The organism is Sphingomonas sp. BK069, assembly GCF_014193405.1.
GTDB lineage: Bacteria > Pseudomonadota > Alphaproteobacteria > Sphingomonadales > Sphingomonadaceae > Sphingomonas.
In genome coordinates this window covers 226,357-279,660 of record NZ_JACHZH010000005.1, presented here as the reverse complement: position 1 = coordinate 279,660, position 53,304 = coordinate 226,357, and the positions used below count along the sequence as shown (strand labels likewise).

Below are 53,304 nucleotides of genomic sequence, written 5' to 3'. Positions count from 1 at the left end.
CGCGACTTGGAGCATCGGCTCGCTGATCGCCTGCCGCTTCCTGTTCGGCTGCGGCGAGGCGGGCGCCTTCCCCAACGCGACGCGCTCGCTCAGCCGCTGGATGCTGCCCGCCGAGCGCGGCTTCGCGCAGGGCGTGACCCACGCGGGCGCGCGGCTCGGCGCGGCGCTGACGCCGCTGCTGGTGGTATGGCTGATGATCCACCTCGGCTGGCGCGCGCCGTTCCTGATCTTCGCGGGGCTGGGACTGGTCTGGGCCGCGGTGTGGTTCGGCTATTACCGCGACCGGCCGCAGGATCATGCCGGCACCAACGCCGCCGAGCGCGAGATGATCGCGGCGGCGCTGGCGCCGCAGGCCGCGGCCGGCGCTACGGCGCGGGTGCCGTGGCGGCGCATCCTGGCGCAGCCGCAGCTCTGGCTGATCTCGGCGATGTATTTCTGCTACGCCTATTCGATCAACATCTTCCTGACATGGTTCCCCAAGTATCTCGGCGAGGTGCGCGATTTCGAGCTGGCGCGGATGGGGCTGTTCGCCAGCCTGCCGCTGATGGCGGGCGTGGTCGGAGACGTGGCGGGAGGTTGGGTGTCGGACCATCTGCTGCGGCGCACCGGCCGCGTCACCTGGGCGCGGCGCGCGGTGGCGGTGGTGGGCTTCGCTCTCGCCGCGGTGGCGATCCCCGCGGGGGTGCTGAGCCCCTCGCCGCTGGTGAGCGTCGCCTGGTTCGCGCTCGCGGTGTTCGGGCTGGAGCTGACCGTCGGCGTCTCCTGGGCGCTGACGCTCGACGTCGGCGGGGTCTATGCCGGGTCGGTGTCCGCGGTGATGAACACGTTCGGCAATATCGGCGGCGCGCTCGCGGCGGTGATCACCGGCTATATCCTCCACTGGAGCGGGTGGAATGCGGCGATGTACGTGCTCGCCGCGCTGTCGGCGCTGGGCGGGCTGCTGTTCCTGCGGATCGACGCGTCGCGCCTGCTCTATCGCGGCGGCGGCTGAGCCCGTTGCCGCGGCGGCGTCACTCGGCGCCGGGCGCGCTCCTGTACGCCCGCGACCTTTGCTCGCGCCGCGCGCGCTTGCGCGCCTCCTGGATGCTGTTGGCCCCGTTGTCGAAGTGCGCCTCCATCAGCCGCGCGATCGCGGCGACGTCGCGGGCGCGGAAGGCGCGCTCAATCTCGACATGCTCCTGGAACGCCTCGGCCCAGCGCGCGTGGTCGAGCGTGCTGACGTGGCGCGCGCGCTCCGCCCGCGGCAGCAGCAGCCGCCACGCCAGCACCAGAGAGGTATTGCCGGAGGACTCGACGATATGCTCGTGGATCAGCCGGTTGGCTTCCAGATAGCGCGGCCGGTCGCGCACCTCGAAATAATGCGCCAGATCGCCCTGCAGCTCGGAGAGCACCTCCATGTCCTCGGGCCGCATCCGCTCGCACGCGAGCCGTGCCGCGAGCGACTCGAGCGCGCCGAGCACGCTGAAGACGTCGGAGGCGGCCTGTTCGTCGAGCTGGCTGACCTGCACCGTCCGGTTGGGCAGCAGCGTCACCAGTCCCTCTGCCGCCAGCGTCCGCAGCGCCTCGCGAACGGGCGTGCGCGACGTGCCGAACTGCTCGCTGAGCGCGACCTCGCGGAGCGGTTCGCCGGGAGCGAGCTCGCCGGAGAGGATCATCCGGCGCAGCAGCGTGACCGCCTCCTGATGGCGGTCACCCTTGCGCGCAGGCACGCGGACATCGATGGGAGGAGCCTCGGCGGACATTGCATGCTCATAACCGAACGTGTCGACAACGGCAAACCGGGGCGATGTCACGCGCGCCTTCGTGCCGGAGAAGACGAGGGACGCGCTGCACCGCCTCGCCGCAGCTCGAGCCCGCCGGCGGGGTGGCAACCCGAGCAGGTGCGGGCGCGCATCGACGAACTCGCCCGCCTCGTCGTCCGCCTTCCGCACGCGGACCGAACCTGACGCCGCCGCGCGGGGAGGATCGCTTCGACGCGGAGAGAAGATACGATCACGGCGAAGGATCGCGCCTGCTGTGAATGACCCTCTGAGAAACCGCGCACCAGTCGGAGGAACAGCCCGACCGTGTACGCGAGGCCGCCTCTGTTTGCTCTGCCCGCCGCTGCGACGCGCTCGCTGATCGGGTCGATCAGAGGACGCGCGACGGGAAGGCGGTGATGCGGAGCTTGGGCACACCGTAAGGCATCAAGACGAGCGTACGTCGGGCACCGGACGGCTTCGCTGCCGCCGGAGGCGGGCTTGCCGCACCATCCGTGATCCCCCACCCGTCGATCGGCACTGCCTGTGTGGTGAGGAGCACCGCGGGCGAGCGGCGCGAGAAGGGCACTGGCCCGACCGACCGCTCGACACGCTCGAGGGGAGCGCCGGGTGTCACCGCGAACGACCAGCGGCTGGCCGGACGGATCTCCCAGTCGGCGGTGAGCCCGCGCTGGCGCACCTTGGTCCACTTCTCCTCGATCGGCAGCGCGAACACCAGCGCACCGTCCTCGAAGCTGGTCCATCCTTCCGGAGAGACGACCGCGCGCGGGCTGCTGGTGAAGGCGAGCTCGATGCGATCGCCCGGCCGCCACTCGCGCTCGACGCGCACGAAGCCCCGGTCGGGCCGCGCCGGCTGCATCTCGCCGTTGACGAGCACGCTCGTTTGCTGGGACCAGCCCGGGACCCGCAGCCGGATCGGGAAGGTCAACGGTCGCGCGGGCTCTACCGCGATGGCGACGGCGTGGCGGAACGGATAGTCGGTCTCCTGCCGCAGCGTGACCGGCACGTCGCGCACTCGCGTCGCGACGGTGCAGGGCGCGTAGAGCGTCGCCGCCAGCCCGCCGTCGGCCGAGGCCATCCACAGATGGGTGGTCAGCTTGGGCCAGCCCTGGTGGAAGTTGGCGGTGCAGCAGCCGAAATGCGGCTCCAGCCCGAACATGTTCGATTCAGGCCCGTTGGTGGTCCAGGGACCGGGACCGTGGACGCATTGCACCTGGTTGGGCTGCTGATCGTACTGGTGCGCCCACATGTCGTCGGTGAAGGTGGCGGGCAGCGCGTTATAGGCGAGCCGCTCGATCCGGTCGGCCAGGTCCGCGTCGCCGGTGATCGCCAGCGCCTGTTCGAGCGAGTACATCGCCTCGACGATCGCGCACAATTCGACCCCCTGGCTCGGGCTGCGCCCGGCGAGATGCTCGTCGGCCGAGTAGATGCCGATCGGCAGCCCGTGATAGCGGTCGAGTGCGCCGAGCTGCCGCCGGATCGCGGCGCGATCCGCCGCGTCGCCCGACACCACCGACCAGACCGGCGAGACCTTGAGCGCCTGCGCGTTGTTGACGCCGTGGACCGAGAGCGCCGGATCCTTCAGCCCCTCGGGCACCTCGCCGGGCACGTCGGGCTTGTCGAGCCCGATCGCCCGTTTGCTGGTCTTGGTGCGATAGGGGTAATCGGCGAACAGCCCCTGCCAGTCATAGCCCTGCCGCTTGAGCAGCGCGGCCAGTTCGAGCAGGCTGGCCTCGCCGGTGCGATTGTACAGCCAGATCACCGATACGACCTGGTCCTGCCAGCGGAACTTGCCCCAGTCCTTCAGCGGGCGCGCGGGCAGGGCGTTCAGCTGATGCGCGAAATAGGCGGTCATCAGCCGGAGCACGCGCGGGTCGCCGGTGAGCTCGTGATATTGGGTGAGCACCTTGAGCATCACCATGCGCGGCCACCAGTCGTCGTTGCTGGCGGGACCGAACATGCCGTCGGGGCGCTGGCTCGCCAGCGTCCACTCGACGAAGCGCTGCGCCTTCGCCTTGAGCGCGGGATCGTCGAGCTGCCACGCCAGCGGCAGCAGCCCGTCAAGGAAATAGGGGCCGCGCTCCCAGCTCTCGCCGGTGCCGCCGAGCCAGCCGCTGTTGGCGCCGACGTCGGGCCAGGTCTCGTCGAGCCGTCCGCCCATGCCGCGCGCCTGGATCTCGAGCTGGCGCCGCAGCCAGCCGGCGGGCTTGATCGCGCCGGTCGGCAGCGGCTGGAGCGGCTGCGGCGCGAGCGGGGCGCGGTTCTGCGTCAGCGGCGCGGCGGCAGGCGCGGCCCTGGGCGCGGCATGGAGCGGGGCGAGCCTCGCGATGCCGCCGAGCGCCGCGCTGGCGGTGGTAGCGCGCAGCAGCGCGCGGCGACTGATCGAATAGGGCATGTCTCTGCTCCTCCCTGTCCGGCTCACTTGGCGGCGCGCGCGGCCCATTTGCGCCACAGCGCCGGGTCGTCGAGCATCTTGATGTACACGCCGCCGACCACCGCGCGCGCCTGGAAGCCGACCTGCGCGCCGTCCTTGGTCTCGTACCAGTCGCTCAGCGGCACGCGCGTCGGCGTCTCCTGCATGTAGCGGTGGAGCGGCTCGACCAGGCCCTCGAAGGTGGCGCGATCATCGGCCAGCGTGGCGCTCCACGTGATCCAGTCGAGCTTGGTGTAGGTCTTGCGGCTGTCGAGCGGCAGGCCGTACTTGCCCTGGTGGCGCTGGTAGAAGGCCAGCTCGCTGCGCCGGAGCGACGCGGGGAACAGCCCGCGGCCCAGCACCTTGTCCCAGACGAGGTTGTATTTCTGGCTCCACGTGCCGGGCTGGTCGAAGGCGAGCCTGGTGTGATCGCCGTCCTGCGCCATCACCTGCCAGCGCGCCGCCATCTGCTTGGCGGTGGCGCGATAGCGCGCCGCGTCCTGCTTCTTGCCGAGCAGCCGTGCCAGCTCGGCATAAGCGTCGAGCGCGCTGATCGCCTTGATCGACAAATTGGTGTTGTGCGCGAGATGCCCGGCGAAATCGTCGGTGCTGAGCTGGTTCTCGGGGTCGAGCCCCTTGTCGCGGAGGAACTCGGCCCAGCGCGTCAGCAGCGGCCAGTAGCGCCGGGCGAAGTCGGCGTTGCCCTGCACCTTGGCGAGCGCGCCGATCATCAGCAGCATGTTGCCGCTCTCCTCGACCGGCATCTGGTCGTCCTCGCTGCGCTCCCCGCCGCCATAAACCTGCCCGTTGGCCTGCGGGTAGGTGCCGATATCGTGCGGCGCGAAGGGAAAGCGCCACCGCGGCATATTGGAATAGTCGAGGATCGGGCGCAGCTGCGCCTCGAGCAGGCGCGGGTTGAGCAGCAGGTAGAAGGGCGAGGTGGGATAGGTGATGTCCACCGTCGCGATGCAGCCGTTGCTGAAATTCTCCTTGGAGAAATAGAGCGGCGTGCCGTCGATGTCGGCGACCAGTTTGTGCGCCGCGAGCGTCTGGCGATACGCCAGCACCGCCAGCTCGGCATAGGCGCGGCCGCCGGCCCGCTCGAGGTCGGCGGTGAGCTCGCGGTCGAAGGCGGCGGCGCGCTCGCGCAGCACCGGCTCGTCGCGCTCGGCGATCTGGAGCAGCTGCGCCATCGTCATGCCGTCGCGGCGCCAATAGGCGGGGAGGCGACGCTTGAAATACTCGATCGAGTCGATGTCGTCATAGGCGAGCATCGCGCGCCGCGTCACCGGCTCGGCGCCGACGCTGCCGAGGTCGAAGCGCGCCGCCAGCAGCGGGCGGTTCTGGTGCGCCAGCCGCGGCATGGCGAGGTCGTCGGGCATCGGCGCGGCGCCGTCGCGGAAGGCGGCGCGCTCGCCCTCGCCGATCGTCGCGGTGGTGGTGCCGGGCTGCTGCGGCACCGCGAGCTGCGCCCAGCCCCAGTCGATCCGCACGTTGTCGCCGACCTTCTGGAGCACCTGCTGCGAGGTGGTGCCGACGCGCAGCACCGCCATGTCGCCGACGCGGCTGCTGCCCCAGACGACCTGCTGCTGGTCGTCGTTGACCGCGAGCTGCGCGCTGGCGTCGACATAGACCTGCACCGCGTGCGGGCGCCCGTCGGTCGAGCGCACCGTCCAGCTCAGATAGGTGACCGGGCGCGAGACGAGGTCGAGGTCGTCGGGCAGCGCGGGCGAGAGGAAGGTGGCGGTGAGCCGCACCCCGCCGCCGTCGAAGTCGTAGCTGGTGCGCGTCGGGGTGAGCTCGCGCGACACCTGCGTCATCGCGTCGCCGCGGCCGCCGCCCATGAAGCGCAGCGCCTTGCCGTCGACGCGGACCCAGCCGCTGATCTGCTGCTCGCTGCCGGTCCAGTGCCGCGTCGGCGCGTCGTTGAGCTTGTCGGTCAGGCTCCACAGGCTGAAATACGGGTCGTGCGCCACCAGGGGGGTAGCGGGCGTGCGCACGGTGACCGGCGCCTGCGCGCGGAGCGGCGCGGCGAGCGGCAGTGCGACGAGGCCGGCGAGCGTGAACGCGCGGGCGGCGAGACGGGTGGCGGGCATCCTGGCTCCTGCGTGGAAGAGAGGCGACGGCATCAGAAGCGGAAGCGCGCGCCGAGCGAGAAGGTCCGCGCCTCGTAGCGGATGTCGCGCGGGTAGCTCTGCGTGTCGCTGAAGTTGCGGACGTTCTGGAACGGCACCCCGGTCAGGTTGGTGGCGTCGAAGGTGAAGGTCAGGAACTCGACCGGGGTGAAGGCGGCGGAGAAGTCGAGCCGCGCGGTCGCGCGCGTATATTCGCCGGCGACCGCCGACTCGCTCTCGGTGTTATTGTAGAAGTTCACCCAGTCAGTGCGGTAATTGTACGCCAGTCGCGCCGACACCGGTCCCTTCTCGTAGAGCAGGTTGGCGTTGTAGGTCCATTTCGACGTGTTGGGCACGCGCACGAGCCGGCCCTGCTCGCCCAATACCGTCGGCAGCGCCTGCTTGCCGTCGAGATAGGTGCCGTTGAGCTGGGTGCCGAAGCCGCTCAACACGCCGGGCAGGAAGTCGAAGAAGGTGGTGAAGGCCAGCTCAACGCCCTGGATGCGTCCAGCGCCGGCATTCTCGGGGCGGGTCACCTGGATGTTGCCGAAGCCGGGGACCTGCTGGAACACCGTGTAGTTGCTGATGAAGCCCTTGAGGTCGCGGCGGAACACCGCGCCGGTCAGCGATCCGGTGCGGCTGAAATACCATTCCAGCGAGACGTCGTAGTTCTTCGACTGGATCGGCTCGAGGTCGATGTTGCCGCTGCTGCCGTTATAGTCGCCCAGATTCACCGAGTCGCGCTGGAGCACGAAGGCGGGATTGCTCTGGCCGAAGGTGGGGCGCGTGCGCGTCTCGGTGGCGGAGGCGCGGAACTGGAGCTGGTCGGTCAGCCGCGCGCGCAGGCTGACGTTGGGCAGCACGTCGACGTAATTCTTGCGATCGTCGGTGAGGCGCACGTCGCCGTCGACCGAGCCGAGCCCGACCGTCTGGATCGTGGTGTTGACGACGCGCGCGCCGACCACGCCGTCGAGCGGGAGGCCGCCGAGCTCGAAGGCGTAGTGAAGCTGGCCATAGAAGGCATAGGATTTCTCGTCCGCGGCGAACTGCGTGGTATAGGGCGGCAGTGCCGGGTCCCACAATTCGGGGCGCTGGTCGGCGTTGCCGAGGTTGCTGATCCGCAGACGGTCCTGCGCGAAGGCGCGCAGCGCCTCGATGTTGTTGAAGACGTCCTGCCCGCTGGGGGCGTACCATTGCCGCGTCGGCTGCGCGTCGCTGCCGCGGAAACCTTCCTTCACCAGCCCGCCCATGCCGATCGGCGCCGCGGTCAGCGGCACGCGCTGCGCGCGGATGTTGGCGTAGCGCGTGCCGTCGGCGAAGCTGCTCTTGCGCGTGGTGAAGCGCGTGCCGAACTGGATCTTGTCGATCCCGTCGAGATCGAAGTCGAGCTCGAGATCGTTGCGCCATTGCCAGCCCGAGCCGCGCCCTTCGCGACGCCGGTCGAAGATGCCGCGGATGACGTAATTGTTCGGGTCGGTCAGGTCGAAGCCCGGCAGCGAGAACTCGACCCCGCCATAGTCGCGGTCGATGTCGAAGCTGATGTCGGCGGTCGCCGGGTCGCGCGCGGCGAAATCGAAGCCGTAGTCGGTGAAATAGTTGCGCGTGTCGGTATAGGCGAGGTCGGTGCTGAACCTGGCGTGCTCGCCCTTGATGCTGCCCCCGCCGGCGAACTGATAGGTGTTGGTGGTGCTGTGCGGCACGCCGCGAAACAGGTCGGTGCCGATCGAGCCCTCGCCGCCCGAGCGGGTGAGGCTCTTGACCTTGCCCGGATCGTCCTCGTCGAGCACGACGTTGCTGAAGGTCGGGTTGCCGTTGCGCAGCCGGATCGCGAGCTCGCTGTTCTGCTCGCGGCCGCGATAGCCCTGGTAGAGGCCCTCCAGGTACAGCTCGACGTTGGCGGCCGGGCGCCACTGCAGCGAGCCGTTTACCGACGGGCGCCAGCGCTTGCCGTTGTTGTAGAAGATGCCGACCGATTCCGGAATCTTGAAGTCGCGGCCGACGCCGGGGGTGGTGATCACCTGGCCGTCGACCGGCGTGTCGACGTCGCCGCTGTCCCATCGCGCCGAGGTGAGATAGTTGGTCTGCGTGTAGGACACGTTGATCAGCGCGCCGAACTCGCCGATCGGCGTGTCGAAGCGATCGGTGACCAACAGGCTGCCCTGCGGATCGACCCTGCGCGCCTGGTCGCCGTAGATGCCGCGGATCGAGCCGGCGATCTCGAAGCCGTCGAAGTCGAACGGACGGCGCGAGCGCACGTTGACGAGCCCGGCGATGCCGCCCTCGACCAGATCGGCGGTGGTCGCCTTGTAGACCTCGAGCCCGGCGAGCGAGGCGGCGGGGAAATCCTGGAACGCCACCTGGCGCCCCTCGGCGGTGTAGAGCTCGCGCCCGTTGAAGGTGGTGGTGACGTCGGGCAGGCCGCGTACGGAGACGCCGTTGGCCTCGTCCTGCGAGCGCGACACCTGCACGCCGGTGATCCGCGCCAGCGCCTCGGCGGCGTTGTTGTCGGGCAGCTTGCCGATGTCCTCGGCGACGACCGCATCGAGGATCTGGTCGGAGTCGCGCTTGAGTGCCTGCGCCCCCTGGACGCTGCGGCGCAGGCCGGTGACGACGATGTCCTCCTCGCCGACGGCCGGGGGTGCACTCGCGTCGGCGGCGGCGACTTGGCCGTCACTCGACGGCGGGGCCTCCTGCGTCGATGTCGCCCGATCCTGGGACCAAGCGGCCGATGTCCAGCTGAGCGCGCACGCCACCGCGAGCACGGACGCAGAGTCCCTGATTGTCATTCTGTCTCTCCCGTGACCGCTTTTTCAGCGGCTTACGGGCAGGAGTACCGTGCACCGTTGATAAAAGAAAGCATATAATCAGATTATTCTGGAAGCGTTCTCACGCGCTGGAAAGGCTCGGCGTGCGGGGGCGCGACGTCACCCGCTCGCGCGCGCGTCTCGGTTGAAACTTCATGGACGAAAAGGGCGCAGGTAGTGGTCGCGGGGCGGACCAGCCGCCTTCCCGCGTGGTCGCGCGGGCGCGCGCCACAGAAAGTGTCGATGAAGCTACGAATAAGGCCGATGTTGATCGCTACATCGCTCGGCCCAATCGGTGCTTACACTGCCGCCTGCCCGCGCCTCACACCCGCATCGGCATCAGCACGTAGAGTGCGGGGCTCTTGTCGTTCTCGCGGATCAGCGTCGGCGCGGCGGCGTCGGCGAGGTGGACCTCCACCAGGTCGGTGTCGATCTGGCCGAGGATGTCGAGCAGATAGCGGCTGTTGAAGCCGATCTCGAACGGCATCGCGGCGTAGTCGCCCGGTACTTCCTCGGCGGCAGTGCCGTTCTCCGGGCTGGTCACCGACAGCGTGATCTTGTCGCGATCCAGCGCCATCTTCACCGCGCGCGTCTTCTCGGTGGCGATGGTCGAGACGCGGTCGACGCCCTGCATGAAGCTCTTGGGATCGAGCTTGAGGATCTTGTCGTTGGCGGTCGGGATCACGCGGCTGTAGTCGGGGAAGGTGCCGTCGATCAGCTTGGAGGTGAGGATCGCGCTGCCGAGATCGAAGCGGATCTTGGTGCCCGACAGCGACACGCCGACCGAGCCGTCCACCTCGTCGAGCAGTTTGCGCAGCTCGGCGATGCACTTCCGCGGCACGATCACGTCGGGCATGTCCGCGGCGCCCTCGGGCTGGTCGACCGTCACGCGCGCCAGCCGGTGGCCGTCGGTCGCCGCCGCCTTGAGCACGCCCTCGGCGACATGGAGGAAGATGCCGTTGAGATAATAACGCGTCTCCTCGGTGGAGATGGCGAAGCGTGTCTTGTCGATGATCTGCTTGAGCGTATCGACCGGCAGCTCGAACTGGACCGGCAGCTCGCCCTCGGCGATCACCGGGAAATCGTCGCGCGGCAGCGTGCCGAGCGAGAAGCGCGCGCGCCCCGCCACGATCGTGACGCGGCCCTCGGCCGCGGCGAGCGAGACCTGAGATCCCTCGGGCAGCTTGCGCGCGATGTCGAACAGGGTGTGCGCCGAGACGGTCGTGGCACCGGGCTGGTCGACCGCGGCCGGGACGCTCTCGTTGATCTGGAGGTCGAGGTCGGTCGCCATCAGCCGCAGCTGGCCCTCGGCCGTGGCCTCGAGCAGCACGTTCGAGAGGATCGGGATGGTGTTGCGGCGCTCCACCACCGATTGCACGTGGCTCAGCCCCTTGAGCAGCGTCGCGCGTTCGATCGTCGCCTTCATCGTCACGTCCCCCGGGCCCGCAGGTCACTCACCAGGGGCAATTGGCCGACTCGTCCTAGCCAAAAGTGAAGGGCCGGAGCAAGCGCCCCGACCCTTCGCGTCTATATGAGGGCGTGGTGAGCCTCGTGTTCCTGCGCAGGCGGGAACCCAGGGTCACGCAGGCCGGCGCTGTCGGCTCTGGTCTCCTGCGTGCGCAGGAACACGATCGCCTCGGTTCCGCCCGCCCCGCCCGACGATCATCAGAAGCGGATGCCGAGGCCGGCCATCAGCTGGTGACGGTCGAGGTCGATGTTATAGCCCTCGATCTCGCCGTAATGCGAGTAGCGATACTCGCCCTTCACGAAGGCGGTCGGGGTGAGCTTGTACTCGAGCCCGGCGCCGAGGCGGAAGCCGTCGAGGTCGGCCTTGTCGACCAGCTCGTTGTCCGCGCCGGTATTGGGCTGGTAGCGGCTCTCGACGCGCGCGTTGGTGTAGCCGCCCTTGGCGTAGATCATCGCCGCGGGCGAGATCACGTAGCCGAGCCGTCCGCCGATATAAAGGTCGCGCCCCGCCTCGACCGAGAAGCGGTCGCCCGCGGTCACCTCGTTGTAGCTGCGGCTCTTGGTGGTCGCGTCGGTGATCTCGCCGTCGATCCCGTAGACGATGTTGCCGCGCTGGAAATCGTAGCCGAGCAGCGCGCCATAGGTGAAGCCCTCGCGGCCCTCGGAGTCGCCGTCGCCGCCGTCCTGCAGATTGTCGTAGCCGGCGAGCGCCTCGAGCCGCGGGCCGCTGAAGTCGCCGTTCTGTGCCAGCGCGGGGGTTGCCAGCGCGACGCCGAACGCGGCCGCGGCGGTGGCAAATGCAAGCTTACGCATGTCTCACTCCAGTCCTCTCGCCCCGACCCTGGGGCGTGGGGGGTCAATTAGTTAACGCGCGCGTCGTTGCATGAACCTCACATAAACAGGAAAAACCGTTGCTCTCGGGCCACAGCGCTCCCTAGGTGGGGCGAGGAGGCGCGGATGGGGGCAGGGTCATGCTGATCGCGGCGGCGCTGGCACTGGCGGCGGAGCGCGGAGCGCTCGGCGTGTGGCAGCGCTGGGCGGCGTTGCGCGAGGGCGAGCCGCCGCGCTGCTTCGCGGTCGCGCAGCCGGTGCGCGACGACGGCACCACCGATCGCCGCGGCGGTTTCGCCAGCGTGGTAGCGCGCGCGAGGGCGACGCGCACGCCCAGCGTCTACTTCCGTCTGTCGCGCCCGCGCGGCGACGATGCGCGCGTGACGCTGGCGGTGGGCGAGCGCCGCTTCGCGCTGGCGGGCGACGTGACGAGCGCGCGCGCGCCCGACGCCGCGACCGACCGCGCGATCGTCGCGGCGCTGCGCGCGGGGCGGCTGATGACGCTCACCACCGCCGACCGCGCGGGACGGCCGATCGCGGACAGCTACACGCTCGCTGGCGCGCCGACCGCGATCGACGCGGCGCAGCTGGGGTGTGCGGGCGGCTAAGGGTGCTGCCCCCATAGGGAGAGAGTGAAGCCTGTTGGCCCATGACTGATCCGCCCCTGCAAGGGGAGGTGGCAGGCCGCAGGCCTGACGGAGGGGTGTCAGCGGTGGCGAGTCCTGCGACACTCGCCGACCGGGTCACCCCTCCGTCAGCGCTTCGCGCTGCCACCTCCCCCACGGGGGAGGATCGACCGACGCCTTCTACGACGCAGCTCTCTTGCCCCACACCGAACTGGAAAAACCCACGCACATCGCCTATGTGCGCGCGATGCTGACAGAGCCGGCCGCCCCCATGCCCATCCCCGGGCACATCGATCCCGTGCCCGTCCCGCGCGCCGCGGCGACGCGCCCCGACGGTCGCATCGACCTGATCGGCCTGTCCAAGGACCAGCTGCGCGAGACGCTCGCCGCCGCCGGGCTCGACCCGCGGCAGGCCAAGCTGCGCGCCAAGCAGATCTGGCACTGGATGTACAATCGCGGTGCCACCGACTTCGCGCTGATGACCGACATCGCGAAGGCGCAGCATCCGTGGCTGACCGAGCGCTTCGTGATCGGCCGCCCCGAGGTGGTGGAGGCGCAGGTCTCCAGCGACGGCACGCGCAAGTGGCTGCTGCGCTCGCCCGACGGGCAGGATTACGAGGCGGTGTTCATCCCCGACGCCGATCGGGGCACGCTCTGCGTGTCGAGCCAGGTCGGCTGCACGCTCAACTGCACCTTCTGCCATACCGGCACGATGCGGCTGGTGCGCAACCTGACCGCGGGCGAGATCGTCGGCCAGGTCATGCTGGCGCGCGACTCGCTCGGCGAGTGGCCGAGCCAGCCCGAGGGCCGCATGCTCACCAACATCGTGATGATGGGCATGGGCGAGCCGCTCTACAATTTCGACGCGGTGCGCGACGCGCTCAAGCTCGTCATGGACGGTGACGGCCTCGCGCTCAGCAAGCGCCGCATCACGCTCTCCACCTCGGGCGTGGTGCCGATGATGGCGCGCGCGGGCGAGGAGATCGGGGTGAATCTCGCGGTGTCGCTGCACGCGGTGACCAAGGAGGTGCGCGACGAGATCGTGCCGCTCAACCGCAAATACGGCATCGAGCAGCTGCTCCAGGCGTGCGCCGACTATCCCGGCGCCAACAACGCGCGCCGGATCACGTTCGAGTATGTGATGCTCAAGGACAAGAACGACTCGGACGCGGAGGCGCACGAGCTGGTGCGGCTGCTGCGCCACTATCAGCTGCCCGCCAAGGTCAACCTGATCCCGTTCAATCCCTGGCCCGGTGCGGCTTACGAGACGTCGACGCCCGAGCGCGTGCGCCGTTTCAGCGAGATCATCTTCGAGGGCGGCATCTCCGCGCCGGTGCGTACCCCGCGCGGCCGCGACATCGATGCCGCCTGCGGCCAGCTCAAGACCGCGGCCGAGAAGAAGAGCCGCGCCGAGCTCGACCGGATCGCGGCGGAGAAGCAGGCGGCGCTTGGCTGAGTGGGGTGCGGTCGCGCTGGCGGCCGGGGCGGGCGCGGTCGGCGGCGCGATGAACGCGCTCGCGGGCGGCGGCACCTTCGCCACGCTGCCGGCGCTGCTCGGCCTCGGCCTGCCCGCCAATGTCGCCAACGCCACCTCGAACGTCGCGCTGCTGCCCGGCGCGGGCGCGAGCGTGTGGAGCTTCCGCGACGAGCTCGGCCCGGTCGCAGGCGTGTCGCTGCGCCGGCTGGCGGCGGTGACCTTCGTCGCCGGGCTGGTCGGCAGCACCTTGCTGGTGGTGACGCCCAGCCGCGCCTTCGACCTGATCGTGCCGTGGCTGCTGCTGGTGGCGCTGGTCGCGATCGTGCTCGGCCCGGCCGGGGCGGTGTGGCTGGCGCGGCGGGTCACGATCGGGCGGCGCAGCCTGTTCGTCGCCCAGGCGCTGCTCGGCACCTATGGCGGCTATTTCGGCGGCGGGGTCGGGATCATGCTGACCGCGACCTACGGCCTGCTTGCCGGCGCCAGCCCGCGCGCGCTGTTCGCGCCGCGCACGCTGATGCTGGCGATGGCGAATGGCGCGGCGGCGCTGGTGTTCATCACCACTGGACTGGTGCGCTGGCAGGCGGGCGCGCCGATGCTGCTGGGCGGGATCCTCGGCGGCTGGGCCGGCGCGAGCGTGGGCAAGCGACTGCCCGCGGGCGTGGTGCGCGGCTGGACGATCCTGGTCACCGCCGCCACCACCGCGGTGTTCTTCTGGCGCGCCTACGGCTGAGGCCGCGCGGCACCCCGCCGCGCTCTTGCGTCGCCAGCGAGCGATAATGCGCGATATCATCGCCGACGAAGACGATGAGCCACAGCGCCGCGACGAAGGCGGCGAGGATCGCCGGGAGGCGCAGCGCGCGCCGGCTCGGCAGCCTGGGATCGGCCATGCGCGACTCCGTCGAAGGCGACGGGCGGCTGAGCCTAGGCGCCGACGTCGCGCGCGCACTCACTTCGACCGAACGATGCTCGCGGCGTGCGCGGGAGAAACGGCAACCTTCCTAACCTTCATTGAGGACCCTTGATCGAGAGCAAGGGTAGCTGGTCGGGAAAGGAGCCGCTGATGCAGCGCTATTTCTTCAACGTGCGCGACGGCGTCTCGCATCCCGACACGATCGGCCAGGAATACAGAACGTTGGCGGACGCCCGCGTGGCGGCGGTGCGCTTCGCCGCCGACGTGATGCGCGACGAGGTCGATGCGCTGCTGCGCGGCCAGGACTGGCGGGTCGAGCTGGTCGACGCCGACAACGGGCTGGTCTTCTCGGTGATCGTCGCGACGGTCGGTACGGAGCCGGTGGCGTAAAACGATCGCTTGCTGACCGGCGTGCCCGGGACGACGCCGGAGTCGAGGGTTGCAGGAAGGGCGCTCGTGGCTCCGGGCTCCTGCGTGCGCAGGAGCCCGCCGGTGGGGAGAGCAGGCGCGACAATCTCCCGCTGCTCGGCGATTTCCGCGGCGTGCGACTCCAAGCTGGTATCGCAGCTCTCCCGTCGCTCAGCCCTTCGGCCGCTCCAGCCGGAACAGCTGCTCGGGCGTGATCTCGAAATAATCGGCCGGGCCGCCGCCGCGGGTGATCGGGCGCGCGCGCGCGGTCTGGTAGACGCCGTCGTCGATCAGCGCGCGATCGACGTGCACCGCCACCGCCTCGCCGAGCACCAGCCACGAGGGCAGCCGATCGCCGTGCCGCGCCTCGAGCTGTACCACCTGGGTGACGACGCACTCGAACTGCACCGGGCTCGCCGCGACGCGCGGCGGGCGCACCCTGGCGGAGGGGAGCGTCTCCAGCCCCGCGAGCGCGAACTCGTCCACGTCGGGCGGCGCCATCGCGGAGGAGGCGTTCATCGCCTCGGCGAGGTCACGCGTCGCCAGGTTCCACACGAACTCGCCGGTCTCGCGCGCGTTCGCCAGCGAGTCCTTTGCCCCCACCGAGCAGAACCCGACGATCGGCGGCTTGTAGTTGAACAGGTTGAAGAAGCTGTACGGCGCCAGGTTGCGCACGCCGTCATGCGAGACGGTGCTGATCCAGCCGATCGGGCGCGGTGCGACGATCGCGTTGAGCGGGTCGTGGCGAAGGCCGTGGCCCCGGGCGGGCTCGTAGAAATGCCATTCGGTCATAGGCTAACCTCTGCTAGGACAGGGGCATGGGTGCAACTGCCGTTCATCGCCACCGGCTCGCCACGCGGCTGTGGCACTGGCTCAACGCGGTCGCCGTGTTCGTGCTGATCGGCTCGGGGCTCGGCATCTCCAACGCGCATCCCCGGCTCTACTGGGGACGCTACGGCGCCAATTTCGACCATGCCTGGGCGCAGTTGCCGCGCTTTCCCGCCTGGCTGACGATCCCGGCCAACTACAATCTCGCGATCTCGCGGCGCTGGCACCTGTTCTTCGCGTTGGTGCTGGCCTTCTCGCTGCTCGGCTACCTGATCGTGAGCCTGCTCAACCGCCATATCCCGCGCGACCTGCGCCTGCGCCGCCGCGACCTCGCGCCGCACCACATCGCCGCCGACGTGCGCGCGCACCTCGACCTGCGCTTCCACGATCCCGAGGCACCGGGCGAATATAACGTGCTGCAGAAGCTGAGCTATGTCGCGGTGATCTTCGTGCTGCTGCCGCTGGTGATCCTCACCGGGCTGGCGCTCTCGCCGGGGATGGACGCGGCATGGCCGTGGCTGCTCGAGCTGTTCGGCGGGCGCCAGTCAGCGCGCTCGCTCCACTTCCTCGCGATGGCGGGACTGGCGCTGTTCACGGTGGTGCACTTGACGCTGGTGATCCTCGCCGGGGTCGGCAACGAGCTGCGCTCGATGATCACCGGCTGGTGGCGGGTGCCCGAATGATGCTGCGCCGGCGTCAGCTGCTCGCGCGCGGCGCGGTGGGGGGGAGCGCGCTGCTGCTCGGCGCGTGCGACCGCGTCATCGAGCGGCCCACGGTGCGCACGATCTTGTTCAAGGGCGAGGACATCCACCGCGGCCTCCAGCGCGCCTTGTTCGACCGCGACGCGCTCGCGCCCGAGTTCCGCCCCGATCAGATGTCGCCGCGCTTCCGCACCAACGGCACGCGCGACCCGGGCACCGACGCCTATGCCGCGCTGCGCGCCGGGCGCTTCGCCGACTGGCGGCTGACGGTCGACGGGCTGGTGGCGCGGCCGCTCGCTTTGTCGCTGAGCGACCTCGGCGCCTTCCCGCAGCGCGCGCAGATCACGCGGCACGACTGCGTCGAGGGGTGGAGCGCGATCGGCAAATGGCAGGGGCCGCGGCTCGCCGACGTGCTACGCGCCGCGGGGCTGAGCGACCGCGCGCGCTACGTCGTGTTCACCTGCGCGGACTATTACGGCGGGGCGCCCTATTATGAATCGATCGACCTGGTGGACGCCTTCCACCCGCAGACGATCCTGGCCTGGGCGATGAACGACCGCTTCCTCGACGTCGGCCATGGCGCGCCGCTGCGGCTGCGGGTGGAGCGCCAGCTGGGATACAAGCAGGCCAAATATCTGATGCGCGTCACCGCGGTGGAGTCACTCGCCGGCGTCGGCAAGGGGCGCGGCGGCTATTGGGAAGACAATGTCGACTACGATTGGTGGGCGGGGATCTGAGCGGGTGAGGTGAGTCAACTCCTCCCGGAACGGGGGACCGCCGCGCGCTAGCGCGGTGGTGGAGGGGGCTCTCCCCATGGTGCAGCGGTCATGGAGAGCCCCCTCCACCACCGCTTCGCGGCGGTCGCCCTCCCCGCTAGCGGGGAGGATCTTGAGGGTTCGTCCGCCCGTCCCCCCGCCGCCGCAGCGCGACGACGTAGACCACGACGGCGACCCCCGCGAACAGGAACCACTGCACCGCATAGGCGAGGTGGTTGTTGGGCACGCTCGCGGGATCGGGCGGCGCGTTCGCCGCCAGACCCGCCGCGGGGCGGTCGCTCACCAGCATCAGCTCGCGCGCGCGCGGTGCCATCACCGTCGCGATCAGCGGGCGCGCGTCGGGCGCGTGCGCGATCCAGCCGCGCACCTCGCCGCCGCGCCACGCCGGCTTGGTCTTGACGTCCCGCGTCGTGCCGATCTGCACGCGCAATCCCGGCCCCTCCGCCCCGGTTCGGCACATCGCGATCACGCGGAACCCCGCCGCGCCCGCCCCCGCGCGCTCTAACCCGACCGGCTGGAGGCAGAAGGCGCTCGCCCGGCGAAACAGCAGCGTCTCGTCGGGGAAGCGCGGGAAGGCGACCGGTGGCAGGCGCGGGTTGGCGGCGAGCTGCGCCAGCAGCGCCTCCTTCTGCGGCTTGCGCTCGAGCAGCTGCCACAGCCCCAGCGCCACCATCGCCGCCGCGGCGAGCGCGACCAGCAGCGTCGGCACGAGCGGCACCCGCCTCATTCCGCCACGCGCCCCTCGCGCGCGGCGTTGCGATACTCGGCCGCGATCAGCCAGCCCTTCGCCAGCCGCAGCGAGCCGATCACGCCCGCGAGCGTCAGCGGCACCCACAGCAGCGCATGGACCCACCACGGCGGACCGAACGAGAGCTCGAGCGTGATTGCCAGCGCGACCACGATCGTGCCCCAGATCAGGGTGAGGAAAGCGGCGGGGCCGTCACCGACGTTGAAGTCGGCGAGGCGAAGCCCGCAGGCGCCGCACCGCTCGGCGAAGCGCAACAGGCCCGCGAACAATGTCGGCGCGCCGCAGCGCGGGCAGAGGCCCTTCAGCCCGACGTCGAGCGGGCGCGGCGCGATCCGCTCCTCGCTCGACATATGCCTCAGCCCGCGTGGACCGGCGCGCCCCAGCCACCCCAGACGTAGATGGTGACGAACAGGAACAGCCACACCACGTCGACGAAATGCCAGTACCAGGCCGCCGCCTCGAAGCCGAAATGCTGCCGCGGCGTGAAGGCGCCGTTGTAGGCGCGGATCAGGTTGACGATCAGGAAGATCGTGCCGACCAGGACGTGGAAGCCGTGGAAGCCGGTCGCCATGAAGAACGCGGCGCCGTAGTTGATGCCCTTGAACGGGAACGGCGCGTGCATGTACTCGTAGGCCTGGATGCTGCTGAACAGCACGCCGAGCACCACCGTCAGCCACAAGCCCTTGAGCACGCCGTCGCGGTCGCCCACGCCGAGCAGGCCCCAGAAGCCGCGCTTCTCGCCGCCGCGCTGGTCGTGGATCAGCGCGTGGTGCGCCCACGTCACCGTGGTGCCCGAGCACAGCAGGATCAGCGTGTTGAGCAGCGGGAACTCGAAGGGATTGATCACCTCCAGCCCCTTGGGCGGCCATTGGGCGGCGATCGCCGCGGCGCCCTCGGCGGCGCGCTCCACCTGGCCGTCGACGAAGGACATCGCGGTCGGGAACAGCGAGAAGTCGAAGAAGGCCCAGAACCAGCCGACGAAGAACATCACCTCGGAGGCGATGAACAGGATCATGCCGTAGCGGAAATGGAGTTGCACTACCGGCGTGTGGTCGCCGGCATGCGCCTCGCGGATCACCTGGTGCCACCAGCCGTACATGCAGAACAGCACCGCGGCGAGGCCGATCAGGAAGACCCAGCCGCCGGCCGTCGCCGAATGCATGTACATGATACCGCCGGTCGCCAGCACCAGCGCCGCCATCGAGCTGAGCAGCGGCCAGGGGCTGGGCGGCAGGATGTGGTACTCGTGGTTCTTGGCACCCGCCATGCGCGGCTCTCCCCGTTACGCTTATCGGCTCTCGTCTAGCCCGCTCGTCCGGCGGAATCCACCGGGTAAAATGTGTAGGAGAGCGTGATCGTCTGCACGTCCTTGGTGTCCGGATCGGTGAGGATCGCGGGATCGACGTAGAAGATCACCGGCATGCGCTGCGATTCGCCCGCCTTCAGCGTCTGCTGCGTGAAGCAGAAGCACTGGATCTTGGTGAAATATTTGCCGGCGATCGCGGGGGTGACGTTGTAGGTCGCGGTGCCGGTGGTCTCCTGCGCGGCGCGGCTGGTGGCGGCGAAGAAGGCCATGTCGCGCGCGCCGATCTCCACCACCTCCTGCTCGCGCTCAGGCTGGAAGCGCCACGGCAGCTTGGGGCTGGTGTTGGCGTCGAAGGCGATCGTGATCGAGCGGTGCACCCCGCCGGGCGCGCGCTCGGCGCGGCCGGTGGTGCCGTTGAGCCCGGTCGCCTGGCAGAACAGGCGGTAGAGTGGCACGCTGGCGAAGGCGAGCCCGGTCATGAAGCAGATGCCCAGCACCGCCAGCAGCGCGGTGCGGCCGGTGCGCGAGAGCCCCAGGAATGACCGCGGCACGCTCAATGCCCCATGCCCTGGTGGATCTTGGCGATCGTGATGAAGAAGATCAGCACCACGAAGGCGGCGAGCAGCAGCGCCACCACGATCGCGCGCGCCTTCTGCCGCTGCTGGACGAGCTTCTGTTCCTCCGGCGTCATGCCACCCACCGATCCACCACGAGCGCTCCGAACACGACGAACAGGTACAGGATCGAGAAGCCGAACAGTTGCTTCTCGTGGCGCATCGGCTTCACCGCGCTGGTCCGCCCGGCGGCGACCAGCGCCGCGAGCAGCGCGAACACCGCGGTCATCGCGGTCGCGACCACGCCGTAGACGGGCCCGGCCAGCCCGAGCGGCCAGGGCGCCAGGGCCACCAGCGCCATCGGGATCGTGTACAGACCGATCTGGCGCCGCGTCACGCGCTCGCCCGCCACCACGGGGAGCATCGGCACGCCCGCGTTGGCGTAATCGGTCTTCACGAACAGCGCGAGCGCCCAGAAGTGCGGCGGCGTCCACAGGAACACGAGCGCGAACAGCAGCAGCGGCAGCAGCGCGACCTCGCCCGTCGCCGCGGCCCAGCCGATCAGCGGCGGGAAGGCGCCCGCGGCGCCGCCGATCACGATGTTCTGCGGCGTGCGCCGCTTCAGCCACACGGTGTAGATCAGCACGTAGAACAGGATCGAGACCGCCAGGATCGCCGCCGCGGCGAGATTGACCGCCAGCCCCATCAGGATCACCGAGAAGGCGCCGAGCCCGACGCCGAAGTGCAACGCGGATTGGCGCTCCATCCGCCCCGCCGGCAGCGGGCGCGCCGCGGTGCGCTTCATCACCGCGTCGAGATCGGCCTCGTACCATTGGTTGAGCGCCCCCGCCGCGCCCGCGCCGAGCGCGATGCACAGGATCGCGGTGAAGCCCAGCACCGGATCGACCGCGACCGGCGCCGCGAGCATCCCGCACAGGCCGGTGAAAACGACGAGCGTCATCACGCGCGGCTTGGTCAGCGCGAGGAAGTCGCGCCAATCGGCCGGGGGCAGGAGGGGAGCGGCAGTGGTCATCGCCCGCCGCTCCTACTCCGCTGAGGGGGCGAGGGAAAGGGCGCGCGGCGGGTTCTCAGCCGACGCGGTAGACCAGGATGTAGCCATTCGGGCCGCAGGTCTGGCCGTCGAAGCCGATGTTGACGAACTCGTGCGTCGTATAGGCGGTCAGCAGGCGGCTGAGTTCCTGCTCGCGCGCGAGCCCCTGGTCGGCGGGGATGACGAAATATCTGCCCGTGCAGTTCGGGACCTTGGGCATGTTAGGGAAGGCGAACAGGATCGTCGTGTCACTTGTGTAGGTCAGCACCTCACTGAGTTGCCCGCTGCTGTTCGTATTGTAGCTGTTGTCCGCCGCCGCGGGATTCGCAGTGACGACCGCGAGCGCGAGAGCGCAGCACGCCGGCCCCATCAGGAAGGCCCGGTGGCGGATCAGACGAACGGCTGCGTCGGACATCGCGCGATCTCCTATGATCAATTCATCATAGGAGGTGTGCGGGCAGCGCGGGTCTTCGCTCCCCTTTTTGGGCCGCATCGCGCGACGACGAGCAAGGATCGACATAGCGGGTCACCGAAGTCGAGGATGCCGACGTTCACTTCGTGGCTGCTCTACAATGAAGACGGTGACGCTGCCGTCGGAGTCTCACGTGCAACTACTTCTGATTCTTTTGTTCGCGATCGCGGCGCCCGTGGCGGGCCAGCAGCCCTCACAGGAACCGGCCAGAGCGCCTTCCCCAAGGGCATCGGATGGCGGAAAATGGCACTTCGGAAACCCAGACGACACTCAGAAGCTCCCGGCCCCAGTGAGTTCCCCGGCACCACCCATCTCCCCGCCGGCGAACGTCACCACCTATACCTATGACGCGCTCGGGCGGCTGGTGCAGAGCGACGTCTCCACCGACGGCGCGACAGTGACGACCAAGATCCAATATGATCCCGCCGGCAACCGTACCAATTATACAGTGACCGGTGCGAACCGCGCCGGTGACGACACCGGTGACGGTGCCGCCGTGATGAGGCCGACCGGCGTGGTGGTCGTGCCGCTCAACGGCCTTACGATCATCCCGCTGGACGCCGATACGTGAGGCCCGGACCATCGCAGCGGCGCTAGCGCTCGTCGTCCTGAACGTCGCCGCGCCGGCGGCGCGCGCCGCCAGCTTCTACTGCGACGCGGATCCGCACGCCTATCTCGGCGTCGGCGGCAACGGCTATGTCTACATGGGCGTGTCGAACGGCAGAGGCATCGCCATCACGGCCATCTGCAACCTCAGCAGCGCCGACGGCAATGTCACGCCGCAGGCCTGCTCCGCCTGGTATGCGCTGCTGCTCACCCAGCGCACCGCGGGCGGCAAGGCGCTGCCACATTTCAACACCAACGATCCGGGAAACGGCGCGCTTACTGGCTGCGCCGATTTCAAGAGCTGGGAACATCACACGCCCTACTTCATCCCGGCGCAGTGATCGCCCGATCGGCCGCAACGACCTGCGCCAGCCCGTCCGCCAGCGCGTCGAACACGGCGCGATAGCGCGCCCCGCCGCGCAGGTCCTCGTGCATCACGATCCACAGCGGCAGCGCGACGTCGAGCGCCTGAGGCAGCACGCGCACCAGCGCCGGATCGCGCCGCGCCACCGCGGTCTGGCAGATGCCGATGCCGAACCCCGCCGCGATCGCCGCGACGTGCGCGGCATCGCTGTCGGTGCGTAGCGCGAAGGCGGCGCGGTCGAGCCCCGGCAGCCAGCGCGCCGCCGCAGCGCGGGTGAAGGCGGTCTCGGTGTCGGGGCCGATCAGGTCATGGTCGCGCAGGTCCGCGGCGGTCGCGGGCGTGCCGCGTCGCGCGAGATAGTCGCGGTGCGCGTGCAAGCCGAGCCGCACCGCGCCGACTCGCCGCGCCACCAGCGCCTGCTGCACCGGCTCGACCATCCGCACCGCGACGTCGGCGTGGCGCTGGAGCAGATCGTCGACCGAGTCGCTCAGCGACAGCTCGACCGCGAGCCGCGGGTAGGCGCGGCGCAGCGCGGCGAGGATCGGCGGCAGGTGCCACACGCCCACCGCCTGGCTCGCGCTGACCCGCACCACGCCCTCGGGCGCGTCGGGCGATCCTGTCCCGGCGCGGCGCAGTGCGGTCGCGGCGGCGACAAGCGCCTCGGCGTGCGGGCGCAGCGACAGCGCGCGATCGGTCGGCGACAGGCCGCGCGGCGAGCGCACGAACAGCGCGCCGCCCACCGCCTGCTCCAGCGCGGCGACGTGGCGCGCGACGCTCGGCTGCGTCAGCCCCAGCGCGCGTGCCGCGGCCGACAGCGAGTGCTCCCGCAGCACCGCGGCGAAGCTGCGATAGACGTCCCAGCTCGGCTTGTCGTTCATTCATTCCCGTATAGCAGACCACCGGTAATCGGCAATTTTCGATGAACCGGACGATCGCCATCATCTGCCCATCACGAACAAGGAGCATAGTGATGAACGAGCGACTGGCCCTGATCCTCGGCGCTACCGGCGGCATCGGCGGCGCCACCGCGCGACGGCTGCTCGACCGCGGCTGGCGCGTCCGCGCGCTGGTGCGCGGCGACGCGGCGCGGCTGGACCCGCGCTGCGAGCCGTTCCGCGGCGACGCGCGTGACGCCGCCGCGGTCGCCGCTGCCGCGGTGGGCGCGTCGGCGATCGTCCACGCGGTCAACCCGCCGGGCTATCGCGACTGGGCCGGCCAGGTGCTGCCGATGCTCGACAGCACGATCGCCGCGGCGCGCGCGACCGGCGCCCGCGTGGTGCTGCCCGGCACGGTCTACAATTACGGTCCCGACGCCTTCCCGCTGGTCGCGGAGGACGCGCTCCAGCGGCCGGTCACGCGCAAGGGCGCGATCCGGGTCGAGCTCGAGCGACGCCTCGAGGCGCTGGCGGCGCGCGGCGCGGCGCCCGTGCTGATCGTGCGCGCGGGCGACTTCTTCGGCCCGGGCGCGGCGAACAACTGGTTCGCGCAGGGGCTGGTGACCCCCGGCGCGCGCCCGCGCGTGGTGCGCCAGCCCGGGCGGCGCGGGGTCGGGCATGCTTGGGCCTATCTGCCCGACGTGGCCGAGACGATCGCGCAACTGCTCGATCGCGACGACCTGCCCGCCTTCGCGCGCTACCATATGGACGGCCAGTGGGACGCCGACGGGCGAGAGATGGTCGAGGCGATCGTGCGCGTGCTCGGCGACCCCGCGGTGCCGATCCGCCGGCTGCCGTGGTGGCAGCTGCGCCTCGCCGCACTGGTGGCGGAGACGCCGCGCGAGCTGATGGAGATGCGCTATCTGTGGCAGCGCCCGCTGCGACTCGACAACGCCCGGCTGGTGGCGACGGTGGGCCGGGAACCGCACACCCCGCTGGTGGAGGCGGTGCGCGCGACGCTGGCGAGCCTACGCTGCGTATGAACCTTCTAAGCGGCGACCGCACCCGCCGCGAACTGGGCGCGCAGGTCGGCGAGCGTTCCGGCGATATGATCGTGGAGCAGCCGCTCGTGCGCTGCGGCGTCGCGCGCCATCCAGCTGTCGATCAGCCCCTGATGCTCGACGTGCGCGCGCGCGTCGCGGCCCGCGGGGGCGAGATGCGCGACGGTGTAGCGCTCCGCCAGGATACCGAGCCGCTCGACCAGCGAGGTGGTCAGCCGCCGCCCGGCGGGGCGCACCAGCGCGATGTGGAAGACGCGGTTGCGCACTGCCACCTCGGCGAGGTTGCTCGACGCCGCCTCGTCGAGCGCGTGGAACGCCGCCAGTGCGCCCTGCCGCCCGGCCTCGTCCGCCGCCATCGCCGCGCTCGCCGAGGCCGCCGGCTCGATCGAGAGGCGCAGCGCGAAGATCTCGTCCGCCTGCGCCGCCGACATCGGCTGCACCGAATAGCCGCGATTGGCCTGGCTCGTCAGCAGTCCCTCCTGCTCGAGCCGCGCCAGTGCCTCGCGCAGCGGGATCTTGCTGACGCCCAGCTCGCTGGCGAGCGCGTCCTGGCGGATCGGCATGTTACCGCGCAGCTCGCCGGTGACGATGCGCTCGCGCACGATCTCAAACACGCGATCGGACAGGGTGCGGGCGATGATGCTAACGGGCATGACGGTCCTCGGAGCGGCACAGGGGACGTGCGCGATCGGCGTATAATCCCAGATGCGTAGTTAACGATCAATCAACAAGGCCGGTTGAGTGAATCCAGCCACTTGTGACGAGCCATCGTATACGATAGGGTGGATGATGAGAAGCGGTGTGGATGACCCGGTGATGCGCATCCTGATCGTCGGCGGCGGCGTGGTCGGGCGCACGCTGGCGCTCGCGCTGGCGCATCGCGGCGCGGCGGTGACGCTGCTGGATCAGCGCGCTGCCGCGCCCGCCGCATCCTGGGGCAACGCCGGCCATATCGCTACCGAACAGGTCGAGCCGCTCGCCTCGCCCGCCACGCTGCGCGGCGTGCCGCGGCGATTGTTCTGGCGCGGCGGGCCGCTCAGCCTGCCGCCCGCGCAGGCGCGCGACTGGCTGCCCTTCGCGCTGCGGCTGACCTGGGCGTCGCGACCGGCGCGATACCGTCGCGGGCGCGCCGCATTGGGCGCGCTGCTCGCCGAGGCGTTGCCGGCGTGGCAGCGGCTCGCCGGCGCGCTGGGCGACCCTGCGCTGGTGCGCGCGGACGGTCATCTCGTCGCCTGGGAGAGCGACGCCAGCGCGGCGCGCGGCCGCGCGGCTTGGCAGGCGGCAGACACCGGCACCGCGACGGTTCACGCGCCCGACGCCGCGACGCTGGCGCGCGTGCGCGCGCTCGCGCCGGGCGTGGCGGACGCCATCCGCTTCGCCGGCAGCGGGCAGGTGAGCGACCTCGACCGGCTCGCCGTCGCGCTCGACGCCGCGCTCGACGCCGCCGGCGTTCGGCGTGCGACCGGCACGGCAACGCTCGAGCGTACCGGCGATCGGGTGGCGGTGCCCGGCCATCCCGCCGATCACGTGGTCGTCGCGGCGGGGGTGGGGTCGCGCGCCCTGATGGCAGCGGCGGGCGAGCGCGCGCCGCTGATCGCCGAGCGCGGCTATCACGTCCGCGCCGCCGCCCACGGTTGGCCCGCCGACCTGCCGCCGCTCGTCTTCGAGGACCGCTCGATCATCGCCACGCGCTACGCCGATCGAGTCCAGCTCGCCGGGTTCGTCGAGTTCGGGCGCGCCGACGCGCCGCCCGACCCGCGCAAGTGGCAGCGGCTCGAGGCGCATGCCGCGGCGCTCGGGCTGCCGCTCGCCGCGCCGTTCGAGCGGTGGATGGGCGCACGCCCGACCCTGCCCGATTATCTCCCCGCGATCGGCCGCTCGACCCGTGCCGCCAACCTGTACTATTCCTTCGGCCACCAGCATCTCGGGCTGACGCTCGCGCCGGTCACCGCCGAGCTGCTGGCGGACACGATCGCGGGCGCGGCGCCCGCGATCGATCTCGCGCCCTACGATCTCCGCCGCTTCGGGACGCTCGCATGACCATCGGCACCTCCGACCCCGCCACCGAGCTCGCCGCGATCCGCCCGGCCCCGGCGGTGCCGCCGATCGCCGCGACCGAGCATCTCGCCCGGCTGGCGCGCGCGCGCGCGCTGGCGGGGGCGCTCGGACTCGACGCGCTGCTGGTCGGTGCGGGCGCGAGCCTGCGCTACTTCACCGGGGTAGGCTGGGGCGCGAGCGAGCGGATGGTGGCGCTGCTGCTGCCGGTCAGCGGCGACCCGCTGATGATCTGTCCCGCGTTCGAGCAGGGCTCGCTCGCCGCCGAGCTGGCGATCCCGGCCGAGACAGCGCTGTGGGAGGAGGACGAGGATCCGATCGCACTGGTGGCGCGCGCGCTCGCGCCGGGGGCGCGGCTCGCGCTCGACCCACTGCTGCCGTTCGGCTGGGGCGAGCGGCTGCGCGGCGTCGGGCTGGCGGTGAGCGACGGCGCGGCCGTGATCGACCGCTGCCGCATGGTCAAGTCCGCCGCCGAGCTCGCCTGCCTCGCCGCCGCCAAGGCGATGACGCTGGAGGTACAGCGCCGCGCCGCCGCGATCCTGCGCCCCGGCATCGCGGCGAGCGCGGTCAAGCGCTTCATCGACTCGGCGCACCAGGCGATCGGCGGGGGCGGCTCCTTCTTCTGCGCGGTGCAGTTCGGCGCGACGACCGCCTATCCGCACGGCCTGCCGGGCGACCAGCTGCTCGAGGAGGACCAGTTGGTGCTGGTCGACACCGGCTGCCGCGTCCACGGCTACCATTCCGACATCACGCGCACCTACGCCTTCGGCCGAGTCGCGCCCGAGGTGTACGAGACCTTCGCGGTGGAGCGCGAGGCGCAGGCCGCCGCCTTCGCCGCGGTGCGGCCGGGAGTGACGTGCGAGGCGGTGGACGCCGCGGCGCGGACGGTGCTGGAGCGCGCCGGGCTCGGGCCGGGCTATCGGCTGCCGGGCCTGCCGCACCGCACCGGGCACGGCATCGGCCTCTCGATCCACGAACCCGCCTATCTCGTGCGCGGCGACCGCACCCCGCTGGAGCCGGGCATGTGCTATTCCAACGAGCCGATGATCGTGGTGCCCGAGCGCTACGGCGTGCGGCTGGAGGATCATTTCCGCGTCACCGCCGACGGCGCGGCCTGGTTCACGCCGCCGCAGGAGTCGCTCGAGCGGCCGTTCGGCTGAGGGGGGCGCGGCCCGGATCGCGCTTCGAGACGAGGCTTCGACAGGCTCAGCCTCTCCTCAGCGCGCGGGCGGAGTCGCCAGCCGGCGCGCGTCCTAGGCCAGATCCTCCACGCGCGGGATGATGGTGCGCTCCACCGCCTCGTAATAGATCTCGATCGTGTCCTCGCTGGGGCCGCGCAGCCGCGCGCGGACCTTCTCGACCGGCGAGACGGTGATCACGCCGAGATCGAGCACCGGCGCGAACACGGGGCGGCCGCCGCCGAACAGGCCGAGGAAGCCGCGCCTGACCGGCGCCGCGGGCGTGTCGCGCCAGCGGCCGCCGAGATGGCGGCGGATCACCTCGCCGACATAGCAGCCCGCTTCGGCGGCGACGCTCGCCGCCTTGCCCTTCGCCTGCCGCCGCGCGTCGAGCAGGCGATCGACCACCGCCAAGCTGTCGACCGAATAATCGAGCGGCTCGCCCCGGTGCGCCGCCGCGAACCGTTCCGCCAGCCGCGCTACGTCCCCCATGTCATCACCCCGTCCCTCGTGGCATCAGCGCTCATTATAGGCGCGGCGCACGCGAGGTCGGGCGGCGCGTCACACCAGCACGTCGGCGGCGACCCGGATCACGCGCTCGACCCGCGCGCCGGTCGCGGCTTCCTCGTTGGAGAAGCCGTCGCGCAGCGCGAGCGCGCCGAAGTCGAGCCCGGTGGCGCGCTCCACCGCGGCGACCGAGCGCTGATAGGTCTTGTACGGCCCGAAGATCAGCTCGACGCGACCGAGATCGACGTCATGGTCGATCATATAGGCGGTCGCGGACGGCGTGCCGTCGTCGTGGACGAAGGCGATCACCTTCCAATAGGCCAAGGGGATGGCGACGCCGCGATAGACCGGGTCGTCGGCGCGGAACACCGGCCCGGTGAAGACGCTGGCGCGCTCGCGCTGGCGCCGCGTGTTACCCAGCACCAGATCCTCCAGCCCGAGCCAGGTCTGCTGGTTGTAGGCGGAGAGCTGTGGCGCGCAGTTGGTGAAGTGGAAGGTGTCGCGGTTGGCGGTGGCGGCGTCGGTGCCCCAGTTGGGATCCTCGCGCCGTACCAGGTGGCCGCGGTCGAAGTCGTTGTCGGCGTACAGCTCCTCGCCGACCTGCGCCTCGGCGGGGAGGCGCCCGTCGAGCGCCCAGGGATCGCCGCCGCGCGGCACCGATACGCTCTGCGCGCCGTCGAGGTTGGCGGCAGTGAACAGCGCGAGACGCCGGCTGGCGGAGAGGACGAGCGAGAAGTGCGTGTAATCGAGCCGGCCGTCGTCGCGCCCGGGTACCGCGCGCACGTCGCTGCGCACGCCGGCGGTGGAGGGCAGCGCCACCGCGAAGTCGGGCAGGTGCGCGGGGTCGTAGCCGGCGCGGCCGGCGAAGTCGCTCGCCGGGGTGGTGCGCGCCGGCGCGGGGGCGAGCGTCGGCGCGGGCGGCGTGGCGACGGCGCCGGGCACCAGCGGGCGCAGGTCGCGCAGGCGAGGGCGGTAGGTCGAGATCGGCACGGTCGGTCTCCTGCGCTGTGATCGGACCGACCCGGTATAGCGATTTGCGTGACGGCGCCGCGACGGTGTCGCACCGCGCCGTCGCGCCATGCCGACCTGTTCGCGCGGGGTCGCCGGCGGGTATGGTTGATCCCGCCGGCGCGTCGTCGCTGCACCTCGCCGGTACGCTCCCTGAAGAGGAGCGTACCGGAACGATCATCCCCGCACGAACGCGAGCAGGTCGGCGTTGAGCACCTCGTGGTTCACGGTCAGCATGCCGTGCGAATAGCCGGGATAGATCTTGAGCGTCGCGTTCGGCAGCAGCTCGGCCGAGAGCACGCCGGCGTTCTGATAGGGCACGATCTGGTCGTCGTCGCCGTGCAGCACCAAGGTCGGCACCGTGATCGCGCGCAGGTCGTCGGTCTGGTCGGTCTCGGAGAAGGCCTTGATGCCCTCGTAATGCGCCTGGGCGCTGCCCGTCATCCCCTGCCGCCACCAATTGTCGACCACCGCGGGCTTCACCTCGGCGCCGTCGCGGTTGAAGCCGTAGAAGGGGCCGGCGGGCAGGTCGCGGTAGAAGGAGGCGCGATCGGCGGCGAGCGCGGCGCGCAGCCCGTCGAACACCTCGATCGGCAGCCCGCCGGGGTAACGCTCGGTCTTGACCATGATCGGCGGCACCGCGCTGACCAGCACCGCCTTGGCGACGCGCCCCTGCGGCAGGCCGTGGCGCGCGACATAGGCGGCGACCTCGCCGCCGCCGGTCGAGTGGCCGATGTGGATCGCGTTGCGCAGGTCAAGGTGCTCGGCCACCGCGGCGGCGTCGGCGGCATAGGTGGCCATGTCATGGCCGTGATCGACCTGCGCCGAGCGGCCGTGGCCGCGACGATCGTGCGCGATCACGCGATAGCCCTGCGCCAGGAAGAACAGCATCTGATTGTCCCAGTCGTCCGACGACAGCGGCCAGCCGTGGTGGAACATGATCGGCTGCGCGTCCTTGGCGCCCCAGTCCTTGAAGAAGATCTCGGTCCCGTCCTGCGTGGTGATCGTCGGCATGGCTCGCTCCCTGTCTCGTGACTGTCGCCGGAAGGCGTCCGGCGATCAGAGAGTTACGCCAGCGAACCGAGTCGGGGGAGCGCGATAAGGTCGCGCAATCCGTTCGAGAAATTCGAACAGGCGCGGCCTGCGGACGATCGGGCAAGCCTCGCGGACGAAGCGGTTACCGTCGCCGCGTCGGCCACGCCATCTCGGGCGCGAACCCGACACGGAGCCACGATCCATGACACCCCCCATCGCGCTCACCGACTATCGCCTGCTCGGCCGCTCCGGCCTGCGCGTCTCGCCGCTCGCGCTCGGCACCATGACCTTCGGCGCCGACTGGGGCTGGGGCGCCGAGGAGGCGGAGGCCCGCCGCATCCTCGACCTCTATCTCGACCGCGGCGGCAACCTGATCGACACCGCGGTGAACTATACCAACGGCGAGTCGGAGCGGCTGCTCGGCCGCTTCCTGCGCGGCCGGCGCGAGCGCGCGGTGCTCGCCACCAAGTTCACCATGGCGCGCGACCCGGCGAACCCGAACTCGGGCGGCAACCACCGGCTCAACCTGGTGCGCTCGGTCGAGGCCAGCCTGCGCCAGCTCGACACCGACCGGATCGACCTGCTCTACCTCCACGCCTGGGACTTCACGACCGGGCCCGACGAGGTGCTGCGCGCGCTCGACGATCTCGTCCGCGCGGGCAAGCTGGTCTATGTCGGCCTGTGCAACACGCCGGCGTGGCGCGCGGCACAGCTGCAGACGATCGCCGACCTGCGCGGCTGGTCGCCGCTGGTGGCGCTGCAGATCGAGTACAGCCTGGTCGAGCGCACCGTCGAGCACGAGCTGATGCCGATGGCGCAGGCGCTGGGGCTCGGCGTGCTGCCCTGGTCGCCGCTGGGTGGCGGCATCCTCACCGGCAAGTACACGCGCGCCGACCTCTCCGACGAGAATGGCGCCGACGTCGCGGCGACGCGCAAGGGCGTGATCGCCTCGACCGGGCACCTCAACGAGCGCTCGCTCGCGATCGCCGAGGTGGTCGGCGCGGTGGCGGACGAGACAGGGGCGTCGCGCTCGCAGGTCGCGCTCGCCTGGACGCTGCGCCACCCCGCGGTGACCGCGCCGGTGATGGGCGCGCGGACGCTGGCGCAGGCCGAGGACAATCTCGGCGCGCTGGCGGTGGTGCTCGACGACGACCAGCTCGCGCGTCTCGACGCGGCGAGCCGGCCGGCGCCGATCTTCCCCGAGCGCTTCATCGGGCGGCCGATGGCGCAGCAGCTGATCTTCGGCACGCACCCGGTGGCGACGCGGCGCTGAGCCGCGCCCGCCGCGCGCTCACCCGGCCGCGGCGTCGACATGCTCACCCGGCCGCGGCGGCGCGCAGCCGCCCGGCGTCGGCGGCGGGGGGCGCCCCGAACAGCCTCGCATAATCGCGGCTGAACTGCGACGGGCTCTCGTAACCCACGCGATAGCCCGCGCTCGCCGCCTCGATCGCCTCGCTCAGCATCAGCCGTCGCGCTTCCTGCAAGCGCAGCCGGGTGCGGAAGGCGAGCGGGCTCAGTCCGGTCACCGCCTTGAAATGGTGGTGAAAGGCCGAGCGGCTGAGCGCCGCCACCGCGGCCGCCTCGTCGACCGGGCAGCGCTCGCGATAATGGTCGCGGATCCACCTTATGGCGCGGCCGATCTGGCTCAGCCGCGTGTCGGCGCGCGCGAGCTGGCGCAGCGCCGCTCCCTCGGGCGCGGCGAGCAGGCGATAGTGGATCTCGCGCCGCACCAGCGGTGCCAGCGCGGCCGCGTCGGCGGGCGTGTCGAGCAACGCGACCAGTCGGGTCGCAGCGTCGAGCAGCGCGGGCGCGGTGGTGCCGAGCGTCAGTCCGGGCGGCGCGCCCGCGTCGCCGCGCGCGGGGACCGGGTGATCGAGCGCCAGCTCGGCGAGCTCGCGCGCGTCGAGGTCGAGCTGGAGGCTTAGGTAAGGCGCCTCCCGGGACGCCGCGGTCACCGCGCCGACCACGGGCAGGCCGACCGAGGCGATCAGATGATGCGCCGGATCATAGTCGTAGACCGCGGTGCCGAGCAGCGCGCGCTTGCGACCCTGCGCGACGAAGCAGACCGTCGGTTCATAGACCACCGGCATCGGCAGCGTCGGCGTCGAGGCGCGGATCAGCGTGACGCCGGGGAGCGTGGTGCTGACGGTGCCGTCCGCCGGCAGGTGGCGCGCGATCGCGCGTGCGAGCGGCTCGCCGTGGGTCATCGCTTCTCCGTGATCGTACGCGCCGGCCGCCGCAAGCCGCAGCCGTTACCGCCGCGACGATCGGGCAAGGACCGCGGCGAATCCGACTCAGCCGAGCGCGCGGACATGGTCGATGAAGGCGCGCAGCGGCGGCGGGACCAGGCGGCGGCTCGAGTAATAGAGGAACGGGCCGGGGAAGCTCGGCCACCACTCGGCCAGTACCGGCACGAGCAAGCCGGCGGCGAGCGCGGGGGCGAGCCACTCTTCGAAGAGGTACACGATGCCGCCACCGCCCGTGGCGGCGTCGACGAGCAGGTCGGCGGCGCCCGCCACCCGCGCGATCAGCCGCGCGCGCGGTTCGATCCGCACCGCCTCTTCGTCGCGCTCGAACTCCCATGGGCTCGCCAGCGCGCCGCTCGAGAAGCGGCCGACCAGACAGTCGTGGTCGAGCAGCGCGCGCGGGTGCGCGGGGCGGCCGCGGCGGTCGAGATAGGCGGGCGCGGCCGCGGCGGCGAAGCGCTGCACGCGCGGCCCGATCGGCACCGCGATCATGTCCTGCTCGAGCCGCTCGTCGTAGCGGATGCCGGCGTCCGCGCCCGAGGCGAGGATGTCGACGAAGGAGTCCTCGGCGTCGATCTCGACGCGGATGTCGGGGAAGGCGGCGAGGAAGCCGGTCAGGATCGCGGGCAGCACGAGCTTGGCCGCGCTCACCGGCACGTTGAGCCGCAGCAGCCCGGTCGGTCGCTCGCGCAGCTCGTCGACCGAGCCGAGCGCCGCGGCGACCGAGTCGAGCGCGGGCGCGAGCCGCTCGAGCAGCCGCGCGCCCGCCTCGGTCAGCGCGACGCTGCGCGTGGTGCGGTGGAGCAGCCGCAGACCGACGCGCGCCTCCAGTCGGCGCAGCGCCTCGCTCAGCGTCGAGGCGCTCCGGCCGGTCGCCCGCGCGGCGTCGCGGAAGCCCCGCGCGCGCGCCACCGCGACGAAGGCCTCGAGGTCGGAGAGATCGGCGTCCATCGTTCGGCTTCCCGCACGGGTCGTCCCGATCTTCCCGGCTAATCGGCACAATCGCAAGCGCTTATCTGCGTGTTCACGAACGAGGAGACGCACCATGGACGGTAACAGGACCTACAGGCTCGGCGATCGCGCGGTGCGCCGGCTCGGCTATGGCGCGATGCAGCTCGCCGGCCCCGGCGTGTTCGGCCCGCCGCGCGACCGCGACGCCGCACTGGCGGTGCTGCGCGCCGCGGTCGCGGCCGGGGTCGACCATATCGACACCAGCGACTTCTACGGGCCGCACGTCACCAACCAGCTGATCCGCGAGGCGCTGGCGCCCTATCCCGAGTCGCTCACGATCGTCACCAAGGTGGGCGCGGTGCGCGGGCCGGAGGGATCGTGGGACCCGGCGCAGTCGCCCGCCGCGCTGCGCGCCGCGGTCCACGACAATCTGCGCAACCTCGGGCTGGAGCAGCTCGCGGTGGTCAACTTCCGCGTCCACGACGGTAGCCACGGCCGCAGCGAGGGGTCGATCGCCGAGGGTTATGGCGCGTTGGCAGCGATGCGGGACGAGGGGCTGATCCGCCATCTCGGGATCAGCAACGCCACCGCCGCGCAGGTGGAGGAGGCGCGCGCGATCGCGCCGCTGGTGTGCGTGCAGAACATGTACAATCTCGCGCATCGCGAGGACGATTCGCTGATCGACCGGCTCGCGGCCGACGGCATCGCCTATGTCCCCTTCTTCCCGCTCGGCGGCTTCAGCCCGCTCCAGTCGGGCGCGCTCGACGCGGTGGCGGCGCGGCTGGGCGCGACGCCGATGCAGGTGGCGCTGGCGTGGCTGCTCCACCGCTCGCCCAACATCCTGCTGATCCCAGGCACGTCCTCCTTGGCGCACTTGCGCGAGAACCTCGCCGCGGCAGCGATCGTGCTCGACGCGGCGGCGCTGGACGCGCTCGACACGATCGGCGCGACACGGTGAGCGCGGGCCGCGTCGCGCGCCATGGCCAAGCGCGGCGCGGCAGGGCATAGCGGCGCCGCCATGACCGACTCCGCGCTGGCGCTCTACGTCCATTGGCCGTTCTGCGTCTCGAAATGCCCCTATTGCGACTTCAACAGCCACGTCCGCGCCGCGGTGGACCAAGAGGCGTGGCGCGACGCGCTGCTCGCCGACCTCGCGCATGAGGCGGCGGCGCTGCCGGGGCGGCGGCTCGGCTCGATCTTCTTCGGCGGCGGGACGCCCTCGCTGATGCCGCCCGCGACGGTCGCCGCGGTGATCGACGCCGCCACCGCCGCCTGGGCGCCGCTGCCCGACCTGGAGGTGACGCTCGAGGCCAATCCCTCCTCGGTCGAGGCGGCGCGCTTCGCCGACCTCGCCGCCGCGGGGGTGAACCGCGTCTCGCTCGGGCTGCAGGCGCTCGACGACGCCGCGCTGCACTTCCTCGGCCGCGCGCACGACGTCGCGGAGGCGCTCGGCGCGCTCGACGTCGCGCAGCGCCACTTCGCGCGGGTGAGCACCGACCTGATCTACGCGCGTCCCGACCAATCGCTCGCCGCCTGGGAGCGCGAGCTTCGGCAGGCGCTGGGCTTCGGCACCGAGCATCTGTCGCTCTATCAGCTCACGATCGAGCCGGGCACGCGCTTCCACACCGAGGCGGCGGCGGGGCGGCTGACCATCCCCGACGGCGACGCCGCCGCCGACCTGTTCGAGGCAACGCGCGCGATTACCGCCGCCGCCGGCCTGCCCGCCTATGAGGTGTCGAATCACGCCCGGCCGGGCGCGGAGAGCCGCCACAATCTCGCTTACTGGCGCTACCGCGACTATGCCGGCGTCGGGCCCGGCGCGCACGGCCGGCGGCAGGCGAGCGCGACGCAGCGCCACCGCAAGCCCGAGAACTGGCTCGGCGCGGTCGCGCGCAACGGCCACGGTCTCGTCAGCGAGGAGCCGCTCGCCCCGGAGGCGCGCGCGCGCGAGGCGCTGCTGATGGGGCTGCGGCTGGCCGAGGGCGTCGACCTGACCCGGGTGGCGCGGGTGACGGGGCTCGCGGTCGAGGCGATCGTCGACGCCGGCGCGATCGCGTCGCTATCGGGGCTGATCGCGCGCGACGGTGAGCGGCTGCGCGTGACCGAGGCGGGGATCCTGCTGCTCGACTCGATCCTGCCGCGCGTGGTGCGCTGAGGCCGGGCGCGCGCTCCCTCCCCTACATGGGAGGGCTGGGATGGGGCGCTTCCGCGGGCGGCGCGCTAACGATCGCGAGCGGCGCGCTTGCGGTAAGACCCCACCCCCAATACCTCCCCTGAAGGGGGAGGGGAGCCGCTACTTCGTCAGCCCGACCTTCGTCGCCAGCCAGGCCGCCGCTTCTTCGGGCGACTTCTTGTCGCCGTCGCGGTCGACGAGGTAATTGGCCGAGCGCATTGCTGCCACCGGTATGCGTCCGACTAGCGGCGCCAGCGCGGCGCGGAAGCGCGCGTCGCCGCGTCGCGCGGGCGCCAGCAGCAGCACCGCGTCGTAGGAGGGGATCGCGCCGCGCGGGTCACTCAGCACGGTGAGATGCTCCGCCGCGATTCGCCCGTCCGAGGAGAAAGCGCTGATCACGTCGGCGCGCCCGCTCGCCAGCGCGCGGTACATGAAGGTCGGGCTGTACGGCGTCGCGGCGGCGAAGCGCAGCGGATAGGCGGCGCGGATCGCGGCCCATTCCGGCCGGTCGAGGAACTCGAGGTCGGCGCCGAGCCGCAGCCCCGGCGCCGCCGAGACCAGGTCGTCGAGCGAGGCGATCCCGCGCGCGCGTGCATCGGCGCCGCGCATCGCGAAGGCGTAGGCGTTCTCGAAGCCGAGGGTGCCCAGCAAAGCGACGCCGCGCGACCGCTCGGTCCAGCGCGCCAGCTCGGCCACCAGTCGCGCGCGCGGCGGGGTGTCGCGTCGTGCCATCGCGCCGGTCCACAAGGTGCCGGCGTAATCGACGTAGACGTCGACCGCGCCGCTCGCCACCGCGCCGAACGCCACCGCCGAGCCGAGCCCGTCGCGATAGGTCACGCTGTATCCCGCCCGCTCCAGCCGCGCGCCGATCAGCCGCGCGAGGATATATTGCTCGGAGAAGTTCTTGGCGCCGACCACCACCGCGCGCTCGCCGCCGCTCCCGCCGCGCCACAAGGGCGCGCTCGCGGCGACGCCCGTGGCGACCAGCAGCGCCAGCGCCGCCGCCATGCGCCGCCACTGCCGCCGCCCCGCCGCGCGCTCGGCGAAGCCCAGAAGCGCGTCGACCGCCAGCGCCAGCGCCGCCGCGCCGACGCAGCCCGCCACCACCAGCGTCCAGGCCTGGGTCTGCAACCCCGCGAAGATCAGGTCACCCAGGCTCGGCTGGCCCACCGTGGTGGAGAGCGTCGCCGCGCCGATCGTCCACACCGCGGCGGTGCGCACCCCCGCCATGGCGACCGGCAGCACCAGCGGCGCCTCGACCCAGCGCAGCTTCTGCGCCGCGGTCATGCCGATCCCGTCCGCGGCGGTCAGCAGCGCGCGGTCGATCCCGGCGAGCCCGGTCACGAGGTTCCGCACGATCGGCAGCAGCGCGTAGAGCGTCAGCGCGAGCAAGGCGGGCAGGAAGCCGAGCGCGGGGATGCCGCCGCCCACCAGCGCGGAGAGCCACAGCAAAGCGGGGTAGAAGAGCGCGAGCAGCGCGAGGCTGGGGATGGTCTGCACCAGGCTCGCGAACCCCAGCACCGCCGCGCCGAGGTGGCGCCGCCGCGCCGCGAGCAGCCCGAGCGGCAGCGCCAGCGCGAGCGCGAGCAGCAGCGCCGCGAGCGCCAGCAGCAGGTGCTGCGCCGCCAGCGCCGGGACGCGGGCGAGTGCCTCGCTCATGCGCCGCCCTCACGCGCCAGCGCGGCGAGCCGCTCGGCCTGCGCGCGCGGCACCGCGACCAGCGCCGCGGCGCGCTCGCCGCCCGCGCCGGCGAGCAGCGCGGCGGGGGTCTCGTCGGCGATGACGCGGCCGCGCTCCATCACCAGCACGCGATCGGCGGCGAGCAGCGCCTCGGCCATGTCATGGGTGACCATCACCGTGGTCAGCCCGAGCTCGCGGTGGAGCCGCGCGACCGACTCCATCAGTGCCTCGCGCGTGACCGGGTCGAGCGCGCCGAAGGGCTCGTCCATCAGCAGCAGCCGCGGCCCGGTGACGAGCGCGCGCGCGACCCCGACGCGCTGGCGCTGCCCGCCCGAGAGTTCGGCTGGCCGCCGCGTCGCAAGCGCGGCGGGCAGGTCGACGAGGTCGAGCATCGCCGCGACTCGATCGTCGTCGCGCCGGCCGGCGACGCGCAGCGGCAGCGCGACATTCTCCGCCACGCTGAGGTGCGGGAACAGCCCGACCTCCTGGAAGACATAGCCGACCCGCCGCCGCAGCGCGGGCGGCGGCCCCTCCGCCACGTCGATGCCGTCGAGCGTGACCCGGCCCGCGCTCGGCACCACCAGCCGGTTGATTGTCTTGAGCAGCGTCGACTTGCCCGAGCCCGACGCGCCGACCAGCGCCACCAGGCTACCCGGCGCGACCGTCAGCGAGACGTCGTCCACCGCCGCGGTGCCGTCGGCATAGACCTTGGCGACGCGCTCGAACGCGATCGCCGGGCCGCTCGCCGGCAGGGGCAGCTTTTGTGCTGGCATCACGCGCGACGATGCGGGAAGCCTGCGCGACTAACAAGCGTCAAGACGCGGGAGAGCAGGATGAAGGCGATACTCGTCACCGGCGGCGGCTCGGGGATCGGTCGCGCGGTGGCGCAGCGCTTCGCCGCCGAGGGCTGGCGCGTCGGGCTCGCCGACATCGACCAGCGCGGGCTCGCCGCGACCGCCGCGCTGCTGCCGCGCGACCGCACCAGCACGCACCAGATGGACGTGCGCGACCCGGCCGAGTGGGAGCATGTGCTCGCCGAGTTCGCGGCGATCAGCGACGGGCGGCTCGACGTGCTGTTCAACAACGCCGGGGTGGCGGCGGGGGGCGCGTTCGGCGAGATCGGGATCGAGGCGCTCGACCGCGTGATCGACGTCAACTTCCGCGGCGTCGCCTATGGCGCGCGGCTGGCGTACCCGTACCTGCGCGCGACCCCGGGATCGTGCCTGCTCAACACCGCCTCGGCCTCGGCGATCTACGGCTCGTCCGGGCTCGCGGTGTACTCGGCGACCAAGTTCGCGGTGCGCGGGCTGACCGAGGCGCTCGACGGCGAGTGGGCACGCGAGGGCATCCGCGTGCGCTCGCTGATGCCGGGGTTCATCGACACCGCGTTGCTGTCCGCGCCGGTCGCGGGCTCGAACCGCACCGCGCGCGAGGCGGTGGTGGCGGCGGGGCTCGAGTTCACCCCGGTCGAGGTGGTGGCGGAGCAGGCCTGGGCGTCGGTGCAGGGCGATCGGCTGCACACGATGGTCGGGCCGACCGCGCGGCGGCTCGCCTTCGCGGCGCGCTGGCTGCCGGGGCGGCTGCGGCGATCGATGCGGCGGCGGGTGATGCGGTGACGAAGAAATCCTCCCCGCTCGCGGGGAGGGGAACCGCGCGCGAAGCGCGTGGTGGAGGGGGGCGTCCGCAAACGAGCCTGTGCGTGTCTGGAGAGCCCCCTCCACCACCGCGCTAACGCACGGTGGTCCCCCTCCCCGCGAGCGGGGAGGATCTCATCTCAACCCCCCAAGATCGCGTCGATCGCGGTCGCCAGCTCGATGTCGCGCTCGGACAGGCCGCCCGCGTCGTGCGTCGTCAGCAGTATCTCCACCCGGTTCCAGACGTTGCTCCACTCGGGATGGTGGTCGGCGCGCTCCGCCAGCAGTGCCACCTGGGTCATAAAGCCGAACGCCTCGGCAAAGTCGGTGAAGACGATCGTGCGCGTGATCGCGTCGCGCGCGTCGTCATAGTCCCACTCGGGCAGGCCATCGAGCGCGTCGGCGCGCTCGGCCTCGCTGAGTTGTTCGATCGCCGCCATGTCGCGCTCCTCTCGCCGCCCACGCCGCTTGCCGCGGCCCGAGCGCGAGCGGTATGGCGCGGGGAATGAACGAGCAAGAGCCGATGGGCGCGGCGCCCTCCGCCGACGCGATCGAGGCGCACGCGCGCGCGGTGATCGCGCGCCTGCCCGACGCCTTCCGCCGCCATCTCGGCGACGTGGTGCTGCTGGTCGAGGAGGAGGCCGACGCCGAGACGCTCGCGGCGCTGGAGATCGATCACCCGCTCGACCTCACCGGGATCTACCACGGCCGCCCGATCGGCGAGAAGAGCGCCTTCGACAGCGCCGCGCTGCCCGACCGCATCCACCTCTACCGCCAAGCGATTTTGGCCGAATGGTGCGAGACCGGGGTGCGGCTCGACGAGCTCGTCGCGCATGTCACCATCCACGAGATCGGCCATCACTTCGGCCTCAGCGACGACGACATGCACGCGCTGGAAGAGGCGGTGGCGGATTGACGCTGCTGGCGGCGCGCGGGCTGACGGTGGCGCGCGGCGGACGGCTGCTCGCCGAGGGCATCGAGCTGACGCTGGAACGCGGCGCGGCGGCGCTGGTCACCGGCCCGAACGGCGCGGGCAAGTCGTCGCTGCTGCGCGTGTTCGCGGGGCTGCTCGCGCCCGCCGCGGGAACGGTGACGTGCGGCGGGCGCGTGGCGTGGATGGGCGAGGCCGCGGCGCTCGACCCCGAGCGCGCGCTCGCCGACGCGCTGCGCTTCTGGGCAGCGCAGGACGACGTGCCCGCGGCGGAGACGCGGGTCGCCGCTGCGTTGTCGGCGGTGGCGCTCGATGATCTCGCCGACGTGCCGGTGCGGCTGCTGTCCACCGGGCAGCGCCGCCGCGCCGCGCTGGCGCGCGTGGTCGCCTCGGGCGCGGAGCTGTGGCTGCTCGACGAGCCGGCGAGCGGGCTCGACGCCGCCGCGGTATCGCGGCTGGCGCTGCTGCTCGAGGGGCATCGCGGCGCCGGCGGCGCGGCGGTGGTGACGACGCACCAGCCGCTCGCGCTGCCGGGCGCGGTCGAGGTGGTGCTGTGACCGCGCTGATCTGGCGTGACGTGCGTCGATATTATGGGGGCGGGGGCGCGACCTTGCTGATCAGCTTTTTCCTGCTGGTCGCGACCTTGTTCCCTTTCGCGATCGGCCCCGACGCGACGCTGCTGGCGCGCGTCGGCGGCGGGGTGATCTGGGCGGCGGCGCTGCTCGCCGCGCTGCTGCCGGTCGAGCGGCTGGTCGCGCCCGACCTCGAGTCCGGGGTAATCGACCAACTCGTCGTCCGCGGCCGGACGCCGGCGACGGTCGCCCTGGCCAAGGTGGCGGCGCATTGGCTGACGTTCGCGCCGCCGCTGCTGCTCGCGACATTGGTGGCGGCGGCTCTGCTCGATCTCTCGGCCGAGCAGCTGCTGCTGGTGCTGGCCGGGCTGGCGCTCGGGACGCCGGGGCTCGCGGCGCTGGCGGTGGCGACCGCGGCGCTCACCGCGGGGGTGCGCGGCGCGGGCGCGGTGGCGGGGCTGGTGATGCTGCCGCTCGCGGTGCCACTACTGATCTTCGGCGCGGGAACGCTGACCGGCGGGGCCGGCGGTCTCCAACTGCTCGCCGCGACCAGCCTGGTGCTGCTCGTCGGCGCGCCGCTCGCCGCAGGCGCGGCGATTCGCGCTGCGCTGGAGTGATGGTCGCGCTGGCCTAGCCCGTGCTTCGACTTGCGGCCCATCGTGCGCCCGCGAGCGCGGGGCCGAGGCGCCACGACGTCGCGAACCATCGTTTCGTCCGCTTCGCCCCGGGATTCCGGCGGTCGCGGGGAACAGTCCGCTTTTGACATGGATCAAAGGAGCGACACCCGATCCCGATCGAGCGCGCGCCGCGGCTCCCGGTATTACACCCGATGCGCCCGCCGTGCCGCGCCGCCGCCCGCTACACTCGCCGCGGGGACATGACACGACTCGTGTGACACGAACATGGGGGCAGTAACGGTGCGTACACTCGCGGCATCCTTTCTTCTCGGCATCGCCGCGCTTGCGGGCACGCCCGCCGCGGCGGCGACGCTCGTCGGCAGCGTGCCCGGCGCCCCCGACCCGGGCGCCAGCGGCATACTGACGCTCGACTTCGAGGGCGCGCTGCCCGCCGGGATCGTCTTCGCCGCGGGGAGCACCTATCAGATCCTCCAGGGCTTCCAGCCCAAGCAGGGCTATGCGCCCGCGGGCGACCTGACGCGCTACCTCTCGGTGCCGGGCGGCGGCGTGGCGGGATCGGCGACGCTCGACTTCACCGACTATGTCGGCGCCGCGCTGGGCGACTTCAGCTTCTACTGGGGCTCGATCGACCGCGCTAACGAACTGATCGTCGAGACCAGCGCGGGCGTGCTCAGCGTGCTGGGCAGCGACCTGATCACGCGCGGCTATGGCAGCGAGACCTCGGCGACGGGCAACCGCCGCGTCGCCGTCGCGCTGGCCGCGGGCGAGACGCTGCGCCGCCTGACCTTCAGCTCGCCGACCTCGTTCGAGCTCGACGACATCGTCTTCCAGCAGGCCACCGGCGGCGCGGTGCCGGAGCCGGCGACGTGGATGACGATGATCGCCGGACTCGGTCTGGTCGGCGCGATGCTGCGGCGGCGCGCGCGCCGCGGCGCAGCGGCCTGAGGCGCGCGCGATGGGCGCGCTGCCGCTCGTCGCGATCGACCCCGCGCCGGTGCGGCACACCGCCGCGGCGCGCGGCGGGGCCGCGTTGGCCCGACGCACCGCTGTAGCGGCGAGCGCGGGAACGCTGCTGCTCGGGCTGTTCGGGCGGATCATGGCCTTCCCGCTCGGTCACGACGAGCAGGGCCATGTCGCCGCGGCACGGCTGGTGTTCCGCGAGCCGCTGTACCAGACGCTCGGCTACAACCACTTCCCCGGCCTGCCGCTGCTGCTCGGCGGCGTCTATGTGCTGACCGGCGCGGACCATCTGCTGCTGGTCGGGCGGCTGCTGGTCGCGGCCTGCTGGATCGCCACCGCCGCGCTGCTGTGGGTCATGGCGCGCGCGCATGTCGCCGTGCCGCGCGAGCGCCTCCCCGCCGCGCTGTTCGCCGGGCTGGCGCTGGCGAGCGGCGGACTGCTCGACCCGGCGGGCATGCTCGTCACCAACAACTTTCTGCCGGTGCCGTTCGCGCTGTTCGGGCTGCACCTGCTGATCGTCGGGATGCGGCGCGAGCGGCCGGCGCCGGTGACCATCGCGGCGGCGGGGTGCAGCCTCGCGCTCGCGGTGATGATGAAGGTGGCGTTCGTCTTCGTGCTGCCCTGCGTCGGGGTCGCCGCGCTGCTGGTGCGGCGCGAGACGCTGTCGCTCGCCGAGCGACTCCGCACCGTAGTGATCCCGCTGCTGCTCGGCGGGCTGGTCGGCGGCACGCCGCTGCTGGTGTATCTCGCGCGCGAGCCCGAGGGGCTGCTGGCGCACACCATCCGCTATTTCACCGGACCGCACCGCGCCTATTGGCAGCAGGCGACCGAGCCCAAGGTGATGACGCTGGCGGGCAAGATCATGGTCGCCGACCAGGTGTGGCTCGGCGCCGGCGGCGCGCTCGCGCTGCTGCTGATCGCGCTGTTCGTCGCGGCGGCGTGGCGCGGGCAGCGCGAGCGCGGTGCGCCGGCCTGGCCGCTCGTGCTGTGCGGCGCGCTGGCGCTGTCGGGCGCGGCGCTGTCGTTCCTGCCGACCCCGGCCTTTCCGCAATATTACCTGCCGCCGCTGCCGTTCGTGGCGGCGACCGTGATCCTCGCCTACGCCGCCGTGCCCGCCAAGGCGCGCGCGCCCGCGACCGCGGCCCTGTGGGCGGGGGCGGCGATCTGCCTCCTCCTGCTCGGGCCGCGGCTGCTCGCGGGCGTGCCCGACTCGCTGCGGCCGGCGCGCTGGGCCGGGGTCGAGGTCCATGCTGACGGCGAGCGGCTGCGCGTGCTGGTCGGCGGCAGCGCCGCGCCGGTCGCGACGCTGGCGCCGATCCTGCCGCTCGAGGGTGGCCTGGCGATCTACCCCGAGTTCGCCAACGGGCCGTTCGTCTACCGGCTCGCACCCTATCTCGCGCCTGCGGACCGCCGCTGGTTCACCACCGCCGCGCCCGCGACGCTCGACGCGTTCCTCGCCGCACGGCCGCCGAGCGCGATCGTCACCGGCTGGGAGACGCCGTTCGATCCGGCGTTCGAGCGCTACGCGCTGGCGCACGGCTATCGCGCCGCGGCGCTGGTGACCGCCCGCGCCCACGCCTTCGTCGCACCGGGAGAGGAGAAGTGACGATGCGCGCTGTCCTGACGTCGCTCGCGGGGAGCGGCGCGCGGTTCGCCAGCGTCGGCGCGATCGCGACGCTGCTCGACGCCTGCCTGTTCCTGCTGCTCGCCGAGCTCGGCACCGACCCGGGGCTGAGCAACGTCGTGTCCTATGCGGTCGCTTCGGTGGTGAACTTCTGGCTCAACCGCGAGTGGACCTTCGCCGCGCGCGAGGGCGCGGTGCTGGCGCAGGCGCTGCGCTTCGCGATCATGGTGCTGATCGGGTTGACGCTGAGCACCGCCATCGTCGCCGAGGCGTCGCTGCTGATCGCGCCAGCCTTCGCCAAATTGCTCGCGATCGCGGTGGTGCTGCCGGTCAACTACACCGTGGCGCGGCTGCTGGTATTCCACCGCCCGGCGCGCACCGCGCTGGCCGAGGCCCGCGCGACGCGGCGGCGGTGAAGCGGCCGTGCGCGACTCACGCCGCGCTGTCGATGCCGAGCTCGCCGAGCTTGCGGTAGAGCGTCGAGCGTCCGATGCCGAGCCGTCGCGCCACCTCGGTCATGCGGCCGCGATAGTGCGTGATCGCCAGCCGGATCAGATCGGCCTCGATCTCCTCGATCGTGCGCAGGTGCCCGTCGGAGCGGAACAGGGGCACGCCCGCCGCCTCGCCGCCGCGGCTCGCCGCGCGCGGGCCGCGCTGGCCCAGCGCCGCGATCTGCGGGAAATCGGCGCGAGTCAGCGTGTCGCCGTCGCACTGCACCGCGGCGCGGAACAGCGCGTCCTGCAGCTGGCGCACGTTGTGCGGCCAGTCGTAGGTCATCAGCAGCATCACCGCGTCGTCGCTGATCGCGAGCTCGCGCAACCCCGGCTGGGTCGCGATCCGCTCGAGCAGGTGGCGCGTCAGCGCGGGGATGTCGCCGGCGCGCTCGCGCAGCGGCGGGATCACCACCGACACCGCGTTGAGGCGGTAGTAGAGGTCCTCGCGGAAGCGCCCGGCGGCGACCTCGTCGAGCAGGCGCTTGTTGGTGGCGGCGATCACGCGCACGTCGACCGCGCGCGCGTGGCGCCCGCCGAGCGGCAGCACCTCGCCCGACTGGAGCGCGGACAGCAGCCGGCGCTGCGCGTCGAGCGGCAGGTGATCGACCTCGTCGAGGAAGAGCGTGCCGCCGTCAGCCTCGACCATGCGGCCGGTCTTGCGCTGGAACGCGCCGGGGAAAGCGCCCTCCTCATGGCCGAACAGCGCGCTCTCGATCTGGTTGGCGGGGATCGCGCCGCAGTTGAGCGTGATCCGCGGCGCCTCCGCGCGCGGGCTGGCGGCGTGGATCGCCTCGGCGACGACTTCCTTGCCGACGCCGCTCTCGCCCTCGATCAGCACGGGGACGCGCGCGCGCGCCGCTTTGGCCGCGATCGTCAGCGCGGCGCGGAACTCGGGTGCGGTGCCGATGATCTCGTCGAAGCCCAGCATCGCCGGGATTTTCTCGGTCAGCGGGCGCAGCTCGCCCGCCGCAGTGGCGGCGACCGCGCGGTCGAGCGCCTGGAGCAGCCGTTCGGGCGCGAGCGGTTTGGCGAGATAGTCGGTCGCGCCGGCGCGCATCGCGTCCACCGCCTGCGCCACCGAGGCCTGCGCGGTGAGCATCAGGATCGGCAGCTGCGCGCGATAGCCGCGCAGCTCGCCGATCAGCTCGGCCGGGTCCCAGCCCGCGCTGCCCGGATCGAGCAGGATCGCGTCGAGCTGCATGCCGTCGGGCGTGGCGAGCGTCGCCACCGCCGCGGCGGGATCGTCCGCGAACACGATTCGCCACCCGCCGCGCGCGGCGAGCGTCGCGATCACGCGACGCTGTGCCGCGTCCTCGTCGATCAGCATCAGCAGACGTTGTCCGTTACGCGTCATGTCTGGCCTATCGTCCCGTGGCTCCCTGCCTATCGCCTAACCGCTGCGAGTAAAGGCGGGCTTAAGCCGCAACGGTGATATTGCCTCCGCGAGAGCGCGCCTCTACGCTGCCGAAGACGATAGTGACAAATATGAGGAAAAGATGGCGGAGAGTGGCGCGGGGCGCGGCGACATCAAGGCGCACGAGGCGACCTATTCCGGCATGATCGGCTGGTTGAAGTACGGCGCGGTGATCTGCTTTCTCCTCGCCTTCTTCGTTATCTGGCTGATCGCGTAACCGCGGCGTGAAGATCGCGGTCGTCAGCGAGCAGGCATCGGGCGAGCGCCGCGTCGCCGCCACGCCCGAGACCGCACGCAAGTTCATCGCGCTGGGCGCCGAGGTCGCGGTCGAGGCCGGCGCGGGTGCGGGCGCGGCGATCGCCGATCCGGACTATGCCGCCGCGGGCGCCGCGCTGGGCGACCGCGCCGCGACGCTGGCGGGCGCCGAGATCGTGCTGGCGGTGCAGCCGCCCGCGCCCGATTCGCTCGCCGGGATCGCGCCGGGCGCCTGGGTGGTGGCGATCATGGCGCCGTTCGGCGACGGTCGCGCGCGAGTCGAGGGCTATGCCGCGGCGGGCTACGAGGCGCTGGCGATGGACCTGATGCCGCGGATCACGCGCGCGCAGTCGATGGACGTGCTGTCGTCGCAGTCGAACCTGGCGGGCTACAAGGCGGTGATCGACGCCGCGGCGGAATATGGCCGCGCCTTCCCGATGATGATGACCGCGGCGGGCACCGTCTCGGCGGCGCGGGTGTTCGTGATGGGTGTCGGGGTCGCCGGGCTGCAGGCGATCGCCACGGCGCGGCGGCTCGGCGCGCAGGTCTCCGCCACCGACGTGCGCTCGGCGACCAAGGAGCAGATCCTGTCGCTCGGCGCCAAGCCGGTGTTCGTCGAGGCGGTGGCGGGGATCGAGGGCGAGGGCAGCGGCGGCTATGCCGGCGAGATGTCGCCCGAGTATCAGAAGGCGCAGGCCGAGCTGGTGTCGGCGCACATCGCCAAGCAGGATATCGTGATCACCACCGCGCTGATCCCGGGGCGCGCGGCGCCGCGGCTGGTCAGCGACGCGCAGCTGGCGACGATGCGCCCGGGCAGCGTGCTGGTCGACCTGGCGGTGGAACAGGGCGGCAACGTAGAGGGCGCGGTAGCGGGCGAGATCGTCGAGCGTCACGGCGTGCGCATCATCGGGCACCGCAACACGGCGTCGCGGCTCGCGGCCGATTCGGCGGCGCTCTATTCGCGCAACCTGTACAACTTTCTCTCGACCTTCTGGGACAAGGAGCAGGGCCGCCCGGTGCTCGACGCCGAGATCGGCGACGCGGTGCGGCTGACGCGCGGCGGCGCGGTGGTGAACGCGAGGCTGGCGTCGTGAATGCGCGGGGACAAGCTGCTCGCCGCCATGCGGGCTCATCCGCACGACTGGCGGATCACCGACGTGGAGCGGCTCTGTCGTGCTTATGGCCTGACGTGCCTGCCGCCGCGGCACGGCTCCCACTATAAGGTGACTCATTCAGCGATGCAGGCGATCCTCACCATTCCGGCGCGTCGGCCGATCAAGCAGGTCTACATCCGAGACCTCGTGCACATGATAGACGCGCTCACCAGGGAGGGCCGATGAACCCCTATGCCTATGAGGTCGATATCCGACCTCTCGCCGAGGCGGACGGTGGTGGCTTCGTCGCGATCGTCCCCGATCTGCCCGGCTGCCGCTCGGACGGCGAGACGCCGCATCAGGCGCTCACCAATGCCTATGACGCGGTGCTGAGCTGGATCGAGGCGGCCGAGGCGCTCGGCCGCGAGATCCCGGCGCCACGCCGCGTGCCGGCATGAGAGCGGAGCGGTAACATGGACTTCGTCGCGATCCTGTCGATCTTCGTGCTGGCGTGTTTCGTCGGCTATTACGTCGTCTGGTCGGTCACACCCGCGCTGCACACGCCGCTGATGGCGGTGACCAACGCCATCTCCAGCGTCATCATCGTCGGCGCGCTGATCGCGGGCGCGGCGGCGGGGAGCACCGGCTCGAAATGGCTCGGGCTCGCCGCGGTGGTGCTCGCCAGCGTCAACATCTTCGGCGGCTTCGCGGTGACGCAGCGGATGCTCGCCATGTACAAGAAGAAGGAACGGCCGGCACCGCGGCCGTGAGGGGGAGAGCCAAGTGGAGCATGTCGCGGTGAACCCCTGGGTCGCGCTGGCCTATCTCGTCGCCGGCGTGTGCTTCATCCTGGCGCTGCGCGGGCTCTCCAGCCCCGCCACCAGCCAGCGTGGCAACCGGCTCGGCATGATCGGCATGGGCGTGGCGGTGGTGACCACGTTGGTCACCCACGTGCCGCTCACCGCCACGCTGATCGAGGGCGCGGATTATGCCGCGCTGATCGCGCGCGTCGATTACGCCGCGGCGTTCGAGATCGTCGCCGCGATCGCGCTGGGCGCGGTGATCGGCGTCGGCGTGGCGCGGCGGATCGCGATGACCGCGATGCCGCAGCTGGTCGCGGCGTTCCACAGCCTGGTCGGGCTCGCCGCAGTGCTGGTCGCCGCCGCCGCCTTCCTCAACCCGGTCGCCTTCGGCATCGCGGTGCCGGTGCTCTTCCCCGACGGCAGCGCGGTGGCGCTGATCAACCCGGTCAGCCGGGTCGAGATGGGGCTGGGCGTCGCGATCGGCGCGATCACCTTCTCGGGCAGCGTGATCGCCTTCCTCAAGCTCAACGGCAACATGGGGGGCAAGCCGATCCTGCTGCCGGCGCGGCACGCGATCAACCTCGGCGTGCTCGCCGCCATCCTGCTGCTGGTGGCCTATTTCACCGTCGACCAGTCGCCCTGGGTGTTCTGGACGGTGACCCTGCTGTCGTTCGCGATCGGCTTCCTGCTGATCGTGCCGATCGGCGGCGCCGACATGCCCGTGGTCGTGTCGATGCTCAACAGCTACTCGGGCTGGGCCGCGGCGGCGATGGGTTTCACGCTCCACAACAGCGCGATGATCATCACCGGCGCGCTGGTCGGCTCGTCCGGCGCGATCCTCAGCTACATCATGTGCCGCGCGATGAACCGCAGCTTCGTCAGCGTGATCGCGGGCGGCTTCGGCGCCGAGGCGGGCGGCGGCGCGGGCGGCGCGGCGGCGAGCGATCGCGCCTGGAAGCGCGGCTCGGCCGAGGACGCCGCCTTCCTGATGAGCCAGGCCGAGCAGGTGATCATCGTCCCCGGCTACGGCATGGCGGTGGCGCAGGCGCAGCACGTGCTGCGCGAGATGGGCGACAAGCTCAAGGCACACGGCGTCCGGGTGAAATATGCCATCCACCCGGTGGCGGGGCGCATGCCCGGTCACATGAACGTGCTGCTCGCCGAGGCGAACGTGCCCTATGACGAGGTGTTCGAGCTGGAGGACATCAACTCCGAGTTCGCGCAGACCGACGTGGCATTCGTGATCGGTGCCAATGACGTAACCAACCCAGCGGCGAAGACCGACCGCACCTCGCCGATCTACGGCATGCCCGTGCTCGACGTCGAAAAGGCCAAAACGGTTCTCTTCATCAAACGCTCGATGGGCGGAGTCGGCTATGCTGGAGTCGACAACGAGGTCTTCTACCGGGACAATACCATGATGCTGCTCGCCGACGCCAAGAAGATGGTGGAAGAGATCGTCAAGTCGCTCGACTGACGCGATGTCCCTACCGTTCTACCACGCCGGCGGCCCGGCCACGCCGGCGTTTGCGCTCGCCAGCCTCGAAGGCGCCGGCGCGCTCGACGCGCGCGAGGCGATCGCGCTGCTCGGCGGCACGATCGTCGCGCACCACCCGCTCGCCGAAGCACCCGCCGCGCTCGCCCGCTCCGACGGTGCGCCCGCCATCGTGCTCGACCTCGCCGGCGCCGACGACGCGCTGGCGCATGACGTCGTCGCCGCGGTGGACTCGCTGGCGGCGGCGCGGGGATGGCGCATCATCATCGCCTTCTCGATCGCGCAGATCGATCCCGTCGTCGCCGCGCTGGGCGAGGAGGCGGGCGCGGTGCAGCTGCTGTGCGAGCCCGATCGCGCCGAGTGGATCGGCGCGCTCGCCGTCGCGGCGGCGCACCGCGCCGGCGGGGGCGTCCGCTCGCCCGAGCGCGACTCGGAGCGACTGGCGCGGCTCAGCGCCGAGGTGGCGCGGATCGCGGTGCTGCTGGCGCAGCTGAGCGACGGCGGCGTCGGGCTCGACCGCGCCGAAGAGCCGCGGCTCGCCTTCCACGCCGCCCCCGCCGCCGCGGTGACGGTCACCGCCGCGCAGCTGCGCGCCGTGCTCCGCGCGCGGCGGCTGCGCGACCGCTTCCTGGGCAAGGGCCTGTGCGAGGACCCCGCCTGGGACATGCTGCTCGACCTCTATGCCTCGCGGCTGGAGGGGCGGCGGGTCTCGGTGTCGAGCCTGTGCATCGCCGCGGCGGTGGCGCCGACCACGGCGCTGCGCTGGATCACGCGGCTGACCGAGCGGCGGCTGCTCGCCCGCACGCCCGATCCGGGCGACCGCCGCCGCGTCTTCATCGGGCTGACCGACGAGGCGGTGCGGTCGATCCAGGCGTATCTCGGCGCGCTCGCGGAGGCGGGGTTGCCGCTGGCGTGAGCGGGGGCGGGGGGGCGCCGTCACACGCCGACGATATAGCGACTCTTGCTGCGCATCACGCTTCGCAGCACCGCGATGACCGCCACGCAGTTCCCCACCACGAGCAGGCTGATCAGCAACGCGTTGAGTAAAGTGGTGTCGATCACCACGCCCTTGCCCTCCAGCACGCGCAGCACGCTCGCGAAATAGCCATGGAGGAAGAAGATGTTGAAGGAATATCTGGCGAGCACGTCGCTCACCACCGAGCGCAGCGCCTGGGTGCGCACCGTGACCGCGTGCATGCAGCTGAGCATCACGATCTTCACCGGCCATTGCGTGTGATCGTCGAGCTCCGACAGGCTCCACAGGCCGATCAGGAGCACCAGCGCGAGCGGCCAGAGCCGCCGCGCGACCGGCTCGATCTGCAGCCGGTAGCGTGACGCCACCATGCCGAAGAGGAAGATGGGCATGTAATGCGCCGCGGCGACCGGCGCATCGTTAAGAAGGTTAAGGGGGCCAAGTTAAGAAGGTTAGGGGGGCCAAAACACGGATCTTTTTCCGTGTTTTTCATGGCCTGTGACGATGGCCGGTGTGTGTGAAACCCCGTGATTCGGTGGGTGAAACCCCGAGGCAGACGCTCCCGAAACCGGGTGTCTGAACCGGTTATCTACCGACTGAGAGGCTGTTCGCCGTCCGAAGCGGCGCATTGACAGCGACTGGTCGACTCTGCCGGGTGGGTGATACCCCGATAGTCGGTCTGGCGGTGGGGGAAACCCCGATAGTCAGCGCCCTAAGCGAGTTGATCCATCCGGGCATCTACTTCCTCAGTACGCCGGCGATCGGCGTCGAAGCGCGCACGCCGCTCCTCCTCCACCCGCATCTTCTCTGCCAGCGCCAGCGCCTCGGCCTCACCCCGGCGCCTGAACTGGACGGCCGGACTCCTGTCGGTCGTCTCCCCCAGCTCCATTGCATAATCCGGGAGCTGGTCAGCCTCGATCACCCGCCGGAGCATCCGGTTGAACTCCTTGGGCTCGCATGGTGCTGACGGTGTTTGCCGGCATCGCCGAGTTCGAGCGCGAGCTAATCCACCAGCGCAACAGCAGCGAGCGGGTAGCGGCGAAGGCAAGGGGGGTCCGGTTTAGTCGACCACCCAAGCTCACACCGGACCAGATCGCCCTCGGTGAGCGGCTGATAAGCGAGGGCACTTCCGTTCGCGAAGCGGCGAAGCTGCTCAAGTGCCACCATGCGACGCTCTACCGGGCCCTGACCGCCGCGGGATCGGCTATCTGATGCCAATCCGCCCTGAGCATCTGTTCCTGTACCCGATCGACTGGCCGCAGCTGTCGCATCATGTGCGCTTCGTGCGGGCAGGGGGCTGTTGCGAGCATTGCGGGCGTCCGCATGGAAAACGGGTCTTCCATCTTGGCGACGGACGGTGGTGGGACCGCAAGCGGCATTGCTGGCGCAACGGCCAGGGTCGCCGCGTGCGACGGCCGACAGAGAACATCCTGGAGCGTGGTGCCTGGACGCCGGTGGTTCTGGCCTGTGCGCACCTCAACCATGACCCCAGCAACAGCGCGCTCCACCAGCTGGCGGCGCTATGCCAGCGGTGCCACATCCTCCACGACGGTCCCGAGCATCGACGCCGGCGCTGGATGAACGCGCACTACCGACGTGCCCTCGGCGACCTGTTTTGTGGTCCCTACCCTTCGTTCGGAGCCGACTGGATCACGCCCACTCCGCTCAGCATGCTCGATGATGCCCGGTCATTGTACGCGTTCATGCGGTGAGGCTGTAAGCGCCTCGGCGGCGCTAGGCTGACCGGAAGGCAATGAGGCCCTGTGTGTTTGTTCCTACGTGCCGACATGACGACATGACAAACCTGTCATGATGTAATCACGACCCGCTACCGGCAGGTCCTCTTGCGCCGTGACCACCGCCGCCAGCGCTTGGTCGATCGCTTCGCTCTCGACACACCAGCGGACGACGCGGGAGAGTTGCCAGTAGTCGTGGGTGTTACCGGCCTCGGCCATCTTGCGCAGGCCGAGGTTCAACCACTCGGCGAGCGGGAGCTGTTCTGACCGTTTATTGTGGTGCGAGACAACCGCGTGCGCCTTTACCGTATCGTTCGCTTGGTGCAGGTCAGTGCGCGAAGCGGTCGGCCGCCTGCCCCAGCTCGATCGCCGACACGTAGCGGCGGCCGCCGGTTGCCGACAATTGCACGTACACGTCCACCGTAGATCGGACATAGGCGAGGATGTCGGCCCTCCCCAAAGTCGTTCCCGACTGGAGCACCATCGACGCGAACTGCTCGGCGGCTGCCGCGGGGCTGTCGGCGTGGAGCGTGGTGATGGAGCCGGGATGGCCGGTGTTGACCGCGCGAAGGAAGCTATACGCCTCCGGCCCGCGCAATTCGCCCATGACGATGCGCGTCGTCCGCATCCGCAGCGCAGCGCGCAGCAGCGCGTCCGTCCCCACGCCTCCGGCGACGGGATCGCCCGGCACCGTGACGAGGCCGACCGCATTGGGCTGGCGCAGCTGCACCTAGGCGGTGTCCTCGATTGCCACGATCCGCTCGTCGTGCGGCACCTGCCGCAGCAGCGCGTTGAGAAACGTGGTCTTGCCGGTGGAAGAGCCGCCCGGCACGATGATCTTGCGCCGCTGCCGCACCGCCAGCATTAGGAATCCCTCCCAGTCGCGCCGATCGAGAAGCGCCGCGAGCGCCGCGTCGGCGGCCGCCCGCGCGTCGTAGGGGCCGACGCGCACGTCGTCGAACAGCCCCGCCGCGGCGCAGTCCGCGAGCTTCGTGTCGCGCACAGCCTGCCGCCGGATCGTCACAGCGATGTCGCCGCGAGTTGCGGGCGGCATCACCACCTGCACCCGCCCCCCGTCGGGCAGCGAAGCGGCGAGCAGCGGAGAGTGACGGCTCACCCCTTGGCTGCCGCCCGCCGCAATCTGCTGCACCAGCCGTTCCAGAGTTCGCCGGTCGAGCGCTGGCACGTCGTGCCGCACCGCAGGCGCGCCGATCGCCTCTAGCTGAGGCGAAAAGCAACTTTCGGGCGGCGGCGCATCGCTAAGCCGACCATCCCAAAGCCAATAATCATCATCGCCCAGGTAGCCGGTTCCGGCACCGCCGCGGTCATGTCGCCTGATAGCCGGACACCGAGAGCAGAGAACGTATCCCTGTAGGTGGTGCCCGGTATCGCGCCACTGGGCTGAGAGACGTCGGTGAAGATGCCGCCGCCAAAGTCGTTATAATACGGGATTAAGCCTCCACCCGGACCGCTAAGAAATACTGAGTACGAGCCCGATAGCGCGATTTCACCAAGCGTGATGGTGATTAGACGGTCGTAATCATTGATATATTCAACAGAATCAAATTCAGAGATATTGAACGTCCTGCTGAAAACGGTATTACCAATAATGCCATCGTTGCTGTCAGAGAAAATGCCGACACTTGCCTGATTGATGCTTTCGCCGGAGTAGTCGCGCATAACAAACGAGATTGAT

At 71.2% G+C, this 53,304-nt stretch carries 59 protein-coding genes and 3 pseudogenes (2 of these 62 cut by a window edge); 31 read left to right on the top strand and 31 right to left on the bottom strand.

Annotated features, from left to right (window positions below):
* Positions 1–991: the 3' portion of an MFS transporter gene (locus FHY02_RS16835; protein WP_183924281.1), read on the top strand. It extends 335 nt beyond the left edge of the window; only the last 991 of its 1,326 coding nucleotides appear in the window; its start codon lies off the left edge, out of view; it ends in the stop codon at positions 989–991.
* A gap of 19 nt (positions 992–1,010) precedes the next feature.
* Here FHY02_RS16835 and FHY02_RS16830 read toward each other — a convergent pair whose 3' ends face one another.
* The 6 genes from FHY02_RS16830 to FHY02_RS16805 form a co-directional block, all read right to left on the bottom strand.
* Entirely contained in the window at positions 1,011–1,709 is a 699-nt protein-coding gene (locus FHY02_RS16830; protein WP_183924280.1) for a GntR family transcriptional regulator, read from the bottom strand.
* A 421-nt stretch (positions 1,710–2,130) separates the two neighbouring features.
* Complete coding sequence (locus FHY02_RS16825; protein ID WP_183924279.1) at positions 2,131–4,155, bottom strand: beta-L-arabinofuranosidase domain-containing protein; 2,025 nt, start codon at positions 4,153–4,155, stop codon at positions 2,131–2,133.
* A gap of 23 nt (positions 4,156–4,178) precedes the next feature.
* Positions 4,179–6,269, bottom strand: coding sequence for a glutaminase family protein (locus tag FHY02_RS16820; RefSeq protein WP_183924278.1), 2,091 nt, complete (start codon positions 6,267–6,269; stop codon positions 4,179–4,181).
* A gap of 32 nt (positions 6,270–6,301) precedes the next feature.
* Entirely contained in the window at positions 6,302–9,073 is a 2,772-nt protein-coding gene (locus tag FHY02_RS16815; RefSeq protein ID WP_183924277.1) for a TonB-dependent receptor, read from the bottom strand.
* Positions 9,074–9,413: 340 nt separating this feature from the next.
* Positions 9,414–10,517: a DNA polymerase III subunit beta gene (gene dnaN / locus FHY02_RS16810; RefSeq protein ID WP_183924276.1), complete on the bottom strand. Its 1,104-nt coding sequence runs from the start codon at positions 10,515–10,517 to the stop codon at positions 9,414–9,416.
* A gap of 239 nt (positions 10,518–10,756) precedes the next feature.
* The gene (locus FHY02_RS16805; RefSeq protein WP_183924275.1) at positions 10,757–11,371 is read right to left on the bottom strand and encodes an outer membrane protein; all 615 of its coding nucleotides are present in this window, start codon (positions 11,369–11,371) and stop codon (positions 10,757–10,759) included.
* Positions 11,372–11,529: 158 nt separating this feature from the next.
* Between FHY02_RS16805 and FHY02_RS16800 the strand changes: the two genes are divergently transcribed.
* From FHY02_RS16800 to FHY02_RS16790, 3 genes are all read left to right on the top strand, one after another.
* On the top strand, positions 11,530–11,997 hold the full coding sequence (locus FHY02_RS16800; RefSeq protein WP_183924273.1) for a hypothetical protein: 468 nt from the start codon (positions 11,530–11,532) through the stop codon (positions 11,995–11,997).
* A 289-nt stretch (positions 11,998–12,286) separates the two neighbouring features.
* Entirely contained in the window at positions 12,287–13,471 is a 1,185-nt protein-coding gene (rlmN, locus tag FHY02_RS16795; RefSeq protein ID WP_260172953.1) for a 23S rRNA (adenine(2503)-C(2))-methyltransferase RlmN, read from the top strand.
* On the top strand, positions 13,464–14,222 hold the full coding sequence (locus FHY02_RS16790) for a sulfite exporter TauE/SafE family protein (protein ID WP_260158641.1): 759 nt from the start codon (positions 13,464–13,466) through the stop codon (positions 14,220–14,222). Before rlmN ends, FHY02_RS16790 begins: the two co-directional genes overlap by 8 nt.
* On the opposite strand, the gene FHY02_RS16785 is transcribed toward FHY02_RS16790, so the two are convergent.
* Complete coding sequence (locus FHY02_RS16785; RefSeq protein ID WP_183924267.1) at positions 14,176–14,379, bottom strand: hypothetical protein; 204 nt, start codon at positions 14,377–14,379, stop codon at positions 14,176–14,178. The two genes, FHY02_RS16790 and FHY02_RS16785, sit on opposite strands and share 47 nt — an antisense overlap.
* A gap of 173 nt (positions 14,380–14,552) precedes the next feature.
* Here FHY02_RS16785 and FHY02_RS16780 point away from each other — a divergent pair, with 173 nt between their 5' ends.
* Complete coding sequence (locus FHY02_RS16780) at positions 14,553–14,792, top strand: DUF6894 family protein (RefSeq protein WP_183924265.1); 240 nt, start codon at positions 14,553–14,555, stop codon at positions 14,790–14,792.
* A 189-nt stretch (positions 14,793–14,981) separates the two neighbouring features.
* Here the strand turns inward: FHY02_RS16780 and FHY02_RS16775 are convergent, their stop codons facing one another.
* Positions 14,982–15,602 (bottom strand): flavin reductase family protein, encoded by a 621-nt coding sequence (locus tag FHY02_RS16775; RefSeq protein WP_183924263.1) that lies wholly within the window; start codon positions 15,600–15,602, stop codon positions 14,982–14,984.
* Between the two features lie 26 nt (positions 15,603–15,628).
* On the opposite strand from FHY02_RS16775, the gene FHY02_RS16770 reads away from it, so the two are divergent.
* Complete coding sequence (locus tag FHY02_RS16770) at positions 15,629–16,321, top strand: cytochrome b/b6 domain-containing protein (RefSeq protein WP_183924262.1); 693 nt, start codon at positions 15,629–15,631, stop codon at positions 16,319–16,321.
* Entirely contained in the window at positions 16,318–17,076 is a 759-nt protein-coding gene (locus FHY02_RS16765; RefSeq protein ID WP_183924384.1) for a molybdopterin-dependent oxidoreductase, read from the top strand. The genes FHY02_RS16770 and FHY02_RS16765 overlap by 4 nt, the downstream gene beginning before the upstream one ends.
* Before the next feature lie 136 nt (positions 17,077–17,212).
* On the opposite strand, the gene FHY02_RS16760 is transcribed toward FHY02_RS16765, so the two are convergent.
* The 7 genes from FHY02_RS16760 to FHY02_RS16730 are packed head-to-tail and all read right to left on the bottom strand — an operon-like array spanning position 17,213 to position 21,189.
* Complete coding sequence (locus FHY02_RS16760) at positions 17,213–17,842, bottom strand: SURF1 family cytochrome oxidase biogenesis protein (protein WP_183924260.1); 630 nt, start codon at positions 17,840–17,842, stop codon at positions 17,213–17,215.
* The gene (locus FHY02_RS16755; protein WP_183924258.1) at positions 17,839–18,213 is read right to left on the bottom strand and encodes a DUF983 domain-containing protein; all 375 of its coding nucleotides are present in this window, start codon (positions 18,211–18,213) and stop codon (positions 17,839–17,841) included. Before FHY02_RS16755 ends, FHY02_RS16760 begins: the two co-directional genes overlap by 4 nt.
* A 5-nt stretch (positions 18,214–18,218) precedes the next feature.
* Positions 18,219–19,130, bottom strand: coding sequence for a cytochrome c oxidase subunit 3 (locus FHY02_RS16750; protein ID WP_183924256.1), 912 nt, complete (start codon positions 19,128–19,130; stop codon positions 18,219–18,221).
* Between the two features lie 35 nt (positions 19,131–19,165).
* Positions 19,166–19,720 carry a cytochrome c oxidase assembly protein gene (locus tag FHY02_RS16745; RefSeq protein WP_219748975.1) on the bottom strand — a complete coding sequence of 185 codons (555 nt, stop codon included), beginning with the start codon at positions 19,718–19,720 and terminating at the stop codon, positions 19,166–19,168.
* Between the two features lie 2 nt (positions 19,721–19,722).
* The gene (locus tag FHY02_RS16740; RefSeq protein WP_183924254.1) at positions 19,723–19,860 is read right to left on the bottom strand and encodes a hypothetical protein; all 138 of its coding nucleotides are present in this window, start codon (positions 19,858–19,860) and stop codon (positions 19,723–19,725) included.
* Positions 19,857–20,756, bottom strand: coding sequence for a heme o synthase (locus tag FHY02_RS16735; RefSeq protein ID WP_183924252.1), 900 nt, complete (start codon positions 20,754–20,756; stop codon positions 19,857–19,859). Before FHY02_RS16735 ends, FHY02_RS16740 begins: the two co-directional genes overlap by 4 nt.
* A 55-nt stretch (positions 20,757–20,811) precedes the next feature.
* On the bottom strand, positions 20,812–21,189 hold the full coding sequence (locus FHY02_RS16730) for a hypothetical protein (RefSeq protein WP_183924250.1): 378 nt from the start codon (positions 21,187–21,189) through the stop codon (positions 20,812–20,814).
* A gap of 346 nt (positions 21,190–21,535) precedes the next feature.
* Here FHY02_RS16730 and FHY02_RS16725 point away from each other — a divergent pair, with 346 nt between their 5' ends.
* Together FHY02_RS16725 and FHY02_RS16720 are read left to right on the top strand one after the other, a co-directional pair.
* The gene (locus FHY02_RS16725; RefSeq protein WP_183924248.1) at positions 21,536–21,817 is read left to right on the top strand and encodes a hypothetical protein; all 282 of its coding nucleotides are present in this window, start codon (positions 21,536–21,538) and stop codon (positions 21,815–21,817) included.
* Between the two features lie 133 nt (positions 21,818–21,950).
* Positions 21,951–22,193 carry a hypothetical protein gene (locus FHY02_RS16720; protein ID WP_183924246.1) on the top strand — a complete coding sequence of 81 codons (243 nt, stop codon included), beginning with the start codon at positions 21,951–21,953 and terminating at the stop codon, positions 22,191–22,193.
* Here the strand turns inward: FHY02_RS16720 and FHY02_RS16715 are convergent.
* On the bottom strand, positions 22,177–23,094 hold the full coding sequence (locus tag FHY02_RS16715; RefSeq protein ID WP_183924244.1) for a LysR family transcriptional regulator: 918 nt from the start codon (positions 23,092–23,094) through the stop codon (positions 22,177–22,179). The genes FHY02_RS16720 and FHY02_RS16715 overlap by 17 nt on opposite strands.
* 92 nt (positions 23,095–23,186) lie before the next feature.
* On the opposite strand from FHY02_RS16715, the gene FHY02_RS16710 reads away from it, so the two are divergent.
* A complete protein-coding gene (locus FHY02_RS16710; protein WP_183924242.1) occupies positions 23,187–24,134 on the top strand; it encodes an NAD-dependent epimerase/dehydratase family protein in 948 nt (315 codons plus the stop codon).
* Between the two features lie 5 nt (positions 24,135–24,139).
* Here FHY02_RS16710 and FHY02_RS16705 read toward each other — a convergent pair whose 3' ends face one another.
* A complete protein-coding gene (locus tag FHY02_RS16705; RefSeq protein ID WP_183924241.1) occupies positions 24,140–24,805 on the bottom strand; it encodes a GntR family transcriptional regulator in 666 nt (221 codons plus the stop codon).
* A gap of 163 nt (positions 24,806–24,968) precedes the next feature.
* On the opposite strand from FHY02_RS16705, the gene FHY02_RS16700 reads away from it, so the two are divergent.
* Entirely contained in the window at positions 24,969–26,192 is a 1,224-nt protein-coding gene (locus FHY02_RS16700) for an FAD-binding oxidoreductase (RefSeq protein ID WP_183924239.1), read from the top strand.
* On the top strand, positions 26,189–27,367 hold the full coding sequence (locus FHY02_RS16695) for a Xaa-Pro peptidase family protein (protein WP_183924238.1): 1,179 nt from the start codon (positions 26,189–26,191) through the stop codon (positions 27,365–27,367). Before FHY02_RS16700 ends, FHY02_RS16695 begins: the two co-directional genes overlap by 4 nt.
* A gap of 93 nt (positions 27,368–27,460) precedes the next feature.
* Here FHY02_RS16695 and FHY02_RS16690 read toward each other — a convergent pair whose 3' ends face one another.
* The 3 genes from FHY02_RS16690 to FHY02_RS16680 form a co-directional block, all read right to left on the bottom strand.
* A complete protein-coding gene (locus tag FHY02_RS16690) occupies positions 27,461–27,877 on the bottom strand; it encodes a DUF6278 family protein (protein WP_183924236.1) in 417 nt (138 codons plus the stop codon).
* Between the two features lie 69 nt (positions 27,878–27,946).
* Positions 27,947–28,882 carry a DNA/RNA non-specific endonuclease gene (locus FHY02_RS16685; protein ID WP_311721303.1) on the bottom strand — a complete coding sequence of 312 codons (936 nt, stop codon included), beginning with the start codon at positions 28,880–28,882 and terminating at the stop codon, positions 27,947–27,949.
* Positions 28,883–29,077: 195 nt separating this feature from the next.
* Entirely contained in the window at positions 29,078–29,914 is an 837-nt protein-coding gene (locus tag FHY02_RS16680) for an alpha/beta fold hydrolase (RefSeq protein WP_183924233.1), read from the bottom strand.
* A gap of 223 nt (positions 29,915–30,137) precedes the next feature.
* On the opposite strand from FHY02_RS16680, the gene FHY02_RS16675 reads away from it, so the two are divergent.
* A complete protein-coding gene (locus FHY02_RS16675; RefSeq protein WP_183924231.1) occupies positions 30,138–31,208 on the top strand; it encodes an aldo/keto reductase in 1,071 nt (356 codons plus the stop codon).
* Between the two features lie 43 nt (positions 31,209–31,251).
* Here the strand turns inward: FHY02_RS16675 and FHY02_RS16670 are convergent, their stop codons facing one another.
* Positions 31,252–32,142, bottom strand: coding sequence for an AraC family transcriptional regulator (locus tag FHY02_RS16670; RefSeq protein ID WP_183924228.1), 891 nt, complete (start codon positions 32,140–32,142; stop codon positions 31,252–31,254).
* Between the two features lie 87 nt (positions 32,143–32,229).
* Positions 32,230–33,132, bottom strand: coding sequence for a LysR family transcriptional regulator (locus FHY02_RS16665; RefSeq protein WP_183924226.1), 903 nt, complete (start codon positions 33,130–33,132; stop codon positions 32,230–32,232).
* Between the two features lie 94 nt (positions 33,133–33,226).
* Here FHY02_RS16665 and FHY02_RS16660 point away from each other — a divergent pair, with 94 nt between their 5' ends.
* Positions 33,227–34,090 (top strand): oxidoreductase, encoded by an 864-nt coding sequence (locus tag FHY02_RS16660; protein ID WP_183924225.1) that lies wholly within the window; start codon positions 33,227–33,229, stop codon positions 34,088–34,090.
* A gap of 60 nt (positions 34,091–34,150) precedes the next feature.
* Complete coding sequence (gene hemW / locus FHY02_RS16655) at positions 34,151–35,287, top strand: radical SAM family heme chaperone HemW (RefSeq protein WP_183924223.1); 1,137 nt, start codon at positions 34,151–34,153, stop codon at positions 35,285–35,287.
* Between the two features lie 138 nt (positions 35,288–35,425).
* Here hemW and FHY02_RS16650 read toward each other — a convergent pair whose 3' ends face one another.
* Positions 35,426–36,964: an ABC transporter permease/substrate-binding protein gene (locus FHY02_RS16650; RefSeq protein WP_183924221.1), complete on the bottom strand. Its 1,539-nt coding sequence runs from the start codon at positions 36,962–36,964 to the stop codon at positions 35,426–35,428.
* Entirely contained in the window at positions 36,961–37,758 is a 798-nt protein-coding gene (locus tag FHY02_RS16645) for an ATP-binding cassette domain-containing protein (RefSeq protein ID WP_183924219.1), read from the bottom strand. The genes FHY02_RS16650 and FHY02_RS16645 overlap by 4 nt, the downstream gene beginning before the upstream one ends.
* 60 nt (positions 37,759–37,818) lie before the next feature.
* Here FHY02_RS16645 and FHY02_RS16640 point away from each other — a divergent pair, with 60 nt between their 5' ends.
* The gene (locus FHY02_RS16640) at positions 37,819–38,601 is read left to right on the top strand and encodes an SDR family oxidoreductase (protein WP_183924208.1); all 783 of its coding nucleotides are present in this window, start codon (positions 37,819–37,821) and stop codon (positions 38,599–38,601) included.
* 158 nt (positions 38,602–38,759) lie between these two features.
* Here FHY02_RS16640 and FHY02_RS16635 read toward each other — a convergent pair whose 3' ends face one another.
* Entirely contained in the window at positions 38,760–39,059 is a 300-nt protein-coding gene (locus FHY02_RS16635) for a 4a-hydroxytetrahydrobiopterin dehydratase (protein WP_183924206.1), read from the bottom strand.
* A 65-nt stretch (positions 39,060–39,124) separates the two neighbouring features.
* On the opposite strand from FHY02_RS16635, the gene FHY02_RS16630 reads away from it, so the two are divergent.
* The 6 genes from FHY02_RS16630 to FHY02_RS16605 all read left to right on the top strand — a co-directional run bounded on the left by FHY02_RS16630 (position 39,125) and on the right by FHY02_RS16605 (position 43,760).
* A complete protein-coding gene (locus tag FHY02_RS16630) occupies positions 39,125–39,535 on the top strand; it encodes a metallopeptidase family protein (protein WP_183924204.1) in 411 nt (136 codons plus the stop codon).
* A complete protein-coding gene (gene ccmA / locus FHY02_RS16625) occupies positions 39,532–40,107 on the top strand; it encodes a heme ABC exporter ATP-binding protein CcmA (protein WP_183924401.1) in 576 nt (191 codons plus the stop codon). The genes FHY02_RS16630 and ccmA overlap by 4 nt, the downstream gene beginning before the upstream one ends.
* Entirely contained in the window at positions 40,104–40,739 is a 636-nt protein-coding gene (locus FHY02_RS16620) for a heme exporter protein CcmB (RefSeq protein WP_183924202.1), read from the top strand. The genes ccmA and FHY02_RS16620 overlap by 4 nt, the downstream gene beginning before the upstream one ends.
* A gap of 300 nt (positions 40,740–41,039) precedes the next feature.
* Positions 41,040–41,705 (top strand): PEPxxWA-CTERM sorting domain-containing protein, encoded by a 666-nt coding sequence (locus tag FHY02_RS22710; protein WP_311731866.1) that lies wholly within the window; start codon positions 41,040–41,042, stop codon positions 41,703–41,705.
* Between the two features lie 10 nt (positions 41,706–41,715).
* Positions 41,716–43,326 (top strand): hypothetical protein, encoded by a 1,611-nt coding sequence (locus tag FHY02_RS16610; protein ID WP_183924200.1) that lies wholly within the window; start codon positions 41,716–41,718, stop codon positions 43,324–43,326.
* 2 nt (positions 43,327–43,328) lie between these two features.
* Complete coding sequence (locus tag FHY02_RS16605) at positions 43,329–43,760, top strand: GtrA family protein (protein ID WP_183924198.1); 432 nt, start codon at positions 43,329–43,331, stop codon at positions 43,758–43,760.
* Positions 43,761–43,776: 16 nt separating this feature from the next.
* Here FHY02_RS16605 and FHY02_RS16600 read toward each other — a convergent pair whose 3' ends face one another.
* A complete protein-coding gene (locus FHY02_RS16600; protein WP_183924196.1) occupies positions 43,777–45,192 on the bottom strand; it encodes a sigma-54 dependent transcriptional regulator in 1,416 nt (471 codons plus the stop codon).
* A 142-nt stretch (positions 45,193–45,334) separates the two neighbouring features.
* Here FHY02_RS16600 and FHY02_RS16595 point away from each other — a divergent pair, with 142 nt between their 5' ends.
* The 7 genes from FHY02_RS16595 to FHY02_RS16565 are packed head-to-tail and all read left to right on the top strand — an operon-like array spanning position 45,335 to position 49,815.
* Positions 45,335–45,469, top strand: coding sequence for an aa3-type cytochrome c oxidase subunit IV (locus tag FHY02_RS16595; protein WP_183924194.1), 135 nt, complete (start codon positions 45,335–45,337; stop codon positions 45,467–45,469).
* Positions 45,470–45,476: 7 nt separating this feature from the next.
* Positions 45,477–46,601, top strand: coding sequence for an NAD(P) transhydrogenase subunit alpha (locus FHY02_RS16590; protein WP_183924192.1), 1,125 nt, complete (start codon positions 45,477–45,479; stop codon positions 46,599–46,601).
* Complete coding sequence (locus FHY02_RS16585) at positions 46,602–46,847, top strand: type II toxin-antitoxin system HicA family toxin (RefSeq protein ID WP_183924190.1); 246 nt, start codon at positions 46,602–46,604, stop codon at positions 46,845–46,847.
* Positions 46,844–47,059 (top strand): type II toxin-antitoxin system HicB family antitoxin, encoded by a 216-nt coding sequence (locus FHY02_RS16580; protein WP_183924188.1) that lies wholly within the window; start codon positions 46,844–46,846, stop codon positions 47,057–47,059. The genes FHY02_RS16585 and FHY02_RS16580 overlap by 4 nt, the downstream gene beginning before the upstream one ends.
* A 15-nt stretch (positions 47,060–47,074) precedes the next feature.
* Positions 47,075–47,371, top strand: coding sequence for an NAD(P) transhydrogenase subunit alpha (locus FHY02_RS16575; RefSeq protein ID WP_183924186.1), 297 nt, complete (start codon positions 47,075–47,077; stop codon positions 47,369–47,371).
* Positions 47,372–47,384: 13 nt separating this feature from the next.
* Complete coding sequence (locus FHY02_RS16570; RefSeq protein ID WP_183924184.1) at positions 47,385–48,881, top strand: NAD(P)(+) transhydrogenase (Re/Si-specific) subunit beta; 1,497 nt, start codon at positions 47,385–47,387, stop codon at positions 48,879–48,881.
* A 4-nt stretch (positions 48,882–48,885) separates the two neighbouring features.
* Positions 48,886–49,815: a winged helix DNA-binding protein gene (locus FHY02_RS16565; RefSeq protein WP_183924182.1), complete on the top strand. Its 930-nt coding sequence runs from the start codon at positions 48,886–48,888 to the stop codon at positions 49,813–49,815.
* A gap of 20 nt (positions 49,816–49,835) precedes the next feature.
* Here the strand turns inward: FHY02_RS16565 and FHY02_RS16560 are convergent, their stop codons facing one another.
* Positions 49,836–50,264, bottom strand: coding sequence for a hypothetical protein (locus tag FHY02_RS16560; RefSeq protein ID WP_183924180.1), 429 nt, complete (start codon positions 50,262–50,264; stop codon positions 49,836–49,838).
* A 320-nt stretch (positions 50,265–50,584) separates the two neighbouring features.
* A complete protein-coding gene (locus FHY02_RS16555; protein ID WP_183924178.1) occupies positions 50,585–50,806 on the bottom strand; it encodes a hypothetical protein in 222 nt (73 codons plus the stop codon).
* Positions 50,807–50,814: 8 nt separating this feature from the next.
* Here FHY02_RS16555 and FHY02_RS16550 point away from each other — a divergent pair.
* Both FHY02_RS16550 and FHY02_RS16545 read left to right on the top strand, forming a co-directional pair.
* Positions 50,815–51,084, top strand: a pseudogene (locus FHY02_RS16550) (helix-turn-helix domain-containing protein); the annotation flags it as partial.
* Positions 51,084–51,584: a hypothetical protein gene (locus tag FHY02_RS16545; RefSeq protein WP_260172952.1), complete on the top strand. Its 501-nt coding sequence runs from the start codon at positions 51,084–51,086 to the stop codon at positions 51,582–51,584. The pseudogene FHY02_RS16550 and the gene FHY02_RS16545, both read left to right, overlap by 1 nt.
* A gap of 114 nt (positions 51,585–51,698) precedes the next feature.
* Here FHY02_RS16545 and FHY02_RS16540 read toward each other — a convergent pair.
* From FHY02_RS16540 to FHY02_RS23085, 3 genes and pseudogenes are all read right to left on the bottom strand, one after another.
* A pseudogene (locus FHY02_RS16540) lies at positions 51,699–51,860 on the bottom strand (Tn3 family transposase); the annotation flags it as partial.
* A 76-nt stretch (positions 51,861–51,936) separates the two neighbouring features.
* Positions 51,937–52,794 (bottom strand): annotated as a pseudogene (gene virB11, locus FHY02_RS23090) (P-type DNA transfer ATPase VirB11).
* Positions 52,795–52,826: 32 nt separating this feature from the next.
* Positions 52,827–53,304: the 3' portion of a PEPxxWA-CTERM sorting domain-containing protein gene (locus FHY02_RS23085; protein WP_311731865.1), read on the bottom strand. 365 nt of this gene lie beyond the right edge of the window; only the last 478 of its 843 coding nucleotides appear in the window; its start codon lies beyond the right edge, outside the window — the gene reads right to left on this strand; its stop codon occupies positions 52,827–52,829.

Excerpts from the sequence above, each read along its gene's own strand:
- rlmN (WP_260172953.1), top strand. The coding sequence starts at position 12,287 with ATGCCCATCCCCGGGCACATCGATCCCGTGCCCGTCCCGCGCGCCGCG.
- FHY02_RS16775 (WP_183924263.1), bottom strand. The coding sequence starts at position 15,602 with ATGACCGAATGGCATTTCTACGAGCCCGCCCGGGGCCACGGCCTTCGC.
- FHY02_RS16675 (WP_183924231.1), top strand. The coding sequence starts at position 30,138 with ATGACACCCCCCATCGCGCTCACCGACTATCGCCTGCTCGGCCGCTCC.
- FHY02_RS16610 (WP_183924200.1), top strand. The coding sequence starts at position 41,716 with ATGGGCGCGCTGCCGCTCGTCGCGATCGACCCCGCGCCGGTGCGGCAC.
- FHY02_RS16705 (WP_183924241.1), bottom strand. The coding sequence starts at position 24,805 with ATGCCCGTTAGCATCATCGCCCGCACCCTGTCCGATCGCGTGTTTGAG.
- FHY02_RS16575 (WP_183924186.1), top strand. The coding sequence starts at position 47,075 with ATGGACTTCGTCGCGATCCTGTCGATCTTCGTGCTGGCGTGTTTCGTC.
- dnaN (WP_183924276.1), bottom strand. The coding sequence starts at position 10,517 with ATGAAGGCGACGATCGAACGCGCGACGCTGCTCAAGGGGCTGAGCCAC.
- FHY02_RS16580 (WP_183924188.1), top strand. The coding sequence starts at position 46,844 with ATGAACCCCTATGCCTATGAGGTCGATATCCGACCTCTCGCCGAGGCG.
- FHY02_RS16565 (WP_183924182.1), top strand. The coding sequence starts at position 48,886 with ATGTCCCTACCGTTCTACCACGCCGGCGGCCCGGCCACGCCGGCGTTT.
- FHY02_RS16720 (WP_183924246.1), top strand. The coding sequence starts at position 21,951 with ATGGGCGTGTCGAACGGCAGAGGCATCGCCATCACGGCCATCTGCAAC.
- FHY02_RS16640 (WP_183924208.1), top strand. The coding sequence starts at position 37,819 with ATGAAGGCGATACTCGTCACCGGCGGCGGCTCGGGGATCGGTCGCGCG.
- FHY02_RS16740 (WP_183924254.1), bottom strand. The coding sequence starts at position 19,860 with ATGACGCCGGAGGAACAGAAGCTCGTCCAGCAGCGGCAGAAGGCGCGC.
- FHY02_RS16695 (WP_183924238.1), top strand. The coding sequence starts at position 26,189 with ATGACCATCGGCACCTCCGACCCCGCCACCGAGCTCGCCGCGATCCGC.
- FHY02_RS16700 (WP_183924239.1), top strand. The coding sequence starts at position 24,969 with ATGCGCATCCTGATCGTCGGCGGCGGCGTGGTCGGGCGCACGCTGGCG.
- FHY02_RS16690 (WP_183924236.1), bottom strand. The coding sequence starts at position 27,877 with ATGGGGGACGTAGCGCGGCTGGCGGAACGGTTCGCGGCGGCGCACCGG.
- FHY02_RS16730 (WP_183924250.1), bottom strand. The coding sequence starts at position 21,189 with ATGTCCGACGCAGCCGTTCGTCTGATCCGCCACCGGGCCTTCCTGATG.
- FHY02_RS16670 (WP_183924228.1), bottom strand. The coding sequence starts at position 32,142 with ATGACCCACGGCGAGCCGCTCGCACGCGCGATCGCGCGCCACCTGCCG.
- FHY02_RS16715 (WP_183924244.1), bottom strand. The coding sequence starts at position 23,094 with ATGAACGACAAGCCGAGCTGGGACGTCTATCGCAGCTTCGCCGCGGTG.
- FHY02_RS16680 (WP_183924233.1), bottom strand. The coding sequence starts at position 29,914 with ATGCCGACGATCACCACGCAGGACGGGACCGAGATCTTCTTCAAGGAC.
- FHY02_RS16800 (WP_183924273.1), top strand. The coding sequence starts at position 11,530 with ATGCTGATCGCGGCGGCGCTGGCACTGGCGGCGGAGCGCGGAGCGCTC.
- FHY02_RS16555 (WP_183924178.1), bottom strand. The coding sequence starts at position 50,806 with ATGCTCCGGCGGGTGATCGAGGCTGACCAGCTCCCGGATTATGCAATG.
- FHY02_RS16600 (WP_183924196.1), bottom strand. The coding sequence starts at position 45,192 with ATGACGCGTAACGGACAACGTCTGCTGATGCTGATCGACGAGGACGCG.
- FHY02_RS16645 (WP_183924219.1), bottom strand. The coding sequence starts at position 37,758 with ATGCCAGCACAAAAGCTGCCCCTGCCGGCGAGCGGCCCGGCGATCGCG.
- FHY02_RS16585 (WP_183924190.1), top strand. The coding sequence starts at position 46,602 with ATGCGCGGGGACAAGCTGCTCGCCGCCATGCGGGCTCATCCGCACGAC.
- FHY02_RS16635 (WP_183924206.1), bottom strand. The coding sequence starts at position 39,059 with ATGGCGGCGATCGAACAACTCAGCGAGGCCGAGCGCGCCGACGCGCTC.
- FHY02_RS16665 (WP_183924226.1), bottom strand. The coding sequence starts at position 33,132 with ATGGACGCCGATCTCTCCGACCTCGAGGCCTTCGTCGCGGTGGCGCGC.
- FHY02_RS16605 (WP_183924198.1), top strand. The coding sequence starts at position 43,329 with ATGCGCGCTGTCCTGACGTCGCTCGCGGGGAGCGGCGCGCGGTTCGCC.
- FHY02_RS16660 (WP_183924225.1), top strand. The coding sequence starts at position 33,227 with ATGGACGGTAACAGGACCTACAGGCTCGGCGATCGCGCGGTGCGCCGG.
- FHY02_RS16545 (WP_260172952.1), top strand. The coding sequence starts at position 51,084 with ATGCCAATCCGCCCTGAGCATCTGTTCCTGTACCCGATCGACTGGCCG.
- hemW (WP_183924223.1), top strand. The coding sequence starts at position 34,151 with ATGACCGACTCCGCGCTGGCGCTCTACGTCCATTGGCCGTTCTGCGTC.
- FHY02_RS16805 (WP_183924275.1), bottom strand. The coding sequence starts at position 11,371 with ATGCGTAAGCTTGCATTTGCCACCGCCGCGGCCGCGTTCGGCGTCGCG.
- FHY02_RS16770 (WP_183924262.1), top strand. The coding sequence starts at position 15,629 with ATGGGTGCAACTGCCGTTCATCGCCACCGGCTCGCCACGCGGCTGTGG.
- FHY02_RS16560 (WP_183924180.1), bottom strand. The coding sequence starts at position 50,264 with ATGCCCATCTTCCTCTTCGGCATGGTGGCGTCACGCTACCGGCTGCAG.
- FHY02_RS16595 (WP_183924194.1), top strand. The coding sequence starts at position 45,335 with ATGGCGGAGAGTGGCGCGGGGCGCGGCGACATCAAGGCGCACGAGGCG.
- FHY02_RS16650 (WP_183924221.1), bottom strand. The coding sequence starts at position 36,964 with ATGAGCGAGGCACTCGCCCGCGTCCCGGCGCTGGCGGCGCAGCACCTG.
- FHY02_RS16755 (WP_183924258.1), bottom strand. The coding sequence starts at position 18,213 with ATGTCGAGCGAGGAGCGGATCGCGCCGCGCCCGCTCGACGTCGGGCTG.
- FHY02_RS16780 (WP_183924265.1), top strand. The coding sequence starts at position 14,553 with ATGCAGCGCTATTTCTTCAACGTGCGCGACGGCGTCTCGCATCCCGAC.
- FHY02_RS16760 (WP_183924260.1), bottom strand. The coding sequence starts at position 17,842 with ATGAGGCGGGTGCCGCTCGTGCCGACGCTGCTGGTCGCGCTCGCCGCG.
- FHY02_RS16630 (WP_183924204.1), top strand. The coding sequence starts at position 39,125 with ATGAACGAGCAAGAGCCGATGGGCGCGGCGCCCTCCGCCGACGCGATC.
- FHY02_RS16825 (WP_183924279.1), bottom strand. The coding sequence starts at position 4,155 with ATGCCCTATTCGATCAGTCGCCGCGCGCTGCTGCGCGCTACCACCGCC.
- FHY02_RS16735 (WP_183924252.1), bottom strand. The coding sequence starts at position 20,756 with ATGACCACTGCCGCTCCCCTCCTGCCCCCGGCCGATTGGCGCGACTTC.
- FHY02_RS16765 (WP_183924384.1), top strand. The coding sequence starts at position 16,318 with ATGATGCTGCGCCGGCGTCAGCTGCTCGCGCGCGGCGCGGTGGGGGGG.
- FHY02_RS16750 (WP_183924256.1), bottom strand. The coding sequence starts at position 19,130 with ATGGCGGGTGCCAAGAACCACGAGTACCACATCCTGCCGCCCAGCCCC.
- FHY02_RS16815 (WP_183924277.1), bottom strand. The coding sequence starts at position 9,073 with ATGACAATCAGGGACTCTGCGTCCGTGCTCGCGGTGGCGTGCGCGCTC.
- FHY02_RS16785 (WP_183924267.1), bottom strand. The coding sequence starts at position 14,379 with ATGGCCGATCCCAGGCTGCCGAGCCGGCGCGCGCTGCGCCTCCCGGCG.
- FHY02_RS16820 (WP_183924278.1), bottom strand. The coding sequence starts at position 6,269 with ATGCCCGCCACCCGTCTCGCCGCCCGCGCGTTCACGCTCGCCGGCCTC.
- FHY02_RS16710 (WP_183924242.1), top strand. The coding sequence starts at position 23,187 with ATGAACGAGCGACTGGCCCTGATCCTCGGCGCTACCGGCGGCATCGGC.